Annotated in this window: 54 protein-coding genes (1 of these 54 running past the window's edge); 12 read left to right on the top strand and 42 right to left on the bottom strand. The window is 61.8% G+C overall.

Translation table 11 applies throughout. The annotated features are described in order from the left end of the window. Positions 1-13: the 3' portion of a dihydroxyacetone kinase subunit DhaK gene (locus NKH57_RS21690; protein ID WP_352947113.1), read on the top strand. 995 nt of this gene lie to the left of the window's left edge; 13 of the gene's 1,008 nt are visible here — the last part of the coding sequence; the start codon falls outside the window, past its left edge; its stop codon occupies positions 11-13. 25 nt (positions 14-38) lie between these two features. Continuing rightward, a complete protein-coding gene (gene dhaL, locus NKH57_RS21685; RefSeq protein ID WP_352947110.1) occupies positions 39-677 on the top strand; it encodes a dihydroxyacetone kinase subunit DhaL in 639 nt (212 codons plus the stop codon). Positions 678-695: 18 nt separating this feature from the next. Here dhaL and derI read toward each other — a convergent pair whose 3' ends face one another. The 24 genes from derI to NKH57_RS21565 form a co-directional block, all read right to left on the bottom strand. Continuing rightward, a complete protein-coding gene (derI, locus tag NKH57_RS21680; protein ID WP_352947107.1) occupies positions 696-1,133 on the bottom strand; it encodes a D-erythrulose-4-phosphate isomerase in 438 nt (145 codons plus the stop codon). 25 nt (positions 1,134-1,158) lie between these two features. After that, positions 1,159-1,926: a triose-phosphate isomerase gene (locus NKH57_RS21675; RefSeq protein WP_352947104.1), complete on the bottom strand. Its 768-nt coding sequence runs from the start codon at positions 1,924-1,926 to the stop codon at positions 1,159-1,161. Between the two features lie 62 nt (positions 1,927-1,988). Then, positions 1,989-2,927, bottom strand: coding sequence for a sugar phosphate isomerase/epimerase family protein (locus tag NKH57_RS21670; RefSeq protein ID WP_352947101.1), 939 nt, complete (start codon positions 2,925-2,927; stop codon positions 1,989-1,991). Then, entirely contained in the window at positions 2,927-4,444 is a 1,518-nt protein-coding gene (locus tag NKH57_RS21665; RefSeq protein ID WP_352947098.1) for a glycerol-3-phosphate dehydrogenase, read from the bottom strand. Before NKH57_RS21665 ends, NKH57_RS21670 begins: the two co-directional genes overlap by 1 nt. Continuing rightward, on the bottom strand, positions 4,441-6,000 hold the full coding sequence (locus tag NKH57_RS21660) for an FGGY-family carbohydrate kinase (RefSeq protein ID WP_352947095.1): 1,560 nt from the start codon (positions 5,998-6,000) through the stop codon (positions 4,441-4,443). The genes NKH57_RS21665 and NKH57_RS21660 overlap by 4 nt, the downstream gene beginning before the upstream one ends. 93 nt (positions 6,001-6,093) lie before the next feature. Then, on the bottom strand, positions 6,094-7,035 hold the full coding sequence (locus NKH57_RS21655) for a D-ribose ABC transporter substrate-binding protein (protein ID WP_352947092.1): 942 nt from the start codon (positions 7,033-7,035) through the stop codon (positions 6,094-6,096). A 38-nt stretch (positions 7,036-7,073) separates the two neighbouring features. Further along, positions 7,074-8,207 carry an ABC transporter permease gene (locus NKH57_RS21650; protein WP_352600685.1) on the bottom strand — a complete coding sequence of 378 codons (1,134 nt, stop codon included), beginning with the start codon at positions 8,205-8,207 and terminating at the stop codon, positions 7,074-7,076. Positions 8,208-8,233: 26 nt separating this feature from the next. Next, positions 8,234-9,760, bottom strand: coding sequence for a sugar ABC transporter ATP-binding protein (locus NKH57_RS21645; RefSeq protein ID WP_352600687.1), 1,527 nt, complete (start codon positions 9,758-9,760; stop codon positions 8,234-8,236). Continuing rightward, positions 9,757-10,317 carry a DUF2291 family protein gene (locus NKH57_RS21640; protein ID WP_502904089.1) on the bottom strand — a complete coding sequence of 187 codons (561 nt, stop codon included), beginning with the start codon at positions 10,315-10,317 and terminating at the stop codon, positions 9,757-9,759. The genes NKH57_RS21645 and NKH57_RS21640 overlap by 4 nt, the downstream gene beginning before the upstream one ends. Positions 10,318-10,446: 129 nt before the next feature. Further along, positions 10,447-11,457, bottom strand: coding sequence for a sugar-binding transcriptional regulator (locus NKH57_RS21635; protein ID WP_352600691.1), 1,011 nt, complete (start codon positions 11,455-11,457; stop codon positions 10,447-10,449). Positions 11,458-11,831: 374 nt separating this feature from the next. Further along, positions 11,832-13,544, bottom strand: coding sequence for a glycerol-3-phosphate dehydrogenase/oxidase (locus NKH57_RS21630; RefSeq protein WP_502907324.1), 1,713 nt, complete (start codon positions 13,542-13,544; stop codon positions 11,832-11,834). After that, entirely contained in the window at positions 13,541-14,317 is a 777-nt protein-coding gene (locus NKH57_RS21625) for a DeoR/GlpR family DNA-binding transcription regulator (RefSeq protein ID WP_352947087.1), read from the bottom strand. The genes NKH57_RS21630 and NKH57_RS21625 overlap by 4 nt, the downstream gene beginning before the upstream one ends. Further along, on the bottom strand, positions 14,314-15,849 hold the full coding sequence (locus NKH57_RS21620) for an FGGY-family carbohydrate kinase (RefSeq protein WP_352947084.1): 1,536 nt from the start codon (positions 15,847-15,849) through the stop codon (positions 14,314-14,316). Before NKH57_RS21620 ends, NKH57_RS21625 begins: the two co-directional genes overlap by 4 nt. A gap of 540 nt (positions 15,850-16,389) precedes the next feature. After that, positions 16,390-17,703 (bottom strand): ABC transporter substrate-binding protein, encoded by a 1,314-nt coding sequence (locus NKH57_RS21615; protein WP_352947122.1) that lies wholly within the window; start codon positions 17,701-17,703, stop codon positions 16,390-16,392. Between the two features lie 91 nt (positions 17,704-17,794). Further along, positions 17,795-18,643, bottom strand: coding sequence for a carbohydrate ABC transporter permease (locus NKH57_RS21610; RefSeq protein WP_352947081.1), 849 nt, complete (start codon positions 18,641-18,643; stop codon positions 17,795-17,797). Beyond that, positions 18,640-19,575, bottom strand: a complete 936-nt coding sequence (locus NKH57_RS21605) for a carbohydrate ABC transporter permease (RefSeq protein ID WP_352947078.1) — start codon at positions 19,573-19,575, stop codon at positions 18,640-18,642. Before NKH57_RS21605 ends, NKH57_RS21610 begins: the two co-directional genes overlap by 4 nt. A gap of 1 nt (position 19,576) precedes the next feature. Further along, entirely contained in the window at positions 19,577-20,668 is a 1,092-nt protein-coding gene (locus NKH57_RS21600) for an ABC transporter ATP-binding protein (protein ID WP_023756749.1), read from the bottom strand. Positions 20,669-20,716: 48 nt separating this feature from the next. After that, positions 20,717-22,228 carry an arabinosylfuranosidase ArfA gene (gene arfA, locus NKH57_RS21595; RefSeq protein WP_352947075.1) on the bottom strand — a complete coding sequence of 504 codons (1,512 nt, stop codon included), beginning with the start codon at positions 22,226-22,228 and terminating at the stop codon, positions 20,717-20,719. Between the two features lie 182 nt (positions 22,229-22,410). After that, entirely contained in the window at positions 22,411-23,337 is a 927-nt protein-coding gene (locus tag NKH57_RS21590; protein WP_352947072.1) for an ArsR/SmtB family transcription factor, read from the bottom strand. Positions 23,338-23,610: 273 nt separating this feature from the next. Then, positions 23,611-24,690, bottom strand: a complete 1,080-nt coding sequence (locus tag NKH57_RS21585) for an ABC transporter ATP-binding protein (RefSeq protein WP_352947069.1) — start codon at positions 24,688-24,690, stop codon at positions 23,611-23,613. A gap of 10 nt (positions 24,691-24,700) precedes the next feature. Beyond that, positions 24,701-25,546: a carbohydrate ABC transporter permease gene (locus tag NKH57_RS21580; protein WP_023756753.1), complete on the bottom strand. Its 846-nt coding sequence runs from the start codon at positions 25,544-25,546 to the stop codon at positions 24,701-24,703. After that, positions 25,539-26,402 carry a carbohydrate ABC transporter permease gene (locus tag NKH57_RS21575; protein ID WP_352947066.1) on the bottom strand — a complete coding sequence of 288 codons (864 nt, stop codon included), beginning with the start codon at positions 26,400-26,402 and terminating at the stop codon, positions 25,539-25,541. The genes NKH57_RS21580 and NKH57_RS21575 overlap by 8 nt, the downstream gene beginning before the upstream one ends. Before the next feature lie 143 nt (positions 26,403-26,545). Further along, a complete protein-coding gene (locus tag NKH57_RS21570; protein ID WP_352947063.1) occupies positions 26,546-27,784 on the bottom strand; it encodes an ABC transporter substrate-binding protein in 1,239 nt (412 codons plus the stop codon). A 129-nt stretch (positions 27,785-27,913) separates the two neighbouring features. After that, positions 27,914-28,600 carry a GntR family transcriptional regulator gene (locus NKH57_RS21565; RefSeq protein WP_352947060.1) on the bottom strand — a complete coding sequence of 229 codons (687 nt, stop codon included), beginning with the start codon at positions 28,598-28,600 and terminating at the stop codon, positions 27,914-27,916. 82 nt (positions 28,601-28,682) lie between these two features. Here NKH57_RS21565 and NKH57_RS21560 point away from each other — a divergent pair, with 82 nt between their 5' ends. Next, positions 28,683-29,819 (top strand): mandelate racemase/muconate lactonizing enzyme family protein, encoded by a 1,137-nt coding sequence (locus NKH57_RS21560; protein WP_352947119.1) that lies wholly within the window; start codon positions 28,683-28,685, stop codon positions 29,817-29,819. A 164-nt stretch (positions 29,820-29,983) separates the two neighbouring features. Here NKH57_RS21560 and NKH57_RS21555 read toward each other — a convergent pair whose 3' ends face one another. The 13 genes from NKH57_RS21555 to uxuA all read right to left on the bottom strand — a co-directional run bounded on the left by NKH57_RS21555 (position 29,984) and on the right by uxuA (position 43,533). Further along, positions 29,984-30,820: an SMP-30/gluconolactonase/LRE family protein gene (locus NKH57_RS21555; RefSeq protein WP_352947057.1), complete on the bottom strand. Its 837-nt coding sequence runs from the start codon at positions 30,818-30,820 to the stop codon at positions 29,984-29,986. Between the two features lie 10 nt (positions 30,821-30,830). After that, entirely contained in the window at positions 30,831-32,600 is a 1,770-nt protein-coding gene (locus NKH57_RS21550) for a CoA-transferase (protein ID WP_352947054.1), read from the bottom strand. A 14-nt stretch (positions 32,601-32,614) separates the two neighbouring features. Continuing rightward, positions 32,615-32,767 carry a hypothetical protein gene (locus tag NKH57_RS21545; protein ID WP_352830874.1) on the bottom strand — a complete coding sequence of 51 codons (153 nt, stop codon included), beginning with the start codon at positions 32,765-32,767 and terminating at the stop codon, positions 32,615-32,617. Then, the gene (locus tag NKH57_RS21540; protein WP_352830875.1) at positions 32,764-33,546 is read right to left on the bottom strand and encodes an enoyl-CoA hydratase/isomerase family protein; all 783 of its coding nucleotides are present in this window, start codon (positions 33,544-33,546) and stop codon (positions 32,764-32,766) included. The genes NKH57_RS21545 and NKH57_RS21540 overlap by 4 nt, the downstream gene beginning before the upstream one ends. Positions 33,547-33,548: 2 nt before the next feature. Next, positions 33,549-34,754 carry a CaiB/BaiF CoA transferase family protein gene (locus NKH57_RS21535; protein WP_352830877.1) on the bottom strand — a complete coding sequence of 402 codons (1,206 nt, stop codon included), beginning with the start codon at positions 34,752-34,754 and terminating at the stop codon, positions 33,549-33,551. A 21-nt stretch (positions 34,755-34,775) separates the two neighbouring features. Next, positions 34,776-35,561: an SDR family NAD(P)-dependent oxidoreductase gene (locus tag NKH57_RS21530; RefSeq protein WP_352947050.1), complete on the bottom strand. Its 786-nt coding sequence runs from the start codon at positions 35,559-35,561 to the stop codon at positions 34,776-34,778. Between the two features lies 1 nt (position 35,562). Continuing rightward, positions 35,563-36,558 carry an ABC transporter permease gene (locus tag NKH57_RS21525; RefSeq protein ID WP_352947047.1) on the bottom strand — a complete coding sequence of 332 codons (996 nt, stop codon included), beginning with the start codon at positions 36,556-36,558 and terminating at the stop codon, positions 35,563-35,565. 44 nt (positions 36,559-36,602) lie between these two features. Beyond that, complete coding sequence (locus NKH57_RS21520; RefSeq protein WP_352947044.1) at positions 36,603-38,135, bottom strand: sugar ABC transporter ATP-binding protein; 1,533 nt, start codon at positions 38,133-38,135, stop codon at positions 36,603-36,605. Beyond that, entirely contained in the window at positions 38,125-39,108 is a 984-nt protein-coding gene (locus NKH57_RS21515) for an ABC transporter permease (protein WP_352947041.1), read from the bottom strand. Before NKH57_RS21515 ends, NKH57_RS21520 begins: the two co-directional genes overlap by 11 nt. A 69-nt stretch (positions 39,109-39,177) precedes the next feature. Further along, entirely contained in the window at positions 39,178-40,209 is a 1,032-nt protein-coding gene (locus NKH57_RS21510) for a sugar ABC transporter substrate-binding protein (RefSeq protein WP_352600729.1), read from the bottom strand. A gap of 27 nt (positions 40,210-40,236) precedes the next feature. Continuing rightward, positions 40,237-41,088, bottom strand: coding sequence for an IclR family transcriptional regulator (locus NKH57_RS21505; protein ID WP_352830887.1), 852 nt, complete (start codon positions 41,086-41,088; stop codon positions 40,237-40,239). Then, a complete protein-coding gene (locus tag NKH57_RS21500) occupies positions 41,088-42,230 on the bottom strand; it encodes an ABC transporter substrate-binding protein (RefSeq protein WP_352947037.1) in 1,143 nt (380 codons plus the stop codon). The genes NKH57_RS21505 and NKH57_RS21500 overlap by 1 nt, the downstream gene beginning before the upstream one ends. Before the next feature lie 118 nt (positions 42,231-42,348). Beyond that, positions 42,349-43,533 (bottom strand): mannonate dehydratase, encoded by a 1,185-nt coding sequence (uxuA, locus tag NKH57_RS21495; protein ID WP_352947034.1) that lies wholly within the window; start codon positions 43,531-43,533, stop codon positions 42,349-42,351. A 178-nt stretch (positions 43,534-43,711) separates the two neighbouring features. Here uxuA and NKH57_RS21490 point away from each other — a divergent pair, with 178 nt between their 5' ends. The 5 genes from NKH57_RS21490 to NKH57_RS21470 all read left to right on the top strand — a co-directional run bounded on the left by NKH57_RS21490 (position 43,712) and on the right by NKH57_RS21470 (position 49,137). Next, positions 43,712-44,470, top strand: coding sequence for a FadR/GntR family transcriptional regulator (locus NKH57_RS21490; RefSeq protein ID WP_352726272.1), 759 nt, complete (start codon positions 43,712-43,714; stop codon positions 44,468-44,470). Then, positions 44,463-45,248, top strand: a complete 786-nt coding sequence (locus NKH57_RS21485) for an SDR family NAD(P)-dependent oxidoreductase (RefSeq protein WP_352947031.1) — start codon at positions 44,463-44,465, stop codon at positions 45,246-45,248. Before NKH57_RS21490 ends, NKH57_RS21485 begins: the two co-directional genes overlap by 8 nt. A gap of 4 nt (positions 45,249-45,252) precedes the next feature. After that, a complete protein-coding gene (locus tag NKH57_RS21480; RefSeq protein WP_352947028.1) occupies positions 45,253-46,371 on the top strand; it encodes a mannonate dehydratase in 1,119 nt (372 codons plus the stop codon). 690 nt (positions 46,372-47,061) lie between these two features. Next, a complete protein-coding gene (locus NKH57_RS21475) occupies positions 47,062-48,042 on the top strand; it encodes an NADP-dependent oxidoreductase (protein WP_352947025.1) in 981 nt (326 codons plus the stop codon). A 33-nt stretch (positions 48,043-48,075) separates the two neighbouring features. After that, a complete protein-coding gene (locus NKH57_RS21470; RefSeq protein WP_352947022.1) occupies positions 48,076-49,137 on the top strand; it encodes an alkene reductase in 1,062 nt (353 codons plus the stop codon). Between the two features lie 129 nt (positions 49,138-49,266). On the opposite strand, the gene NKH57_RS21465 is transcribed toward NKH57_RS21470, so the two are convergent. Further along, a complete protein-coding gene (locus tag NKH57_RS21465; protein WP_352947019.1) occupies positions 49,267-50,160 on the bottom strand; it encodes a LysR family transcriptional regulator in 894 nt (297 codons plus the stop codon). A 102-nt stretch (positions 50,161-50,262) separates the two neighbouring features. On the opposite strand from NKH57_RS21465, the gene NKH57_RS21460 reads away from it, so the two are divergent. Continuing rightward, on the top strand, positions 50,263-51,132 hold the full coding sequence (locus NKH57_RS21460) for an NmrA/HSCARG family protein (RefSeq protein WP_352600749.1): 870 nt from the start codon (positions 50,263-50,265) through the stop codon (positions 51,130-51,132). A 179-nt stretch (positions 51,133-51,311) separates the two neighbouring features. On the opposite strand, the gene NKH57_RS21455 is transcribed toward NKH57_RS21460, so the two are convergent. Then, positions 51,312-52,208 carry a LysR family transcriptional regulator gene (locus NKH57_RS21455; RefSeq protein ID WP_352947016.1) on the bottom strand — a complete coding sequence of 299 codons (897 nt, stop codon included), beginning with the start codon at positions 52,206-52,208 and terminating at the stop codon, positions 51,312-51,314. Between the two features lie 268 nt (positions 52,209-52,476). Between NKH57_RS21455 and NKH57_RS21450 the strand changes: the two genes are divergently transcribed. Together NKH57_RS21450 and NKH57_RS21445 are read left to right on the top strand one after the other, a co-directional pair. Continuing rightward, on the top strand, positions 52,477-53,211 hold the full coding sequence (locus NKH57_RS21450; protein WP_352947013.1) for an SDR family NAD(P)-dependent oxidoreductase: 735 nt from the start codon (positions 52,477-52,479) through the stop codon (positions 53,209-53,211). 76 nt (positions 53,212-53,287) lie between these two features. Next, positions 53,288-53,887 (top strand): NADPH-dependent F420 reductase, encoded by a 600-nt coding sequence (locus NKH57_RS21445; protein WP_352947010.1) that lies wholly within the window; start codon positions 53,288-53,290, stop codon positions 53,885-53,887. Positions 53,888-54,023: 136 nt separating this feature from the next. On the opposite strand, the gene NKH57_RS21440 is transcribed toward NKH57_RS21445, so the two are convergent. Continuing rightward, positions 54,024-54,488, bottom strand: a complete 465-nt coding sequence (locus tag NKH57_RS21440) for a GFA family protein (protein WP_352726290.1) — start codon at positions 54,486-54,488, stop codon at positions 54,024-54,026. Between the two features lie 105 nt (positions 54,489-54,593). Then, positions 54,594-55,484 carry a LysR family transcriptional regulator gene (locus NKH57_RS21435; protein ID WP_352726292.1) on the bottom strand — a complete coding sequence of 297 codons (891 nt, stop codon included), beginning with the start codon at positions 55,482-55,484 and terminating at the stop codon, positions 54,594-54,596. A gap of 100 nt (positions 55,485-55,584) precedes the next feature. Between NKH57_RS21435 and NKH57_RS21430 the strand changes: the two genes are divergently transcribed. Further along, positions 55,585-56,379, top strand: a complete 795-nt coding sequence (locus tag NKH57_RS21430) for an SDR family NAD(P)-dependent oxidoreductase (RefSeq protein ID WP_352726294.1) — start codon at positions 55,585-55,587, stop codon at positions 56,377-56,379. 183 nt (positions 56,380-56,562) lie between these two features. Here the strand turns inward: NKH57_RS21430 and NKH57_RS21425 are convergent. Further along, on the bottom strand, positions 56,563-57,311 hold a 749-nt coding region (locus NKH57_RS21425), incomplete at its 5' end, for a type II toxin-antitoxin system HipA family toxin (protein WP_352947006.1).

Raw genomic sequence — 57,311 nt, 5'->3', positions numbered from 1 at the left:
TCGCGCCGGCTAACCTTCTCTGCGGCAAGGACAAAGACATGACAATCGACACTGCCCGCCTTGTTGCGATGTTCGCGGCGATCGCAAACGCCATGTCAGCCGACAGGGACAGGCTGTGCGCGCTTGACGGGGTTATCGGCGACGCGGACCACGGTATCGCGATGGAGCTTGGATTTTCCGCGGCACGCGATGCGGTGGCCGCGCTCGACACCGGGGCGACCGATCCGACGACTTTGCTGAACTCGGCAGCAAAGTCGTTCCTGAACGCGGTCGGCGCCTCCTCGGGCCCGCTCTATGCCACCGCGTTCATGCGCGGCGCGGCAGCCGTCAAGGGCAAGACGACGCTTGACGACGCGGAGGTGGTCGCGCTGTTCCAGGCCATGGCCAAGGGCATTCAGGATCGCGGCAAAGCTGAACCTGGCGAAAAGACGATGATCGATGCATGGGCGCCTGCAGCGCAAGCGGCGGGCGAAGCGCTGGCTTCCGGCAAGGATCTGGCGGCCAGTCTCGAGGCTGCCGCGCAGGCGGCAAAGGCAGGCGCAGAAGCGACCAAGGCGATGATCGCCACCAAGGGCCGGGCCTCCCGCCTCGGCGAGCGCTCGCTTGGGCATATGGACCCAGGCGCCGCGTCCGCCGTGACCGTGATCGAGGCGATGCGGGTCGCCTTGACCAGTTAACTCAGCAGGTCCCTCGCGTCAGCGCTTGGCGTCGAGCTTGTCGACGGCCTGCACGTTTGCGGCGGAGGGGCCGTTCGGATCGAATTCCGAGGCCAGCCATGCGTCGGCGATCGATTTCGCCAGTTCCGGACCGATGACGCGGGCGCCCATGGTGATGATCTGGGCGTTGTTGGACTTGGCGGCGCGCTCGGCGGAATAGGTGTCGTGGGTCAATGCGGCACGAATGCCCGGTACCTTGTTGGCGGATATGCTAACGCCGATGCCTGTGCCGCAAAACAGGATGGCCCGGTCGTAGTTGCCGTCGAGAACTTCGTGGCCGACCGCGGCGGCGATATCGGCGTAGAACCCAGCCTGGCTGAGATCGACGACCTGCAGTTCCGGCTTGCCGGCGAGGTGCTTGGCGATGACATCGAGCAGCGGCTTGCCGGCGCTATCGGCTCCGAGTGCGATCTTCATGGTGATGAACTCCTTTGCTTCGTGGTCAGCGCGCTATGGCGGCCGACGCCTTTTCCAGAATGTCGATATAGCCTACCGCTTGCCACGCGGAGCGGCCGATGAACAGGCCGTCGATATGGGGCTGGCCGATCAGTTCGGCTGCGTTGCCGGGATTGACGCTGCCGCCGTAAAGCACGGGCGGGGCAGCTTGCAGCCGGTCGGCGGCCACCTTCTTGATCAGCGCCTGCTGCCTGTCGGCATAATCGGCGCTTGCGGGAATGCCCTTCTCGCCGATCGCCCAGACGGGCTCGTAGGCAAAGAGGATTTCTGCTGACAGTGCATTGCCCTCAAGGCCTCGCAGCGCACCAAGAACCTGGGCGGTCAAAATCTCATCGGCGCGGCCGGATTCTCGCTCGGCCAGCGTCTCGCCGACGCAGATCAGCGGAACGAAACCGTGCCGGACCGCAGCCGCCGTCTTCAGTCCCACTGTCGCATCCGTTTCACCGAAATGCTCGCGGCGCTCGCTGTGGCCCAGCTCGATCAGGTCGAGCCCACAATCCTTCAACATCACCGGCGAAACCTCTCCAGTCCAGGCGCCGGCGTCGGCCCAATGCATGTTCTGGGCACCGACCTTCACGCGGGTCTTGGCGAGCGCCGCCTTGACCTGGCGCGCGGCGGTAAACGGCGGGATGACGAAGGGCTGTATCGCCTGATCAGAACCCGGCACGAAGGTCGCCAGCGCATCGGCGAACTGCAACGCCTCCGACAGCGTCTTGTTCATCTTCCAACTCGTGCCGACCCAATATGGGGTCATTCTTTTCTCCTTCAACGCGTGTTTTCCTGGCCACCAGTACCGGCGTCGAGCCGGCATTTCACTCAAGCTTGAGGCTTGAGACTGTCGCGGCCACTGTCGATATGAGGCGCCCAGAAATCCACCGACTCGCGGATCATCTCGATAACCTGATGATCGACTGGTTCTCTCTCCCTGAAGGAAAGTTCAAGGCAAATTTCGTTGTCGGTTCCGCCGCCCTGCCGAACCGCATCCAGCAGCTTTTGCGGAACAATGCGGCCGTCCTTGTTGTAGGCGGCCGTGAACGGCCAGTGGCCGCCCTTGTTCATGGAAGACTGCTTGATATGGATGATCGGCGATTGCAATGGAAACGCCTTCGCCCAGGCATAGGGATCGGTATCGGCCGGATCGGGCGAGGTCACGTCGCCATGATCGATATCGACCATCATCTGCATCGGAATGGGCAGGTTCGCCGCATTGATGGCGCCTTGCAGTGTGACGCAGCTTTCGATCGTGTGGCCGAACTCGCGGCCGACCGACATCGGCTCCCAGAACAGGTAGGTCAGGCCCGTCGCCTTGGCATGTTCGGCCACCTCGCGCCAGCATTCGAGCGCGATGTCGAGAAGTGCTGCCCGCCGTTGCGGATCGTCAAAATCCTTGTAGGTGAAGATGGCGAACTGCGTGCCCATGCCTGACGCGCCGAGTTCGGCGGAAATGTCGGCGAATGTCTTGAACCAATCGACATAGTAGCGCCGGACATCCGCGTCCGGATGGCCGAAATGGTTGAGCCTGCCATAGGGTCCGGTCATGCCGGAGGTGATCCTGACGCCGGTCCTCGCCAGGGCGCTGTTGAACAGGCGCAGGAATTTGGCAATCGTTGCCGCCGGCCAGCCCGGATTGACGAATTCATGCGTCAGCTGCACGTCCCGGATGCCGATGCCATAGGCGATCGTGTCGATCAAATCGTCTGGATCGGCGAAGCGGTTGACCAGGGGATTGGTGTTGAGAGAAAGCGTGAAAGCCATCAGTCTGCAGTTGCCATGATGTTGCTGAACCAGTCTTCGAATGCGTTCCGCTCGGCTGCATTGATATGCAAGCCGTGTTTGGTGCGGCGCTCCAGGATATCGGCTGATGTGCCGGCCCATTCGGTCTCGACCAGGAACTTTGCCTCCCGTTCATAAAAATCGGGGCCGAAGCGGCGGCCGAGATCCGCCGCGCTTTGTGCACCGGCGAGCAATTGCCTGGCACGGGTTCCATAGCTTCGAGCGTAGTGCTTCACCAGCGACGGGCCGAGCCATGAAAACTCGGAATGCAAGTCGCTTAGGAACTGTTCGAAGTCTGCGTTCGGCAGGTCGCCGCCCGGCAAGGGAATTTTGGCCGTCCAGGCTTTCGTCATCGTCGGAAAGAACGGCCGGATCTTTTCCAGCGCATGTTCGGAGAGCTTGCGGAAGGTGGTGATCTTGCCGCCGAACACCGAAAGCAGTGGCGCGTTGCCATTGGAGGCGTCGAGTTCGAAAATATAGTCGCGCGTCACCGCGCTTGGATTATCGGCATTGTCGTCATAGAGCGGACGCACGCCGGAGAAGCTGTAGACCACGTCCTGAGGCGTCAGCTGCCGCTTGAAATAGCGATTGACCACCTTGATCAGGTAATCGACTTCGCTTGCCTCGGCGGCCACTTCCTCGGGCCTGCCTTCGTAGGGAATGTCGGTGGTGCCGATCAGCGCCAGATCGTTCTCGTAAGGGTTGACGAAGATCACCCGCTTGTCGTTATTCTGGATGAGATAGGCCTGCCGCCCCTCCCAGAATTTGGGCACGACGATATGGCTGCCCTTCACAAGGCGAACATTGCGGGTGGAATTCTGCCCAGCGACGCGGCTGACAATGTCGTTGACCCATGGCCCTGCCGCATTGATCAGTGCGCGCGCCCCGACTTTCGTGATCGCACCCGTGCGGCCATCCTGCATATCGATCGACCACAGTCCGTCTTCACGGCGCGCCGCGACACAGGCTGTGCGCGTGAGCACCTTTGCACCGCGCTGCTTGGCGTCCAGTGCGTTGAGCAGCACCAGCCGCGCATCATCGACCCAGCAGTCGGAATATTCGAAGCCGCGCTTGAATTCGTCCTTGATCGGCGCGCCTTCCGGTGACGTTCTCAGATCAAGTGTCCTTGTTCCCGGCAGCCGCTTGCGGCCGCCAAGGTGGTCGTAGAGAAACAGTCCGAGCCGGACCAGCCAGGCTGGTCTGTCTTGCGGGCTGTGCGGAAGAACGAAGCGCATCGGCCAGATGATGTGCGGCGCCGCCTCGAGTAGAACCTCACGTTCGATCAGTGCCTCGCGAACCAGCCGGAATTCATAATATTCCAGATAGCGCAGACCGCCATGCACCAGCTTGCCGGAGCGCGAGCTGGTGCCTTGAGCGAGATCGTCTTTTTCGCACAGGATAACAGACAGCCCGCGCCCTGCCGCGTCACGCGCTATGCCGGCCCCATTGACGCCGCCGCCGATCACGAAGAGATCGACGACATCTGTTGGATTGCTCAAGATCTTGCTCCTGTGCGGTGCGCCATGCCCTTCCACACCGGCCGAAGCGCCCGGTGCGCCGCAACGAAGGAAGGGAAGAGCGCATCGTAGGTTTGCGAAAGCGCCTCGTCATAGGCATCGCAGTCGCCGAGAAGCGGCGTCACCCACTCGGCGGCGCAGTCTTCCATCGAGTCATAGACGCCCAGCCCGACCGCGGCCATCATCGCGGCACCTGCAGCGCCGGCTTCCTGGCGGCTGCTCGTTCGGACTTGCGCCCGTGTCGTCGCCGCGATGATGCGACGTAGGGACGGGCTGCGCGCCGCGCCGCCCGACAGGCGAATCTCGCCCGGCACGGGTCCCATCGCCTGGTAGCAATCGCGCGCCGCGAAGGCCAATCCCTCGAGGACGGCGCGCGCCAGATCGCCAAAGCCGTGCTTGACCGAAAGGCCGATGAATCCCGCGCGCGCGTCGGGGTCGACGAATGGCCCTCTTTCGCCGGCCAACGATACGTAAGGCTGGTAAATCAGCGATCCCGGCTCGGATGCTTCCACCCAGACATCGAGTGCCTTCAGCAACTCGTCATGAGAAGGTTTGCCACCAGCCGTGGCGAGCACGTCGCGCGCCAGGCCAAGCAGCCAGTCGATGTTGAGCGTCGCCGCCATGTTGGACTGCAATTGTGCGAAGCCGCCTGGAATAGGCATGGCGATGGTGTAGCCGGAGCCATCATCGTTCAGCACGACATCGCCGGGAGCGGCTGCGAAGCGCGTGTGGATGCCGGTCGAGCCAATCACCGTGCAGCCGACATTGCCTGAGGGATCATAGAGGCCGGCTCCGAGAGCCGTCATGACCATATCCACGTAACCCAGCACCACCGGCGTGCCTGCGAGCAGGCCGGTCTCTGCTGCCGCCGATCGCGACAGCGCATGATGGTCGGTGGTGCCTTCCAGCATGGGAGGCAGAAGGCGGCGATGCGTCGTCAGATCCAGGATGTCGAGGACCTCGTCGGAATAGGTGCGCGACCGAAAATCGCCGAAAGTGAATGTTCCTTCGGAGGGGTCGGTGGCGCGTTCGCCCGTCAACTTGAAATAGAGCCAATCCTTGCAATGCAATGCGGTGGCAGCCCGCTCCAGCATGGCCGGACTGTTCTTTTTCATGAAGGCAAGCTGGGCACCCTGCTGGCAGGAATTAAGTCCCGTGCCGGTCAACTCGAATCGCCTGCGATCCCTGGGATCGGCACGCATCTCGTCCACCAGATGTCCGGCGCGGGCGTCGAGCCACAGCCATGCGCGCGAGACCGGCAGGCCGTCGCCATCGATCAGCCAGGTTCCGTCGCCCTGCCCGGTGATGGCAACCGCCGCGGTTCGTTGCGCGAGGTCGGGGATTTTGGTCGCCAGATCGCGCACGGTCCGCGCCATGTCGCGCCACGTCTGGTCGAGGTCCTGCTCGGCGCCGCCGCCTTCCAGCGTGACGAAGCTGTTGGCCACCGACGTCATGGCGAGCTGCCGCCCGGACAGATCGAAAGCGACGGATTTGATCACCGACGTTCCCGCGTCGATGCCGATCAGCAGGTCTTTCATGCCGCAAATTCCGGTTGGTTAAGAAGGCAGTTCACGAGGGCGATTTCGCAGAAGAGGCAGGGAGTGTCCGCAAGGACACCCCCTGTTCAGGTTTCACTCCGACAGCACGAAGGGTGCGGTGTACTTGTCGACATTGTCCTTGGTGATGAGAAGGCAATCGAACAGCTGCTTCTCGGTCGCCGCGCCTGTGGCGCCGGTCTTGATGAACGAGTCCGCCTGCTGCACGGCCTTGGCCGAGAAGATGGCAACCGGCTGCAGCACAGTGTACTGCAGTTCGCCGGACTTGATCGCCGCAACCGCATCCGGGGAGCCGTCGAAGCCGCCGACCTTGGTCCCAGCCAGCTTGCCGGCTTCCTTCAGCGCCGCAACCGCGCCAAGAGCCATTTCGTCATTGCCGCTGATCACGGCAATGATGTCGGGATTGGCCTGCAGCATGCTCTGCATCTTGTCGTGGCCCTGGGTACGATCCCAGTTGGCGACCTGTGAAGCAGCCTTTTCGAGGTCCGGATACTGGCTCAGCACAGTCGCGTAGCCGTTCGAGCGCGTCGCGGCGTTGTTGTCCGACGGGGCGCCGAGCAGTTCGACATATTTGCCCTTTTCACCGACCGCCTGCACCCACTGCTGGGCACCGAGAGCAGCACCCTGCGCGTTGTTGGAGACGAGCTGCCCCTTGGCGAGGCCCTCCTGGTTGATCTCGGCATTGACGAGGAAAACCGGGATGTTGGCGGCAATCGCCTTCTTCACCGCACCGACGGAGCCGTCAGCGTTGGCCGGATCGAGAATGATGGCCACCGACTTGTTGGTGATGGCGGTGTCGATCAGGTTGCTTTCCGTGTTGGTGTCGCCCTTGTGGGCGCCGACATTGGCCGTATAGCCGAGCTTCTCGGCCTCTGCCTTGGCGACGTTGCCCTCGGTGAGCCAGTAGGGATTGGCCGGATCGTTGACGATGATCGAGATCAGACCCGCGGCAGAAGCGGCGGCCGTGAACCCGACGACCATCGCGGCCGCAAGCAGACTTTTCAGTATGGTTTTCATGTATATTCCTCCAATGATTACGCGGTGTTGCTGCCAGTTCACCTGGCAGTCTTCCCTTGGGCAGGATTGGCCGCTTCGGCCTTCCCCCGTTTCTGAGAAGTCGGTTGGCCACCTGTCGCGCTTAGGAGCTTGCTGCGGCGGCGATACTGAACGGCATTGAGCAGCACGGCGAGCACGATGACCGCGCCCGTGAACACTGTCTGCCAGTAGGATGAGATGCCGATGATCACGAGACCGTCGGACAGGAAGCCGATGACGAAGGCCCCGAGCAGGGTTCCGCGGATGTTGCCGCGCCCGCCGGTCAGTGCCGCGCCGCCGATGACGACGGCCGCGATGGCCGTCAGTTCGTAGGTGGTGCCCGCGGTCGGTCCTGCCGATGTCAGCTGCGAGGACAGGATCAGGCCGGCAATGGCGGCGCAGATGCCTGACAGCACATAGACGGAAATCTGCACCGTCTTGACCGGAACGCCGGACAGTTCGGCCGCGCGTTCATTGCCGCCCGAGGCATAGAGCCAGCGCCCGAAGGCGGTGCGGTTCAAGACGATGCTGCCGATGAGCGCGATGACCACGAGAACCACGACGCCGGTCGGCACGCCGAACAGGCGGTTGAAGCCAAGCGCATCGAAGCCGGTGTTTCCCAGCTCCGGTTTACCACCGAGATTGTTGTAGGTCAGGCCACTGGTCATCAGCAGCGCCAGGCCGCGCGCCATGTACATGACGCCCAGTGTCGCGACGAAGGCCGGAACCTTGAAGCGCGCGATGAGCACGCCGTTGATCAGCCCGACGACGGCGCCCAGCATGCAGGCAAGCACGGCGACCACCCAGACCGGCGGATAGAGAACGACGCCCAGCCAGGTCAGCGTCACGCCCTGCATCAGGAAACCGGCAACCACACCGGCAAGCCCGAGCGTCGATCCCACCGACAGGTCGATGCCGCCATTGAGGATGACGAGCAGCATGCCGACAGCGAGAATTCCGAAGATGGCGACATGCGAGGCCATGGTGAGGAAATTCGCCACCGAGAGGTAGTAGGGGGACAGGAACGAGAAGACGACGATGATCACGATCAGGGCAAAGAAAGCGCGGCCCTCGAGCAGCAGCTTGGCGAGATCGAAGCCTTCGCCGCCCGCGCTTGGACTGGATTGTTTTCTGGCCTGGCTGACATCGGTCATGGTCTGGGCTCCGAAATTCCTGGTGATCAGGCGACCACGGCTTCGCCGGAGGCGGCCATGATCTGCTCTTTGGTGGAGTTGGCGCCGAACTGGGCTGAAATCCTGCCCCGGCGCATGACGACGACGCGGTGCGCGATGCTGAGGCACTCGTTGACCTCAGAGGTCGAGAAGACGACCGCAAGGCCCTGCGCGGCGCGTTCGCTGAGCAAGCGGAAAACCTCGGCCTTGGCGCCGACATCGATGCCGCGGCTTGGCTCGTCGAGAAGGATGACCTTGGGGTTGGTCGTCAGCATCTTGCCGATAACGACCTTCTGCTGATTGCCGCCCGAAAGCGATCCGATCATGGCGTTGCCACCGGCGGTCTTGATGGTCACCTTGCGGATCGAATCCTCGACCAGCCCACGCTCCCTGGTGCGGGACAGAAATAGCCCCTTTGCGAACGCTTCGATGCTGGCAAGCGAGAGATTGCGGCCGACGGTCATGGTCTGCACCAGCCCGTCGCGCTGACGGTCCTCGGGGACCAACACCAGACCCTTGGCGATGCGCTGGGCAATACTCAGTCCCGAGACGTCCTCGCCTTCCAGAAGCGCGCGGCCGCCCGCCATCGGTACCCGTCCGGCGACGGCTTCCAGCAATTCCGTGCGCCCGGCGCCCATCAGCCCATAGATGCAGACGATCTCGCCCGCTCTCACGTCCAGCGACAGATGATCAACGACGGAATAACCGGAGCCCGAAGTGTCGACGACGCTGACATCCTCGATCGACAGGGCGACCTCGCCGAACGCATGACCGGTCGGCGGCGAGCCGAGATCGAAGTTCTCGCCGACCATGTTTCGCACGATCCATTCGAGGTCGATATCCTTGGCTTCGGCCGTCGCCGTTATTGCCCCGTCGCGCAGGACGACGGCGTAATCGGTGATCTGCAGGGCTTCTTCGAGGTGATGCGATATGTAGACGATGGAAACGCCACGGCTGGTCAAATCGCGGATCACCTTGAACAGCACCTCCACCTCGGTCGCGCTGAGCGCCGAGGTCGGTTCGTCCATGATCAGGATGCGCGAATCGACCGACAGCGCCCGCGCGATCTCGACGATCTGCTGTTGGCCCAGCCGCAGATCCTCGACCAGGGTCATCGGATCGATGTCCTCTTCGAGATCGGCCATCAGTGCGCGCGCCTGGCGCGATTCCTCGGCGAAATCGAGGCCGGTTCTGGTGCGCAGTTCGCGGCCCATGAAGATGTTGTCGCGTACGCTCAGGTTCGGCGCCAGGCTGAGTTCCTGGTGGATGATCGAGATGCCGCGATCGCGCGCGTCCGAGGACGACGAAAAACTGACGAGATTGCCGTCGAGCACGATGTCGCCGGATGTCGGCGTGATCACGCCGGACAGGATCTTCATCAGCGTCGACTTGCCGGCGCCATTTTCTCCGAACAGCGTCGTGACCTTGCCGCGATGGATGTCGAAATTGACGCCCCTGAGGGCATGGACGCCGCCATACGACATGACGATGTTGCGCGCCGAAAGCACGGCGTCGCCATTCGCAGCCAGTTTCATTTGACGTCCAGCCTCACGGGAGTGACCAGCCAGCTCTTCGGATTGACCAGCTTGAACGCGCCGACAACCGAAATGGTCTTGCCGGCCAAGGTGCTCGTGTCGACCTTTGCCAGGACTTCCTTCTTCATCTCGTTGTTCAGCGCCGAGCCGGCGTCCTGGTATTCGATCTGGTTGGTGAATTGGCCGAATGTGATCTTGCCGGTGGCGTCGCGCAGTTCGGTGCCGTTGATCGCCGGTCCCGTCTGCACGCGGATCATCAACGTGTCGGGCAAACCGTCGACTGCGACCTTGTAGATGCCCGATTTTCCTTCGCCGACAACGCCGGTGAACTTGACCGAAATGACTGGCCCGACACCTGCGGGCACGCCGTATTCCTTCTCGGCCGTCGCCCTGTCCTTGGCGATCGCCGTCGCCACTGTCACGGCGTCGGCGGCACGGGTCTCGACATCGGCCTGCACCTTGGGAAATTCCGACTTGCCGTAATCCGCGGCGGAGAAGACGGCGCTGCGGACGTCACCGGCGGAGCCGATCCTGACCACCTTGGTGTCGAGCGCCATGGCGCCAAGCAGGACAACGACCGCGACGCCAGCCAGTATCCGACGCAAGCCGGGCGAGGCCTGCCGGGTCGATGCGGTGGCAGCCTTCGCACTCATGACGCAACCACCTGCAAGGCAGATCTGCCGTTGTCACGCATTTGACGATCCTCCGTTCACATGGGGCTTTGCACCATTGGACTGGTTCTTTTCGACAAGAGCGCGTGCAGTGCTTTCATCGGTGATCAGGCCGCTCAGATAGCGGCTTTCGAGCACCGCTTTGATCGCGCGCACTTTCACCTTGCCGCCGGCGACGGCGACAATCCTACGGCCTTTCAACTGATCCCGCGGAAGCGCCAGAATTCTCTCCGACAGCGCCGTTTCCACCGGGCGTCCCTTGTCATCGAAGAAGTGAGCGAGCAGCTCGCCAACGCCACCGTCACGTTTGACCTCATCGATTTCGGAATGTTCGATCATGCCGGTAGCGACCAGCGAGGCTTCCCGCATGGCGGTTCCTATGCCGACGAACATCAGGTCGGATCGGCTTGCGAGAGCGAAGACATCGCTGATGCCGCGCTGGCCAAGCAGCACCTCACGGTCCTCGGCGGTGTTGGCAACGAAAGGCACCGGCATCACATAGGCCTGCGCGCCTGTCCGCTCGGCCAGGCGATGCATGACATCGTGCGGGTTGGCCGCGAATTTGCGCGTCACGCCGCCAAGCAGCGAGACGAAACGGATATGGGCGGCGGCGGTGCGCGTCAGATACTCGACGCTTGCCGCGAGGGTACGACCATGGCCGACGCCGATCAGCATGTCCTCGCCGCGATCGATCTCGCGCTTCAGAAACTGCGCGCCGGCGATGCCAAGCGCCTTAAGAGGCAGATCGTCCTGATCGAGATCAGGAACGACCTCGCAGTAATCGAGCCCGTAAGCATCGATCAGCTGCTGCTCGAGGTCGATGCATTCGCCGACGTCGCCGTCGATGATCACTCTGACCAGGCCATCCTGAGTGGCCCGGGTGATGAGCCGATGCGCCTTGAGGCTGGTCAAGCCGAGCCGTTTGGCCACCTGGGCCTGTGTGAGACCGCCGGCATAGTGAAGCCAGGCCGCGCGGGTGGCGAGGCTGGATTCATGGTCGCGGTTAGCGGTTCCGCCGGATTTCAAGCCATCTCCTCCCCAGGATGATATTATTATCTTTGTGTGCAAAAATTTTCACATCCCTGCATCGCTGTCAATCCCTCGCCGGATTTGGCCTACGGGGAATTCTGTGTGGCCCTATTAGGAGGTCTGCATATTGGGTGATCATAATGATGTGTTATTTTAACGTCAATCGATGTTATCTCGCTTCAATACCATCGAGACAGCAACCGGTATTTGCTGCCGATCTTCAAACTAAATGTCTGTTTTCAATCATTTATGCCCGGCGGCACATAAATCCCAATCAGGCTGTGTTGCGGTGTGTTGCACATGCGACGGAGCCATGGGCAAACCGATAGGATTGCCTCGAGAAAAGCCATCGGCATTGCCCGATGACGCGATCAGACCAGCCGCATCAGGTTGCGGCCCTTGAGCTCCACAACGGCGGCTTCGACTTCCCGCGCAATGCGCCCAGCACTCCAGCCTAGCGCCCGTCCGGCGATCGACGCGATCTCCTGCAGGTCCCGGCCTGTCAGGGAACCTGATATCGCCAGGGTGCTGCGACGCATGACGATATCAGTCAGATGTTCCACGAACTCGCTGCGGACGATGTAGTCGATTTCCGATTTTCTGTAGCCTTCGGAATCCGGCAGATCGCCCTTATCGTCCAGTTCGTGCCCGGCAATCTCCAGGGCTCTGGTTCCGTAGCGCGACAGCAATTCATCGAGACGCCGTTCTGCGATGCCCGTTTCCGACCGTGCCCGGGCCAGCCAGTCTGCGCGTGCCGCCGCATCGGCTGGAAAATCCCTGCCGCCGCCAATTGGCATGGCTTGCGTTGAGACCTCGCGCTTGCGCTGCAGGCGACCGAGCACGGTGCCGGCGACTTCCTCTGCAAAGCCACGGAACGTTGTCCATTTGCCGCCGACCAGCGAGATAACCGCGAAAGGTCTGTTCTGGTCCGGCTCGGCGATCGGTGACGAGTGATCGCGGCTGATCAGCCCGGGCACCGATGCATCCGAGGAAGGCAGCGGCCTGATGCCGCTATAGGCGTAGACGATCTGCTCGCGCTCGAATGCCATGCCCGGCAGCAGCGTCCGTACGCTGTCGAGCAGATACTCGACTTCGTCAGGCTCGCAGCGCACCTCGTCGGGATTGTCGGCCTTGATGTCGGTTGAGCCGACCAGCGCCAAGCCGAGATAGTCGTAGACGAGGCAGATACGGCCGTCGTCGGCCTCGAAATAAAGCATGCGCCCGGCAAGGCTTTTGACCAGTTCGTCGTGCCTCAGCAGGATGTGAGAGCCCTTGGTGCCGCCGATCATCTTCGAGGGCGCGCCAAGCAGATCGTTGACACGGTCGATCCATGGACCGGCGGCATTGACCACCAGCTTCGGCCGCACCGAAAAGGCGGCGCCGTTTTCCGGCTGGAATGTCAGTACGCCATTGGACGAGGCCACCAGCGCCGTGTAATTCGCGCCGGCCGAGGCCGCGTTCGCCTGCAGCCCATCGAGGATCAGCTCGAGCACCAGCCTTTCGGGGTGGCTTATCTTGGCGTCGTAGTAGGTGCCAGTGGCGACGATCGAAGGATTGAGCGCCGGCATCGCGCTGAGCGCCTGGCGCCGCCCGACCATGCGGTGGCGCGGCATGACCTGGTTTCGCGAGCCATAGAAATCATAGATCATCAGGCCGATCTTGATCAGGATGGCGCCGCGGCTGCGCGGTGCGCTGGTCGAGCCGAACAGCGTCCGCAGCGCCGCCAGCATACCCTTGCTCCAGGAAAAGATCGGGATGACAGTCGGCAGTGGACTGACATAATGCGGCGCGTTCTTCAAAAGCAGATTGCGTTCGAGCGTCGACTGCGCCACCAGACCGAACTCGCCTGTTTCGAGATATTTCAGGCCACCATGAATGAGCCGCGATGGCGCGGCACTGGTGCCCGAACCGAAGTCCGCCTTGTCGACGATCAGGCAGCTGACGCCCTGCGTGCACAGGTCGCGAAACAGGCCCGCTCCGTTGATGCCGGCGCCGATAATGACGACGTCGACCTCGCCTGTCCCGGCCATGGCAGCCAAACGCCCTGCGGGGTTTTCCGTACGTGCTGCTTCCGTTGGGTTCATGGCGCTTTCGTCTTGACGATGCGCAGCTTGACGCCGGCCCGTTCGAGGGCTTGCGCCCGCGCATCGCCCAAGCCTTCGGTCGCCAGCACGACGTCGAAGCTGGTCAGGTCGTCGAAGACGTGCAGCGCGATCCTGTCGAACTTTGCGTGATCGACCAGAAGGATGCGCTTGACCGATGCCGCCATCATCGCCTGCTTTACCCGCACGACATTGGGATCCTGGATGAAGGCGGTCGTTCCGGTGATGGCCGAAGCCGAACAGATCAGCACATTGGCGCGCAATTGCGCCACGGCGTTTTCGCAGACGATGCCGATATAGGCATTGTAGGTGACGTGGTACTGGCCGCCGAGACAGATGAAGTCGATGTCGTCGACATTGGTCAGCAGCGACGCCGTCGCCACCGAGTTGGTGATGACGGTCAGCGGCCTGACGTCGAGCAGCAGCGTGGCGACGGCGTTTGCCGTGGAGGAATCGTCCAGCATCACCACCTGGCCGGCTTCCACATAATCCAGCGCCGCCCGCGCCAGCGCATCTTTTTCAGCCCGATTGACCGTCACCCGATAGCGGAAGGCGCTCTCGTAGAGGCCGGACGGCTGAACCGTCACCGCGCCGTGCAGCTTGCGCAGCACGCCCTGCTGCGCCAGCCGGTCGATGTGCCGGTGGATGGTCATGCGCGATACGCCGAAATGGTCGACGAGATCGTCGATGCGCACCTGGCCGAGCTTGATCACATAGTCGGCGATCTCTTCGCGTCGTTCGTCGGCCTTGATCATGCGGTTCCCCCAGTGTCTGGCCGCGCCAGCTTCTCGATCTCCGGCCAGTGCGGTTCGAGCGCACCGGCTATGCGGCCATAGAGGGAAAAGCGCTCGTTGAACACAGCACTGGAGGCGGGCACCGGCTGGTATTGGCGCGCCGTCATGCCGACCTGCCTGGCACCTTGTTGCGGCGTCGCGAAGATGCCGACCGCGGCACCCGCGCAAAGGGCAGCGCCAAACGCCGCGGCCTCATCGGTCGAGGTGACGGTGACCGGGGCATTCAGCACATCGGCAAACATCTGGACGAAGGCCGGATTGCGTGAACCGCCGCCGGTCAGGCGGATCTCGCTGATAGCAAAACCCTCGCGCAAGGCTTCGACATGGGTGCGATGATTGAAAGCAATTCCCTCCAGAACCGCCTTGAGCATATCGCCGCGGGTATGCCAGCCGTGCAGTCCGACAAAGCTGCCGCTGGCGACATCGCCAAACGGGGAGCCGAACAGATAGGGATGAAACAGGATGGTCGACCGCTTTTTCAGCGCCACGTCGATCTCTGCTGCCAGAAACTCGTGGATCGAGCCGCCATCCAGCGATGCCTTTTCCTGCTCCGTGCGGCAGAATGTGTCGAGAAACCAGTCGTAGTTTGCGGTCGAGGCCGGCGAGATCGCCATGTTGTTCCAGCGGCCCGCGTCGATGGCGTTGCGACAGAACCAACGCGGGTCGACGCGCGGTTCCGAAGAGACGACTTCGTTGATGGAATAGGTCCCGGCGACGATGGCGAGCACGCCCTCCTCATGGCCGCCCATGCCAAGGGCGGAGGCGGTCACGTCATGCAGTCCGCATGCGACAGGAGTTCCCTTGGACAAGCCAGTCATCTCGGCGGCTTCGGCAGTGACATGGCCGACGATCTCGGCAGAGTGCGCCATCGGTGGCAGCGCATCGAAAAGATCGTCCAGTCCGAAGATGCGCATCGCTTCCGGCGCGAAGGCCTGCGTGCGGAAATCCGTGAATGAGGTGCTGGCCTCCGTGCGGTCGGTGCCGATCGTGCCCGACAGACAAAAGCGCAGCCAGTCCTTGCAGGCTAGTATATGCCCGATGCACCCATAGCGATCGGGTTCGTTCTTCCTGATCCAGGCCAGCAGCGCCGACGGCGCCGAGACGTGCGGCGCCTGGCCGGTGCGCGCCAGCGCCTCTTCGAAGACCCGATCCGCCGACCATCGTTCGACAATCTCGCCGGCGCGGCTGTCCAGCGACAGGATTCCGGGCCCCAGCGGCCGACGATCCTTATCTAGCAGATAGAGACCATCGCCATGCGCGGTCGCCGCCACCGCCCTGATATCGTCTGCCGGGCGGCCACAGAGGGCGATCGCCTCCTTGATTGCGTCGGCGGTGGCCTGCCAGAGGCCAGCCATGTCGCGCTCCACCCAGCGCGCTTGGGGCATCGATTGCGGCACCCGCCGACGCGCCACGGACAACTGAGTGCCATCGGTATCGAAGATCACCGCCTTGGTAACCGTGAGACCGTTATCGATTCCGAGCAAACTGGGCACGGTCACCGCCTCTTTCAGCGACTGGCAATGCGCACTGCAAGCTTATCCTGCAGCTGGGGTAAGGGTGGCAGACATAGCGGCGATCGACGAGCAACGGTGATACAAAAGCGATGGCATCCAACGGATTAATCGAACCATATATCGATGTTAATTTAACGTCAATCTATGAGACAACACTTTTGACGCGCGCGTCAAAATGGACATCAATGCTTATAGAATTCTGATTTAATTCGATTTTTTGTCGATAAAAATATCCCACCAGGATCGTTCAATCGGCCGCCGATCGCCATCGATTAATCCGCAAAGCCGGAGCATAGCAACTGCCTCAGAGCGAAAAACGTCACGACAGCAGGCACCTTCCCCATCCGAGAAGGGTCCAAATTACGTCAGGTGGACCGTCCGCAATGAGTGTCAAACCGCATCGGCCTGGCTATCCGAATCCGACGCACCTACCAAGCTTTGCTGCTTCCATTTGGCAAAGAACCCCGCGACTGTTTCCAGTCGCGGGGCGTTGGGAGCGTTCTCGGAAAAAGCTGGTAGTCAGATGTTGGCGAGCAACTCGTTGACGCGGCTTTCCATGTCGGCAAGGGCGGCATCGACGTCTTTCTGGCCAGTGATTGCGGCGCTCATCTCTTCGCCGACAATGTCCTGGATCGCAAACTGACGCTGCACGGCTGACGGTAGCGGCCTGCCGAGATCGGCGACAGCGGCGATCGTGTTGCGATGTGGCAGCGCCTTGAAGGCGTCCGAGGTGATGATGGCCTTGTATGCCGGCAGGTGGCCGGTGCGCGACCATTCGAAGTCGTTGTCGGCGAAGAACTTCAGGAACTTGCCGATGGCCGCTGTCTGTTCAGGCGTGCGGTCCTTCTGCGAGACCGCCCAGGTGTGGCCATCGGCATATTGCGCATGGGCGCCGCCAAAAAGCTGCGGATAGGGGTAGACAGCGTAGCCGCCCTTGTTGAGCGCCGTGCCTTTGGTTTGGGACTGGGCATTGTTGTCGCCGACGACCCATGTGCCGTTGAGCTGAACGCCACCGTCACCGGCAAGAAACGCGTTGATCGCGCCGCCGTAATCGAGATCCTTGGTGGTGTAGCCCTTGTCGAAGATCGCCTTGTACATCTCGACGACCTTCTTGGCCTCCGGTGTGTTCAGCTTCACATGCTTCGGATCGGCAAAGAAGTCGGAATCCTGTTGAAAGAGATAGGTGTAGAGATTGCGCGTGTAGAGTGCCGTCTCATTGGCCAGGTTCTGAACGAAGTAGGGCTTGCCGGTCTTCTGCTTGAATTGTTCGGCCTGGGCGAGCAATTCCTCGGGCGACTTCGGAAGCATCGGCGTGCCGTCGGCATTGACGAGCCCGGCCTGTTTGAAGAGATCCATGTTGATGTGATAGAGCATCGTCCAGCTGTCGATCGGCAGGCCGTAGATCTTGCCGTCTTTGGTGGCGCCGTTGCGCGCTGCATCCGTGAAGGCTTCAGGTGTGACGCCGACGGACTTCAAGAGATCGTCGAGCGGCATCAACAGCCCCTTCGACTGGTAGTCCGACAGCGCGGATTCATGGATAGTGACGATGTCCGGAGCATCGCCCGAAGCGAATTGCGCGGTCAACTGGTCATAGCCCGGCCATTCCACGGTGCTGACGCTGACATGCACGTCGGGGTTGTCGGCGTTGAACTTGTTGATCAGCGAGGTGATGATGCCGCATTCACCAACTGCCTTGGTGACATCGGTGTTGGTGCCGAAATCGGCATCGCAGGCACCGAAAAAGCGCTGTACCGTCAGCTCCGTTGCTGCAAAGCCTGGGCTTGCGAGCATCATTGCCCCCGCGGAGACCGCGGCAAACAGTATTTTCTTCATTCTCATGTCAGTTCCTCCTACTGAGTTTCCGCCACTCCACACCGGATTGGCGTCATGCTTTCCATCGCTGCGGCGCACCCTGCAATTTTCGTTATCGGACCGCGGCGCCTGAGACGGCGGTGACGATGTATTTCTGGAAAAAGAGGTAGACGATCAGGATCGGCGCGCCGGCGAACACCGCCTGCGCCATCAGGAAGCCGATGCCTTCGGACTGGGCGAAATTCGTCTGTGTCGAAGCCATGCCGACGGTTAGCGTGTACATGTCCTTCCTGGTTGCCGAGATCAGCGGCCACAAATAGTCGTTCCAGGCACCGAGGAAGGTGAAGATGCCGAGCGTTGCCTGCGCGGGCACGGTGAGCGGCAGCAGCACCTTCCAGAAGGTCCGGAACCGGCTGGCATTGTCCAGCATGGCGGCTTCGTCCAGCTCCTTCGGGATGGCCTTGAAATATTGGGTCATCAGGAAGACGCCGAACGAAGCCGACAGGCCGGGGAGAATGAGCCCGTGATAGGTGTTGTGGAACTTCAGTATGCTGAAGATCTGGTGGCGGGCGACGAGCACGGCCTGTTCCGGCACCGCCAGACCGAAGAGCACGATCACGAACAGGATGTTTTTGCCGGGGAAGTTCAGACGTGCAAACCCATAGCCGGCGAGCGACGACAGGACCAGGGTACCGAGTGTCAGCCCGCCCGAGACGATGATGCTGTTGAGCACCCAGAGAAATACCGATGAGGTGCCGATGGTGTTGATGTAGTTCCTGAGCGTGTAGGGTACGAGAAAAACCGAATTCGGATCGGCCATCAACTCGGCATTATCCTTGAGCGACAGGCCGATGACCCACAGAACCGGCGCGATCATGGCGATCGAAAGCAGGATGACGAGGGCCAGCAACACGCGGTCGCCAAACGCACGTCCCTTGATGGAAATGGCTGGCGCGCTCATGCCTGATCCGCCTTGTTGCGTGTTACGAGGTACTGCGCCATGGCCGCGATCAGGATCAGAATGAACAGGATTTCCGAAGCCGCGGCACCCATGCCCAGATCCCAACGACGGAATGCGGTATCGTAGATGTACAGCACAATCGGCTTGGTGAGGTTGTTCGGGCCGCCGCGCGTCATCAGCCAAGCCTGGCCGAACAGCTGAAATTGCAGCACGATCTGGATAATGATTACCAGGATGAAAGTGCGTTTGATCGACGGCAGCGTGATCGAGCGCAGCGTCTGCCAGCGATTGGCATTGTCCAGGGCTGCCGCCTCGTAAACATCCTGCGGGATCTGCTGCAGGGCCGAGAGAAACAGCATCATCGGCAAGCCGATGCACCACCAGACGGTGGCAATGGCGATACCGATCATCGCGAGGCTGGGGTCGGAAATGAAAGCCGGGGCGGTTGCGCCGAACCATCCGTAGATCGTCGACAGAAGGCCGACATTCGGAATGAACACGATGCGCCAGATCAGCGTGACGATTGTGACCGACAGCACCGAGGAAGAGAAGAACAAGGTCCGCAGCACTGCGGCAGTGCGCGTGCGGCGGTTGAGGCAAAGCGCGAGGAAAAGGCCGATCAGCGCCAGCGTCGGCACTGTCAGAAGGACGAAGTAGAAGGTGTTCCAGACCGATTGCAGGAAGACCTTGTCGTGAAACAGCCTGACATAATTGCCGAGACCGACAAAATCTCCGGACGAGAACGTGTCGGCCTTGTGGAAGCTCAGCCACATCCCCCAGAGGAGCGGAAAGATGAGCAGCGTCGTGAAGAAGAACAGGAACGGCGCGACGAAAACGAAGTTTCGCCATTGCGGCGCATAGATATCGACGCTCGGAGCCCTGACGCTCACGGTCGGCGTCGCGGTCCGCGGCATCGTCAGCCGGTCGGCCATATCAAGCCTCCCTCGCGTGCCAGGCGCGGCCGGCCGCGCTGAACAGATGCGACTTCTGGCCGTCGAAGGCGAGCCCTACCTTGTGGCCGACCGCGACCCGGCTGTTGCCGACATCCGAGCCGACGATCTGCTGGCCATCGCCGAGACGAATGTAGATCAAGGTGCGCTCGCCAAGCCGCTCGAGCACATCGACCACGCCATCGGCATTGCCCTGCCCGGGAGGAACGATGCGGACATCTTCCGAACGGATGCCGAAGCTGTACTTGTCATCGGCCAACAGGTCGGAAGAAATCGCGGTCCGAACCGATATACCGTCCGAAAACCTGGCCGTGGCGTTGCCACTCGATCTGTCGAGTGTCGCATCGATAAAGTTCATCGCCGGGGCACCGACGAAGCCGGCGACGAATTTGGTCGCGGGGCGCTCGTAGATTTCCATGGGAGAGCCGATCTGCTCGATCCTGCGGTTGTTCATGACGACGATGCGGTCGGCGAGCGTCATGGCTTCGACCTGATCATGGGTGACGAAGATCATCGTCGATTGCAGGCGCTGGTGAAGCTGGGCAAGTTCGAGGCGGGTGCGGGTTCGCAGCGCCGCATCCAGATTTGAGAGCGGCTCGTCGAACAGGAAGGCCTTCGGCTCTTTCACGATCGCACGGCCGATGGCAACGCGCTGGCGCTGGCCGCCCGAGAGCTGGCCCGGTTTGCGCTCGAGCAAATGCGGCATTTCGAGGATGCGGGCGGCTTCGTTGATCCGCGCGTCAATGACCTCGCGCGACATGCCGATATTCTCAAGCCCGAAGGCCATGTTGTCGCGTACCGTCATATGCGGATAGAGCGCATAGGACTGGAACACCATGGCAATGCCGCGCTTGCCCGGCGGCAGATGATCGATACGTTCCCTGTTGATGGCGATCTCGCCGCTATCAACAGTTTCGAGGCCTGCGATCATGCGCAAAAGCGTCGATTTCCCGCATCCGGATGGACCGAGAAACACGATGAATTCGCGTGCCTTGATGGAGAGCGACAGATCCTCCAGCACCGACATGGCACCGAAGTGCTTGTTCACATTCCTGATTTCGATATCGGCCGTCACGTCGACGCTCCTCCTCAGCGCATGCACTTTCCGACAACAGACCCGAGGTCAGAGCTTCAGGCGTATCATCTGGTAGGAATAGGCCGGCAGCGACAGGCTCAATCTGCCGTCAGTCATCGAGGCGCCCACTCCCTTCCTAGGGCCGACATTGCCGGGATTCTCGGCTGAATTGACGGCTTTGAGATCGGCGTGCGTCATCATTTGGTGATCAACGATATCAGCCGCGCCGAAACCAGTGATGTCGATCACGGTTTCGATCGCCTCGCTCGAATGGCGGTTGACGGCGAAGAAGGTGACATGGCCGGTTTTGGTGTCGTGCACGCCGGCCACATCGACATAGGAGACGTCGCCCGCGACGGCGGATTTGTAGGTCGGGCTGTCCACCTTCAGATCCAGCGCATTGCCGCGGCCGTAGATCGAGGCATAGAGATAGGGATAGAATATCGTCTGGCGCCATGCCGGGCCGTTGGGAACGGTCATGATCGGTGCGATGACGTTCACCAGTTGCGCCAGGCAGGCGATCTTGACCACATCGGAACGACGGATGAAGGTGTTGAGGATCAAGCCGACCTGCAGCACGTCCTCGAAATTGTAGATGTCCTCGAGCAGCGGCGGCGCAAAGGGCCAGCCGTCATTGCCGTCAAGGATCTTCTTGTCCTGCTCCTTGGAATGGTACCAGACGTTCCATTCGTCGAACGAGATGTAGACCTGCTTGCTTGAGCGCTTCTTGGCCTTGATGTAGTCGATGACGCCGGCGACCGAGACGATGTAGTCGTCGAGCTTCTCGCTCATTGCGAGATAGTTCGGCGCGTCATTGGCTTGGTTGTCGAAATACATATGCAGCGAGATGTAGTCGACCTCGTTGTAGGTGTGGTCGAGTACGGTCGCTTCCCATTCGGGATAGGTCGGCATCTTGGCATTAGAAGAGCCGCAGACCACCAGTTCGAGCGACTTGGAGAAGGCGCGCATTGCCTTGGCGGTCTCATGGGCCAAGCGGCCATATTCATCGGCGGTCTTGTGGCCGATCTGCCAGGGGCCATCCATTTCGTTGCCGAGACACCACAGCTTGACGTCGAAGGGCTCCTTGCGGCCGTTGGCGATACGCTTGTCGCTCCACTCACTTCCGCCTGGATGATTGGTGTATTCGAGAAAGTTGCGGGCTTCGTCGAGGCCACGCGAACCGAGATTGACGGCAAGCATCATCTCGGTGTTGGCGGATGCGCACCAGTCGGCAAATTCATGCAGGCCGACTTCGTTGCTTTCCGACGTGTGCCAGGCGAGGTCAAGGCGCACCGGGCGCTCTTCCTTGGGGCCGACGCCGTCTTCCCAATTGTAGGCTGAAACGAAATTGCCGCCGGGATAGCGGACGATCGGAACGTTGAGTTCCCTGACCAGATCGATAACGTCTTGACGCATGCCGTTGGCATCCGCCGTCGGGTGGCCCGGCTCATAGATGCCGGTGTAAACTGCCCGCCCCAGATGCTCGATAAAGGATCCATACAGCCTCGGATCGATTTCCGAGACAACATAGCGCGGATGCGCCGTTACGGCTGCCTTCATGCATTCCTCCCACGATATCACAAATGATGATTTAAATCACCTTATTCGATATCAAAGGGAAGCGACGCTCGTTCGTCAAGTCAAAACATCCAAATGTCTGACAAAAGAACGGCGGCTTCGGTCGTGAATTGAGGCAAGAGGCTGAAATTGCTGCACTATATTTAAAACCCGATTTGATGATATCAACTGGTTTTGATCCTGAGCAGGATGTCCTGATCGTAATTTCCAAATCCCTTGCCGAAAATATTGATCCCGCCGGGACGCTCGGCGTCGTCCTTGACGCCGATACGGATGCGGATTGAATGATGGCTCTTGAGGTCGAGGATAGCGAGGCTGGTTTCGGAAATCCTGACACCGTCGACATAGGTGCCGTCAGCGGAAATTCGCCAGTTCTTCAGCTTGCCATATTGTGAGCCCTTGAGCTTCCACCAGGAGGGCGTGAAGACGCCGCGCTTGTCGCCGAAATCGCCAGGTGAGGTCCACGTTCCGACATCGATGCCATTGATCGTCAGCGTGATGTCCGAGGGCCAATCGGCGCTGGTGCCAGGCACTTCCGAGGACAGTTCCACCACCACTTCCAACTCCGTAATCTCGGCATTGGCGAGCTTGGCATTGTTGGGGAACTGGTATTCTACAAAGCCGCGCGTGAACCACAGCAACCCGGCTTTCATGCGGTCCGGATCGAGAAAAGTGTTGGGCACGTCGAGCAGACCGATGATCCCATCCGGCGAACAGAGGCCGCAGGGCGCCGTGACCTCGAAACCGGTGTAAAGCCCAATCGGCATCGACACTTCGATCGCATCGTTCTTGACCGAACGATACTCGCTCTTGAAGACCACGAGCACTTCCTCGGCGGTCGGATAGCAGATTTTCTGGCTGCCCTTCTTCGCCTTCTGGTTCTCCGTGCGGATCAGGCCAGCATCCTCGAGCACCTGGATATTGGTCGAGACCGTCGATTGCGGCAGCGACAGCACGGCGGCGATGTCATTGACATTCATCGGCCCCTTCTCATGCAGCAATTTCAGCATGGAGATGCGTGCCAAAGAGGCCAGCCCCCTGAGGACGGCAATGCCCTCCTCAGGTTCGATCACAAGAAAATTGCGACTCATGGATGTGCCAGCCCTGTGCGAAATCTATATCCGAAATCACCTTGTATATCGGGATAATTGATTTAATCAATGCGTTGCCGGCTCCATGTCATTTCGGGCCGTAGACCCGCGGGGCGGAGCGATAGCCGTGTCGAGGCGAGCAAGACCGATGTGTCACAGCGAGGCGCGACGCGGCGGACGTGCTTGAGCTTGGAGAAGAAGCGCTGGAGGCGTTTGCGTTCGTGGCAGTCCACTTCGGGGGGATTTGAGCGGAATGTTCGGAGTGTCCACGCCCTAAATATCGATGCGCTGCTCACTGCCGGGGTCGAACAGGTTGACGCTCGCCGGATCGACGGCAAGGAATATTGGCTCTTTTCGCCGGCCTGCAAACCTCGGTGGCAAGCGTGCGATGATCGACTGCTCGCCAACCTGCACCGTCACCATGGTTTCAGGCCCGGTAGGTTCCACCACATCGATGACCCCTGTGACCGAAGCTTCATCGCGCGCAACCGCCTTTAGTTCTTCAGGCCTTACGCCCAGGATCACCGGGCGGTCGAAATCGACCTGTCGCTTGCCGGCCGGCATTGCGACCGACACGCCGTTCGCTGCGAAACGTACGCCGCTCGGGCTCGAGGCCAGTCGTCCAGGAAGGAAATTCATTGCCGGCGATCCGATGAACCTTGCGACGAAGATGTTGGCGGGCCGTTCATAGATGGTGCGAGGATCGGCCAGTTGCTGGATGTGGCCTCCCTTCATCACCGCCACCTTGGTGCCCAACGTCATTGCCTCGATCTGATCGTGCGTCACATAGACGATGCTCGTGCCGAGACGCTCGTGCAGGCGCTTGATCTCTGTGCGCATTTCCACACGAAGCTTGGCGTCGAGATTGGACAGCGGCTCGTCGAACAGGAACAGCTCGGGGTCGCGCACGATCGCCCGCCCCATTGCAACGCGCTGCCGCTGTCCTCCCGAAAGGTTGGCGGGGCGCCGGTCGAGCAGGTGCGAAATCTGCAGCAGTCGTGCCGCGTCGTCGACTGCACGTTTACGCTGGTCTGCGTCCACGCCCCGCATTTCCAGTCCGAAGCCGATATTTCTCGCTACCGACATTGTCGGGTAGAGCGCATAGGACTGGAACACCATCGCGATATTGCGGTCCTTGGGAGCAAGGTCGACGACGGAGCGGCCGCCGATCAGGATGTCGCCGCCGGAGGTGTCGTCGAGGCCGGCAATCATGTTGAGCAAAGTCGACTTGCCACATCCGGACGGCCCGAGCAGAACCAGAAAGCCTCCGTCCTCAAGCTCGATGTCGACCCCGTGAAGGACCTGCACGGAGCCATAAGACTTGCGCACGTCCCTGATGGAAAGCGTCGCCATGCGAATACTCCTAACCCTTGATGGCGCCCGCAGTGAGCCCCTGAACCATGGTTCGCTGGACAATGGCGAAGAGAACGACGACAGGCAGGATGCTGAGAATGCCGCCCGCCGCCAGGACGCCCCATGGAAGCTGGAACTCGCCGACCATCAGCTGCAGGCCCACGGGCCAGGTACGGGATCCCTGCCCCGTCGTCAGCATCAGGGCGAACAGGAACTCGTTCCACGCGGCGATGGCAATGAACACCGAACTTGCGACCAGGCCGTTGCGCGCGAGCGGCATGACGATGCGGACCATGGCACCAAGCCTGGTCGAACCATCGATGCGTGCCGCGCTCTCGAGTTCCCTGGGCGCGGAATCGAAGAAACCTTTGAGCATCCACACGAACAGCGGCAGCAGGAAACTCGTATAGGCAAGCGCAAGGCCGAAACGGCTGTCCACGAGACCAACGCCGCGCATGACGACATAGAGGGGAATGATCATCATGACTGCAGGAAACATGCGAACGACAAGATAGCCGAGCATGAGCTGAGTTCGGCCCCGAAACGCGAAGCGGGAAAATGCATAGGCCGCAAGCGTACCCGTGGCGACGCAGATCGTCACCGTGAGGAAAGTGACGGTGATGCTATTGCCTATCAGGCGCGGGAAACCGGACTGCGTCCAGATGGCCACATAATTGTCGAAGGTAACGCGCCTCGGTATGTACTGCATCGTCTGGGTGACAATGTCGGCCTCATATTTGAGCGATGTCAGCAACATCCAGATCATCGGACCGATGCAGAACATCGACAGGCCCGCGAGGACGAAGTAGGTAGCGATGTTCGCAACTGTGCGCCGGCGGCGCTTGCTTTCAATCATCGCCCTCTCCCTTGGTAATCCTGGACAGGCGGATGTATGCCGCCGCGAAGATCATCAGGATCACAAACATCACCACCGACAGCGCCGACGCGTAGCCGAAATTGAATTCCTTGTAGGCGGTCTGGAAGGCATATAGCGACAGGACCTGCGTGGCATCTCCCGGTCCGCCACCGGTGAGAATGAGGAGCAGATCGGGCGAATTGACCAGACCAATGACGCGCAGGATGACTGCGGCCGCGATGACGGTCTTCAGCATGGGCAAGGTGATCAGCCTGAGCTGCGCCGGGACGCCGGCGCCGTCCACTGCCGCTGCCCTATAGAGATCTTCGGGAATACTCTTCAGGCCCGCTAGCAGCAGCAAGGCGAAGAATGGAAAACCATGCCAGGCCTCGACGAGGACGGTCGCCGCCAGGGCGGTATTGGGATCCGCGAACCAGGCCTTGTAGGTCTCCAGCACGCCCACGCGGACAAGAAGGTCGTTGATGACGCCAAGCCGCGGATCGAGCAGCAAGGCCCACATATGGCCCGCAACGACGTTGGGGAGGAAATAGGGAAGCAGGATAAGCACGGCGAAGATCTTCGTGCCCGGCAAATCCCTGTTGAGGGCTGTCGCGGCGAGAAGGCCAAGCGCCAGTTCCAGCACGATGGCGGCAGTGACCCACACAACTGTATTCTTCAGTGCGATCCAGAAGACCGGGTCGGACCACATTCCCGCATAGTGTTTGAAGCCGACCCAGCCATCCAGCCCGGGACGCGTCAGACGCATGTCGCGAAAACTGATGGCCATGCCGTAAAGCGTCGGATAGGCGATCACCAGAAGGATCATGACGAGGCTGGGGAGGAGCAGTAAGTACATCCAATATCGGGTCTCGGACAGTTCGCCGAGGGCCCGCAAAGGCAGATATCTGCTTGAGCTTGACGTCATGTATCTCCGGAGCGAAAGCACCGTCCCGTTGCGTTCAAAGCACGGCTACACGTCGGAGCAGCCGTGCCGGGATATCAGCGAAGGGCCGCTTCGAGGCCTTGGATCATCCGGTCCACAGCCTGTTCCGGCGTCGATTGACCCGTGAGCACCGATTGGAAAGCGGGATTGACGACATTCTCGGACCAACCCGCCGCGCCAACGAAATTGTTCGGCAGGCGTCCAAACTTCAGCGTCTCGACAGCCGCGTTATAGATTGGATTACCGGTGATCCGCTGATCCTGCAGGGCAGCGGCGGAGGCCGGGAAATAGCCCGTGCCCTCGAGCAAGGTCAGCGCAGCATCGGTCTGGCCCCAGAAACTCACCCACTGCCAGGCGGCCTCGATATTGTCTTCCTTCATGATACCGTTGCCGGCGTAGGCGACGCGGGCGACATGCGCCTTAGGACCGGCCGGCATCGGTGCGGTCGAGAACTGCTTGCCCTGCTTCATCGCAGCCGAGATTTCGTTCAGCGAACCGGTATGGTGCCATACCATCGCGGTCTGCCCGGTGCGGAAGCCCTCCATGATCTGGCGGTAGCTGTCGTTGGGCGCGCTCGGCGGCACAACCTTTTCCTTCAGGAAGAGATCGGAATAAAACGTTATCGCCTCGACCGCCGCCGCCCTGTCGATGGCTGGCTGTCCATCCTTGACGATCGGCGAGCCAAACGCCTCCATGACATCGATGACGTATTTGAAACCGCCGGCGCCGGCGCGCATCCCGAATGCATACCTGCCCTTCGATGGATCGGTGAGCTTGCGGCAGGCACCCAGGAATTCGTCGAAATTCGTGGGTGGCCCGGCCAATCCGGCTTCCTCGAAATAGTCGGCGCGGTAGTACATCCAATCGACGAAGGCAAAGGCGGGAACCGCGTAGATGGCGCCGTTGCTGGAAAGCCCGGTCCAGCGATTGTCGGGAAAATTGGCCTTGCCCTGCCACCCGTTCACCCGCTCGGTAAGGTCAATCAACCCCTCCATCGCGGTAAGATCGGCGAAGCGCTCGGCGATCACCATGGCGGTATCCGGACGCCCGCCGGTCAGCACGGCCGAAGAGACCTTCGCCATGTATTCGGAGTTCGGGATGTTCTCCTGGGTCACCGCCACATCCGCATTCGCCGCCTGGAACGATCCGATGATCTTCATCAGGCTGGTCATTTCCGACTGACTGGTGAAATGGTGCCAGTAACTGATGGCATTCGCGGCACGGGCACCGCCGACGCGCCCTGCCATCGCAAGAGCCGCCGAACCCATAAGAAACTGCCTCTTGTTCAACTGCATGCGACCTCCTCCCAGATATCAGATCAGCAATCTGATCGATCAGTTGCAGTTTTTGGGTAGCATCCTTTCCCACGCCGTGCAACCGCGCCGGCGCGCAAACTGGGAAAACGACTGATCGCTACCGGGCTGTCAGACGAGACCCAGGTTCCGTTGCATCGCAGCCTGGAAATGTGACTGCAGCTTTGCTTCGGCAGCGTCCGCATTCCTGGTGCTGCAAGCCTCGAGGATGTCGAGGTGCTCCTTGATCGTCCGGACAATGATAGGCGCGGTGATCTTCCGGTCGAGCCGCAGCAGGCGCAGATAATTGTGCATGCGCCGGTAGGTGCTGTCGATCAGAGGATTGTGCAATGACGCAATGATTGCGCCGTGAAACTCTCCCTCCAGCGCGTCCATCGCCTCCAGTTGTTCCTTTCCGAGGCCATCCCGCTCCACGCTTCTAAGCAGACGGGAATGCCGGATTTCCAAGGCATTCATGACGGTTTCGTCGCCTTGTTCGGCAAAGACGCGGATCGCCGAGCGCTCAATGATGGCGCGAAATTGGTAGGTCGCACGCGTAAGCTCCATGCCGGGCCTGATGAACTGGATGCCGGAGCGCGGGTGGATGATCAGAATCCCTTCCGCCTCCAGAACGCGCAGAGCGTCCCGAAGCGGGGCAACAGGCACGTCGACGATCGCGGACAACTCGTTTTGCGAGACGAAGGCCCCGGCAGGAACGCGCCTGTCGAACAGGCCCTCCAGAACACGCTGATAGGCAATATCGCTCATACGGACGGCTGCCCCCAGGGCGGTAGAGACGGTTTTTGCTTTGCCCACCACTTGCGGCACCCCCATTGGTCCGATACTAAGATGCAATCTGATAGATCAGTTTATCATTGTAAACGATCAGAAAGCCCTTGTGATGAGCCTTTCGCATTTTCGTATAACCCGATTTCAGTTCGCCCGCGACCGTGTAATCGGAGACAGTCAAGTTCGGGTGGACGATGTCAACGTCGCCACGTTGGAACTCGTCTCGGAAAGCGGTGAGGTGGGGCTGGGGTTCATCCAGGCGCTCTTCAATCCTCTGCCCGATCAGACGGAGATCGAGACTGTTTTCGAACACGAGGTTTGGCCGACACTCAAGGGGCACAAGGCGATCGCGCTGGTTCACCGTGTGAACCGCCCGCGCGGCGGCAACCAGCGGACCTATTCGCTGCCCTTTCACGAGGCGGTTCAGGTGGCGCTTTGGGATCTTGCGGCGAAAGAAGCCGGCCTGCCTCTTCATGTCTTGCTTGGCAGTCGCCGCAACCGCGTGAAAGCCTACGCCAGCGGCCTTGATTTTCACCTCGACGATGAGGCCTTCGTCTCACTGTTCTCTCACGCGGCATCGCTTGGCTACTCCGCTTTCAAGATCAAAGTCGGCCACCCGGATTTCGACCGCGATCTGCGGCGCCTGGAGCTGTTGAAGACCTGCGTTCCGGCAGGCTCAAAAGTCATGATCGATCCGAACGAGGCGTGGACATCGAAGGAAGCGCTCGTGAAATTGGTCGCGATCCGCGATGCCGGTCACGATCTTCTCTGGGTCGAGGATCCAATCCTGCGTCACGACCACGAAGGATTGAGAACGCTCAGGCATGCCGTGACATGGACCCAGGTCAACAGCGGCGAATATCTGGATCTTCAAGGCAAGCGGCTTCTTCTGGAAGCCCACGCAGCCGACATGCTGAATGTCCACGGCCAGGTGACTGACGTCATGCGCATCGGGTGGCTAGCCGCGGAACTTGGAATCCCGGTCAGCATCGGCAACACCTTCCTGGAGGTTGGCGTGCATATGGCGGTCGCGCTTCCCGAGGTCGAATGGCTGGAATATTCGTTCCAGAATTTCGATCATCTGGTGGAACAGCCCATCGAAATCCGAGACGGCTACGTCTATGCGCCCGATCGACCCGGCCATGGACTGGTGCTTTCCGAAAAAGCACGCGGCGAATGGAGGAGACCGAGGCGCCTGGCTCGGTCGGAACTGGGCACAGCGCCCGAAAATCCACGCCTTGTCCCGTGAAGCAGAAGAGGAGCTGAAGCCGAGACCAGGGCGCGGTCAGAAAATCAGAAATCCTGCTGTCGTTCCGTGCAGCCCTCGGAGACTGCGCGGTAGTGGCGACAACCCACCCAAAGTCCGATCGAATTTGCACCAGTTATCATGAGTATTTGATGCCGCGCGTCGGCTTATCGACCGCCCAAGGTCAAATCGATCTCGGTAATGTGCCAGCGGCCGAGATTGGAGGTGTAGAGTTTGTTACCCTTGAAGGCGATATTGGTGGGATGCGCCAGCGTGGTTGCCGCAGGATCCTCGATCAGCACTTCGAGCCCCCGATCGTTGCACCAGCAATAGATCCGGCTGGGCTCGTAACACGAGATGAACAGCGATCCGTCCGGAGCGAAGGCTAGGCCATCCGGGACGTTATGCACGCCCTCGATGACGACCTGTTTCGGCCCAGCCGCACCGTCGGCAAGGATCGGCACATGGCTGACACACGAGGCATTGCTTTCCACCACATAAATCCCGCTCCGCTCCGGCGCCATGGCCATGCCATTGGCGAAGGAGATCGCCTCCTGGCACCACAGACGGCCTTCGCCCGTTTCGAGATCGTAGCGGAAGATGCCGGAACGATTGTCCTCGCCGACGCTGTCCGACACGTAGAGCCAGCCCCTCGCCTCGTCGACGATGGGATAATTCGGCACGCGGATGCCGGACGACGCGAAGCGCTCCATGCGCGCTGTCGCGGCATCCCAACGAAAGATTGCCGCGTGCTTCAGGTCACAGGCGAAGCAGTTCCCCATGCTGTCGAAGGCTATGCCGAGCAGAAAACCGTCCGTGCCGCCCATGCGCTCAACCGAGCCGCCATCGGCGGCCAGCCGCAGGAGGTCGCCGGTTTCGGTGCCGCACCAGATCGACCCGTCACGGTGGACTGCCACGCCCTCCGGGTGCGCGACGCGCGGGCTGGTGAAGATGCCGTCGAAGAAAACGCGCGCGGCGGACATGTCGAGCAATGGTTTTGCCATGGAGCGCTCCTCAGATTGCGACGTGCGATCTCTGTGCGGCGATGCAGAGCTCGACCATTGCGCGGTCGGCGGCGAGTATCTCGGCGATCAGCGCACCGCGCTCCTTGGCGCTGACAAATTCAAGGCGGCGCAAGCCGAGCGGGTCGATGCGATTGCGCAGAACAGCGAGCGCATCGCTGGAAGGAAGCGGGACCTCCCGGCAATCGGCGTCGAAGGTCACCGCAAACCCGGTGGCGTCACGGACCTGCTGGCGCGTGACACCTGGCATGGTCTCAAAGACGATCAATTCGCGGGATATCTGATCGAGCCGGAAGACGCAGAGATCGGTGAACACCAGCGCCTGGCCGGTGCGATAGCCCATCGACTTTCGCTCCGCCGGTGTCAGCAGCCCGCGGGCGGAACTGACGATCTCCACCTCATCCACCAGCGACTGCACCGAATGCCGGGGGATGTAGAGCAAATAGTCGCGGTGCATGTTGGCGACATCGGCCATGCCGCCTTGCCCTGGCAACCGTATCAGGCCGCCGCTCGGTTTGCGCAGCGCGATCGTGTTGACGCGGCCGCGTCGGTCGACTTGCGCCGCGCCAACGATCTCATGCGTCACGGCACCCGCCTGATAGTAAGTCGAGTAAGTGTCGTCGCCGCCGGCATGCGTCACCGCCGTCTCGCAATCAAGGCTTTCGATCAGCGACAGGATCATCGGGCTCGGCGCTATGTCGAGATGGCCGCAGCTCATCGTCGCGATGATCATGTCGGGCGCATGCGTCGCCTTGGCCAACCGGTAGGCGACGTTGGCCAGCGGCGAGACAGCGCCGGCGCTGGCAAAACTCTCATTGTCGAGTTCGGCGGCGATGCGGGCGGCAATGATCTCGTCGATGGATGCTTTCTCCTCACCATATGCGAGCGCCGGCATTGCGAGAGCCGTTTTGGCGCGAACCTTCGTAGCCTTTTGCAGCGGCTTCGGCACGCCATCGGAGGGCAGCCGCAGACTGTCCGCCAAGGGCGTTTCCCTGGCCGCCAATGCTTGCGACAGCGCCTGATAATCGGTGACATAGAATGGCAGGCACGAGGCCGGGTAGGCACCGCCCGGCATAAGCGCTATGGCCGAAACCTGGTTGCGGGTCAGCACGCTCTGGCGTCCGCCCTGCCGCAGCGCCCCAACCGGGACGATCTCCTCGACAGTGACCAGCACCTTGCGCGCCGCGCCCGCCATTGCGAAGTCCAGTGCGCGCGGGCCGATGACCTGAACATTGCCATTTTCATCCGCCCGCTGTGCGTGGACGACGAACGTATCGAGCCTCAGCGGCGGGATGAATCCCATGTCCGTTCCGGCGATCGGATCGGGCACGGCTCTCGCGCCCGGCAAACGCGACAGCATGTCCGATCCCTCCGGAAGCTGGAACGGCATGGACGGCAGATTCTGCTGCGCAGCCCGCAGCGCCTGGATCATGGCCAGTGCCGTCCAATCGCGAACCGGTATCGCTCCGCTTTCGGCGGCGGCACGGAACCTCGGCGGCAGGCCGAAAATATCGAGACTGGAGAAGCAAAGGTCGATTTCCGCCACCGCATCCGCTTCGAGCAGCAGCTCGAGCGGCAACCCGCCCGCCCAGCAAACGTAGTGCAAATCCTTGACGCCCAGCTGGGCAATCGCGTGCAGCAATGCGATCGGCAGCCGAGCGAAATGGTGACCGCCGACGCCAAGCGAGTCGCCTTGGCCGACCATCGCGGCCAGCCCTTCGACATCAGTGAAGCGCGGCCGGTTCGACTTGACCAGGGACATTGCGGCACGATCATTCACAGCGCGGACGCCTCGATGCGGTAGCGGGTCACGAACGGCTTTTCGGTTGAGAATTCCAGCGCCGTCGCAACGCCGGATTGGGCGATGGGGTTGTCAGCCAGCGCAAGCATCGCGCCAAGCCGCTGGACGGTCAGCGCGCCGGTCTTCACGGCCCAGCCTTCTTTGTCGTGCTCCTGTCGGCGAATTCTTTGACCCGCTGCTGGCCGATCTCGCTGCGATAGAGGTCGCCCAATATGTCGCGTTCCATGGCGAGGCCATCGGCCAGGTCGCCCGAAACGGCATGCAACGTCAGTGCCTTCAACCCTTCGATCGCGGCGGCTGGCTCGGCGGCAATTATCTCAGCCAATTCCAGCGCGCGCGCCATCAGCCTGTCGGCGTCGACGATCTCGTTGACAAGGCCGGAACTGGCGAATTCAGAGGCCGGTAAGATGGCGCCGGTCATCAGCAGCAAATTGGCACGGTTGCGGCCGAGCTTGGCGACGCTGCGTTGCGTACCGCCACCGCCGGGGACCAGCCCGAGCTTGATCTCCGGCAGGCCGAGTTTCGCGAACTGGTTGGCGATCACGATATCGCAGCACAGCACCAACTCCATGCCGCCGCCCAGGGCAAAGCCGTTGACCGCCGCGATCACCGGTTTGCGGTTGTTCTCGATCGCCGCGTACATGCGCATGCCGGCAGTCTGGAACGTGTCGAACTCGGCGGCGGTCTGCGCGGCGTATTCCTTGATGTCGGCGCCGGCCATGAAGCCGCGACCTTCGCCGGTCACCACGATCGCTCCCACGCCCGCATCGTTGGACAGCGCCTCGAAGGCGTCGGTGATCTCACCTTGCATCATCCGGTTCATGGCGTTGAGCTGGTCGGCGCGGCGGAAGGTGACGACCGCGACGCGGCCAGAGATTTCGACCGTGAGTGTCCGATAGAAGCGCATTGTCAGGCCGCGTCCACAGTCATGTCGCCTGACGCCTCCAGTGCTGCGATTTCCTCCTTGGAGAGGCCGAACTCGGCCAGGATCTCGCGGCCATGCTGGCCGACCAGCGGCGCCGGCCGCTCGATGGTCGCGGGCGTCTCGCTCATCTTGACCGCGGGCGCCACCACCCGCACCTTGCCGCCGCGCGGATGATCATAGCTGGTGATCATGCCCATATGCTTGACCTGCGGGTCTTCGGCCGCGCGGCGGATGTCCTTCACCTCGGCGCACCAGATGTCGGCTGCCAGCAGCCGTGCCAGCAGATCCTGCGTGGCGAATTTCTTCGTCTCCGCATTGACATTCTCGAACACCTCGTCGCGCTTGTCGAACAAGGTTTTCAGATCGTCGTAGACGGCAAGCTGCGGCGCCTCCAGCACCTCGTAAAGCGTCTTGAACGGGCTCATGGCGATCGAAATGTAGCCGCCGTCCTTCGCCTCGTAGATGCCGAACGGCGCCTGCATGCCGGGATGGCCGATGCCGGAATTGGGCCGCACGAAATCCTCGCCGAGGTTGAGCACGGCTACATATTCCTGATTGAGATGCGCCAGCAGACCGGCCAGCAGATTGACCTCGATCTTCTGGCCCTTGCCGGTCTTCTCGCGATAGTAAAGCGCCGACAGGATGCCGTAGACCATGTTCATGGCGCCGATCTGGTCGGCGAGCCCGGCGCCGGCCGGGACCGGCGCCTGGTCGCCGCGGCCGGTGTTGGCAATCAACCCGGCTAGCCCCTGGATCAGCATGTCCTGGCCGGGGCGCTCGACATAGGGGCCTTCCTCGCCATAGCCGGAACCCGAACAATAGATGATGCGCGGATTGACGGCCTTGAAGTCCTCGTAACCATAGCCGAGTTTGGCCAGCACGCCGGGGCGGAAATTCTGCACCACTACGTCGGCGCTCTCGGCCATCTCCATGATGATCGTGTGCACCTTGCGGCTCTTCAGGTTGAGGGCAATCGAGCGCTTGTTGCGGTTCCAGGCGAGGAAATTCGGGCTCTCGGAGCCGCCCACCCATTTGGCGAAGAAGGTCATGCCACGGAACATGTCGCCAGCGCCGGCACGCTCGATCTTGATGACATCGGCGCCCATGTCGCCGAGCAGCTGTGTGGCGAACGGGCCCTGCAGCAAATGGCTGAAATCGAGGATGCGGACGCCTTCGAGGGCCTTGTTCATTTCAAATCTCGTTTCGTGTTTTCAAAGCAGTTCGGGAACATAGCGCGGTGCGGCGGTCAGCCCGCCGTCCACACGCAAATCGGTGCCGGTGGTGAAGCCAGCGGCATCGGAGGCGAGATAGACGGCGGCCTCGGCCACTTCGGAGGGTTCGCCTATGCGGCCGAGCGGATGCATCTTGACCCAGGCCTTGGCCAAGTTGCCGCCGATCTCCTTGATCAGCCTGTCGTTCATCGGCGTGTTGATGGTGCCAGGCGAGATCGAATTGACGCGGATGTTCACCGGGCCGAACTCGACCGCCATCTGGCGCGTCATCGCCATCACCGCGCCCTTGGCGCCGGCATAGGCGGTCCAACCGTCCAGCCCGATATGACCTTGCGCCGAGGCCATGTTGATGATCGAGCCGGACTTCTGCGCGATCATGTGCGGCAATGCGTATTTGCAGCCGCGAAACACGCTGGTCAGGTTGACCGCGATCAGCCGGTGCCATTGCTCGTCGGTCATCTCGTGCACCGGCATGCCGCCAATGGCGATGGCGGCATTGTTGACCAGGATGTCGAGGTGCCCGGTCTTCTTGACGGCGCTGTCGATGAGGCCGGCGATGTCGGCCTCTTGAGAGACGTCGCAATGCACGTAATCGGCGTGACGGCCGGCGGCGCGAAGTGCGGCCGCGAATTCCTCGCCGGCGCCGTCGGCTATGTCGCCGAGGAAAACATGCGCGCCTTCGCGCGCCATCGCTTCAGCGATCGCGTGGCCGATGCCGTCGGCAGCACCGGTTATGATAGCGGTTTTCCCTTCCAGACGAGCCATGTCAGCCTCCATTCGCGCGCCGGCGTTTCGCTTCGTCGAAGGCGACCGCGGCGATGATGATCATGCCGGTGATGACCAGTTGCCATTCGGTCGGCAGGCCGAGGCCGCGCAGGCCGTTGGACAGGAACTGCAGGATCAGCACGCCCAGCGCCATGCCTGTCAGGCTGCCAATGCCGCCGGCAAGGCTGACCCCACCGAGCACCGTCGCGGCAACGACCTGGAATTCGAAATTGAGCCCCGCCGTATGCTGCGCCGAGCCGACGCGCGCGGCGAGAATAATGCCCGCAATTGTCGCCAGCAGTGAGCTGATGATGAAGCAGATGAACTTGACGCGCCGCACATCATAGCCAGCCAGCCGCGCCACTTCCTGATTCCCACCGACGGCATAGATCTGCCGCCCGAACGGCCGATGCTGCATCATGTAGGCGAAGGCCGCGAGCAGGACGATCGCGATGACAGCCGAATAGGGGATGGTGTTGAACAGGCGGCCATCCGACAGAGCGATGAAGCTGTCGAGGCTGGCATCGTCCGGGATGGCGCGCTGGCCGGTATAGAGATAAACGCCGCCACGCATGATGAACATCGTGCCCAGCGTCACGATCAGCGAGTTGATGCCGGCATAGGCGGTGAGATAGCCGTTCACCACGCCGATGATCAGCCCGAACAGCAGCGCGCCACTGATGCCGAGCCACAGCGAATTGGTGTCGTTCATGATGATGATCAGCGGCAACGCAATGGTCGCGAGCAGAGAGCCGATCGAGATGTCGACCTCGCCGGAAATGAACACGATGGCGCAGCCAATCCCGGCGATCAGCGGCAGCGACGCCTGGCCAAGCACGTTGGTCAAATTGCGCACGGAGAAGAAATTCTCGACCGTGACGGAAAAGAACGCCAACACCAGGACAAGGCAGGCGAGCAGCGCCAGTTCCTGCCGGGCGACGAGCCGCACTAACATGGATGGTTGGGCCTTTGCGGAGGCCGTGGCTGCAAAGCTCATCGAGTGCTCCCTTCGAGGCGGGGCTGATCGCTGGATGTCATCATCTACCCGATCGCCGCATTGAGGATCTTCTCCTGCGTGGCTTCCTCGCGCGACATGACCACGGTCAGGCGGCCTTCGCACATCACCGCGATCCGATCCGCAAGTCCGAGCAGCTCCGGCATCTCGGACGTCATCATGACCACCGCCAGGCCCTCGCCGGCGAGCCGGTCGATCAGCGCGAAGATTTCCGACTTGGCACCGACATCGATGCCGCGCGTCGGCTCGTCGACGACGATCACTTTCAGGCCCCGCATGAGCCAACGCGCGATCAGCACTTTCTGCTGATTGCCGCCCGACAGGTTCTTCACCTGCTGGAACAGGCTGGGCGTCTTGATGCGGAAACGGTCGACATAGTCCTGCACCGCCTTGTGTTCCTTCGCCTTGTCGACGAACCCCAGGCGGGCGAAAGCACCGAGCGAAGCCAGGCTGGCATTCTGGTAGACAGGCAGTTCGCCCATCAGCCCTTCGCTCTTGCGGTCTTCGGTGAGCAGACCAATGCCGAGCTTGACGCCGGTGCGCGTGTCATGCGGCACGAGCCGGCTGCCGTCGACGGTGACCGTGCCCGCAGTGATCGGGTCATAGCCTACGATCGCCTTGGCGAGTTCGGTGCGGCCCGCGCCCATCAACCCGAAGAAGCCGAGCACCTCGCCGGCTCGTGCCTCGAAGGAGACGTCGGTCAGCTTCTTCGCCGTGCTGAGGTTCTCCACCGACAGCGCGACCTTGCTGCCCGCCGCGCCACGCTGGCGGGGAAACAGATTGTCGATGCGCCGGCCGATCATGTCCTGGATCAGCGTGTCGTTGGTGTGCTCGCCGATCGGCCTGGTCGAGATGTGGCGCCCATCACGCAGCACGGTCACCGTGTCGGCGATCTCGAACACCTCGTCGAGCTTGTGGCTGACATAGACCACCGCGATGCCAAGGCTGGCCAGCCGGCGGATGACTGTGAACAGTAGCGAAACCTCGTTGGGCGTCAGCGACGATGTCGGTTCGTCCATCACCACGACGCGGGCTTCATGGGCGAGCGCGCGCGCGATCTCGACCATCTGCTGCTGGCTGACCGGCAGCGATCCCGTGCGCGCCGCCGGATCGACGTTGAAGCCGATGCGGTGGAATAGCGCAGCTGAATCGGCACGAATCTTCTTCCAGTCGATCGAGCCGGCTCTGCCGGTCGGATAGCCTTCCAGGAAGATGTTCTCGGCAACGGTGAATTCGGAGATCAGCGCGATCTCCTGAAACACGACCTTGATGCCTTCCTTCAAGCTGTCGCGCGGCGACTTGATGTCGACCTCGCGCCCGCGCATGCGGATGGTGCCGGCATCCTTGCCGTAGACACCAGCCATGATCTTGATCAGCGTCGACTTGCCGGCGCCGTTCTCGCCCATCAAGGCATGGATCTTGCCGGGCTCCAGGCTGAAGTCGACATTGTCGAGCGCCACGACGCCGGGGAAGCGCTTGTCGATGCCGCGCAGTTCGAGCGCCGGCACGCTGGTGTCGATGGCCGCGCCTTCGCCAGGGTGAAGGAAATCAACGGACATTGGCTTTGTTCCGGATGATGTCGAGATAAGTTGCAAGGATGATGACGACGCCCGGCACCACCATCTGCAGGTCCTGGTTCCAACCGAGAATGATGATGCCGTTGTCGATCACCTTCAGCACCAGCACGCCGAGCAAGGTACCGAACAGCGATCCACGGCCGCCGAGCAGGCTGGTGCCGCCGAGGATAACGGCAGCAATGACGGTCAGTTCGAAGCCTCGGCCGGCGGTCGGCTGGCCGGCATTCATCAGCGACGATAGGATCAAGCCGGCAACGCCGACGCAGAGTCCGGTGAGGACGAAGGCAAACAGCTTGAGGCGCTCGGACCGAAGGCCGGACAGGCGCACCGCCCTTTCATTGGCGCCAACCGCATAGAGGTAGCGGCCGAGCGTGGTGAAGCGCAGCGTCACATAGGCAACCACGAAGATCAGCGCCGCCAGGATGACGGGGACCGGCACCGCGCCGACGTAGCCGGCGCCGAGATCGGTGAAGCTCGCGAGCTGATTGTGGTTCTGCACCGCCTCGCGCGTGAACAGATAGACGCCGCCTTGCAGCATCATCATCGTGCCGATGGTGGCGATCAGCGAGTTGACGCGCAGCCTGGTGACGACCAGCCCATTGAACAGGCCGACCCCGCCGGCAAAGGCAAGCGCCGCCAGCAAGCCAAGCGTGAGGCTGTGTGTAGAATTGAGCACCGCCATGCCGATGCAGCCGACGAAGGCGAGTGAAGCGCCGACCGACAGATCGACCTCGGCGGTGATGATGAGCATGGTCATGCCCGAGGCTACGATCAGCACCAGCGCGCATTGGCGCAGAATGGCGATGATGTTGGCCTCCGAATAGAATTGCGGCGCCGCAATCGAGATGGCGATGCAGAGCACCGCCAGGATGACACCCAGCACAAGCTGGCTGCTGCCCAGCAGCTGGCCACCGACAAAGCGCTTCGGCGCGGAGGCGTGTGTAAGCTCGCTCATCTCGATCCATTCGGCCGCTATGGTTCAGGCGCCCTTCCCGCAATGCGGGAAGGGCAATGTCAGCCGGCTTTATTTCTTCAGGTCGGCGGAGGTCTTCATGCACTTTGCCGGCGGCTGCAGTGCGTTGACGGCATCCCATTTGATGGTGCGGGTGGTGCCGTCATAATCGTAGAACTTCTTCCAGTCCTCGCCGTTCATCGGCGCGGTCGGGCTGACGATGTGCTCCGGCACTTCCTCGTTGTTGAACAGTTTCACCGCTGCATCGATGGCGGTAAAGCCTTCTTTTTCCGGGAACATCGCGGCCTCGATGCGATACGACGGCTCGTTCTGCATCGCGTTGATGAAGGCAAGCCCCTCGCCGCCGGTGCCGACGGTCAACAGGCCATCCTGCGGCTTGCCAGCCGCCTTCCAGGCCTGCAGCCCGCCCAGCGACGACGAGTCGTTGATGCCGTAGATGATGTTGATGTCGGCGTTCTTGGCGAGTGCCGCCGAAGACACTTCGAGAGCGCGGTCGGGATTGCCGCCGCCGTCAAGGTCGTGGACCATGACCGCGTCAGGAATGACGGTCTTCAGCCCGTCCATGAAGCCGTGCGAGCGCAGCACCGTGGCGGAGAGCAGCGGCAGGCCGACATTCATCACCTTGGCAACGCCGCCGAGCTTTTCCTTGGCATATTTGCCGGCTTCGACGCCGGAAAAATAGCCGGTGTCATAGTCGCAGATGGCGACCATCGTGGTCATGCCCTTGACCGGATTGCCCTCGAGCACCACCGGAATGTTGGCGGCTTTGGCCTGGCGCAGCAGCGGTACCACACCTTCTTCATTCACCGGCGTGATGATCAGCACATCGACGCCCTTGGCTATGAAGTCTTCGGCTGCAGCGACCTGCTTGGATATGTCGAGATTGGCGTCCTGCACCTCGACCTCGATGCCGAGTTCCTTCCCGTGAGCCTTCATGCCTTTGATGACGTTTTGGTACCATTCATGGGTGGCGTAATTGGTGACGTACCCGATGCGCTTGGGCATGTTCTCGGCATGTGCAGCCGCCGCGCTCATGGCCAGCGCGGCCGCGGATGCAAACAGGATTGACTTGGACCAGTGCATTTTCTTCTCCCAGGTTTATCGCTTTTGTTAATCGCTGAACGGATAGTCCCGCCGTTCCGGGTCGGCACGTAACGAAGAATTGGATTCCCCCCAGCCGAGCTCCGCCGATATCTTCTCGGCGGCTGCCCGGGTGCGTTCGAAGACGGTTTGCCGGTCGAACCGTGCGGCCTTCTGCGGCAGCAGCGGGACCGTGAGTGCGGCGATGACGGCGCCGGTGTGATCGCGCACCGGCATGGAGATGTTGGTGCAGGCTTCGACTGCCAACGAGGCACGCATCTCGTAGCCGAGCCTGGCCACCTCGTTCAGCCGTGCCTCGATTTCGGCCCGCGTGCCCTGTCCTTCGCCGGCGGTAACGATGCGATCGACAATGCGGTCGCGCTCGGCCCGGTTCGAATGGGCGAGCAAGACCGCGCCTGAACTGGTTTCAAGGATCGGGAAATGCGACCCCAAGGCAACCGAGTAGCGCATCGGCAGCGGTGAATCGATCTGCAGCACCACCAGCGCGTTCTGGCCTTCGCGCACCACGAGGTGGCAACTCTGATCGGCATTGGCGGTCAGCTCGCGCATCACCGGCAGCGCGCATTCGACCAGCCGGTTTACCGGCGGGTGCATATGCGCCAGTTCGAATAGCTTCAGCGACAGGCGGAAGCGGTCCGACTGCGTGCGAAAGATATAGCCGCGCTTTTCCAGCAGGAGCAGGATGCGGTAGATTTCGTGAATGGAGCGTCCGAGGCCGGCGGCGATCTCGGTCTGGGTCAGCGTTTCGGCGCTGGCCGCCATGAACTCAAGGACGTCGAGCGCCTTGTCTACCGCGGGCACACGATAGCCGTTGCGGCCGCTTTCGCTGTCGTCGAGCGTCTCGGTAACGCTGGCGGCCATCACGCAATGCTCCGTTCCGGTTGCCTGGTTTTGCGGTAAAGGCGATTCACATGGTCGGCCAGTTCGGCCGCCGAAATGTCGCCGGCGATGGCGGCGGCCGCATGCGGTGCGGATTCGCGGAAGAAGCCTATGAAGCCAGGATGCGTCGGACGCAGATAGGACGAGCTGATCGTCGCAAGCGTCGAGCTGAAGAAATTGCCGCAGAGTTGGTTGACCTCGACATCCTTCCAGGCTGCCAGCGATCCCGGCTGTCCGCCCGACTTCACATAGTTGCCGCGCTGGTACTCGGGCGAGCACAGGAACACCGCGTAGTCGATCGCGGCCTGCTTGTGTTTCGACCGGGCACTGACGCCGATACCGGCACCGCCGAGCAAGGCTCCGGCGGAGTGCGGCGTCGACACGTCGGCAAAGCGCAGACACGGCCCGTCGGTCCTGGAGGCATAGTTCACATAGCCGAACGCGAAAGGCACATAGACCACGTCGTCATGCGCGATCATGTGGTCATAGCAGCGGATCGGGTTCCATTTTGATGAGTTCGGATGCGACAGCGCCGCGAGCTCTCGCAATTGAGTGACGGCCTGATCGACCATCTCCCTGGCAATGAATTGCTCACCGTTCTCCTGTGGGCTGACAAGCGTCAGAAGCATGCACATGGCATCCGTCGGGACCGACGGCAGGCCGAGCCACTTGCCGTTCTTGCGGGCGCGCCGACCAAGCTCGACCACCTCGTCATGTGTGCGCGGCACCAGCCCGTAACGCTCCAGGAGATCCGGGCGATAGGACGCGACCTGACAAGCGGCATCGATGGGCAACGCCCATTGGCGTCCGTTCCCTGCGTAGGAGCGCCAGGACGCACCGACCGAATCGTGTTCGAAGAAACGAATTTGTTCGGCCGACAGATAGGCGTCGAACGGCACCATCAGCTCATCCTTCGCGATGTCGCCGATGAAGGGATGGTCGAACACGACCAGATCGTAAGTGCCGAGCACCGGACCGAGAGTACCCTCGCCGAATTCATAGAGGCTGCGGCGGTCCCATTCGATTTCGAGGCCCGGATTGCCTGCGCAATACGGCGCCACGCTGGCGTCGAGCGGACCCCAGCAACGTCGATGATCCCACGCAAGACCGCGCAGTCTTGTCATTTCAGGCAATTCCTCCCTGGAACCGAGCATGTCCGCCCGGCCCGCATTCGTAGCAGCTATTTTCACATAGACAAGTAACTTTTACATATGCAAACTGCGGGTTGTTTCCTGACGGGCTTCAAGCCAGACCGAAGCGCTCCACGGCGCGCATGATGCCACGCAACTCGGCAAGGCCCTTCAGCCGACCGATCAGCGAATAGCCGGGATTGATCCTGGTCTTGCCGATATCGTCGGCGAGCAGATGGCCATGGTCCGGCCGCATCGGAATGCGCCAGTCGGCGCGGCCCTCGTTGCGGCGCCGGGTCTCCTCCTGCATCAGAGCGAGGATGACATGCGCCATGTCGGTGCCGCCCTCGAGATGCTCGGCTTCATAGAACGAGCCGTCATCCTCGATGGTGATGTTGCGCAGATGGACGAAATGGATGCGATCGGCGAATTCCTTGACCATGGCGACGATGTCGTTGTCGGCGCGCGTGCCGTAGGAGCCGGTGCAGAACGTCAGGCCGTTGGCCGGGCTGTCGACGGCGTTGAGGATGAAACGCGCATCCTCGGCGGTCGAAACGATGCGCGGCAGGCCATAGAGCGAGAAGGGCGGGTCGTCGGGATGGATGCACATGCGCACCCCCTCCTCTTCGGCCACCGGAATGATCTCGCGCAGGAACCACGCAAGATTGTCGCGCAGCTCCTTCGGTCCGATCGCGTCGTATTCCGCCAGGGCCTCGCGAAAACTGTCCCTGTCGTAGCTGCGCTCCGTCGCCGGCAGGCCAGCGATCAGGTTGCGCTCGATCTGGTCGATCTTCTCCGCGCCCAATTCCTTCAGCCGCGCTTCCGCCTCGGCGATACGGGCCGGCGTATAGCTTGCCGCGCCGTTCCTGCGCTTCAGCACGAACAAATCGTAGGCCGCGAAATCGACCGCGTCGAAACGCAACGCATAACCCGTCGTCGGAAGCCGATAGGCCAGATCCGTGCGGGTCCAGTCGACCACAGGCATGAAATTGTAGCAGACCGTTGCAATGCCGGCCTTGGCAAGTGCGCGGATGCTGTCGCGATAGAAGCCAGCGTAGCGCTCGCGTTCCGGTGCGCCGATCTTGAAGGAATTGTGGACTGGGATGCTCTCGACAACCGACCAGGTCAGCCCTGCCGCCTCGATGATGCGCTTGCGCTCCAGAATGCGATCGAGCGGCCATGCGCGCCCGTCGTAGATATCATGCAGGGCTGTCACCACGCCCGTCGCACCCGCCTGCTTGACATGATCGAGTGTTACCGGGTCGTTCGGTCCATACCAACGCCAGCACTGTTCCATGAAGCCTCCTCAATGTCAGGTGGGCGACATTATTGTTGGACCACAGACCTGTCAACACGCCGAATTCTTCTCGAATTAACCGATGGCGGGATCCTTTTTCGACCTTTCGCCGGGTGCCGATTGATTTCCTATCCGTTTCAGCCTAGCCTTGGTCCAACAAATAAGAAGGAACAATGCCTTGGATCAAGAAGCGGCGGACGATGCCGGGGTCAGCAGTTCGGCCGTCGACCAGACGGTGCGGCAGATCCTCGACCTCATTCGAAACCGCGCCATGTCCGTGGGCGACGTCCTGCCCACGGAGCGGGAACTTGGCGAGCTGTTCGGCGCCAGCCGCAACACGATACGCGAGGCACTGCGCACCATCCGCACGTACGGACTGATCGATCCCAAGCCGCGTGTCGGCGCAGTGCTGGCCGACCGCCAGAATGTCGCTATCCAGAACTTCTTCGCCGCTCAGATGGATATTTCAAGGACCTCTTTTCACGACATACAGGGGTTTCGCCGCATCATCGAATTGGGCATCGGCGACCACATCGTCCTTAATGCGAGCACCGCCGAACTCGACGCCCTGGACGAAGTCAACGGCCTGATCGAAGCCAGCAAGGATGTCCAGGAAGCCGCGCAGCGCGATTTCGATTTCCACCTGGCTCTGATGAAGCTCGCCGGCAACCGCATGCTGGTGCAGACCTATCAGTTCCTGTCGCCGGTCATCCTGCACATCATGACCGTCGGCAAATCGATCCGGCCGGTGCTGAGCGAAACACGCCAAGCCCATGGCGAGATCATTGCGGCTTTGCGGGCGCGCGACCGCATCGCCTACAGCTACCTGATGAGCCGGCATCTCGATTCCGGCCTGCGCTTCGTCCCCGACGACCTCGAAAATGCCCGCACATCGCCGGCGCTACCGGACCCTTCCAAGGATTTGCATCATGTCTGACTTTGAGAACAAGGTCGCGCTGATCACCGGCACGACCGGCATCGCGCTCGCCACCGCGAAGCGTCTGGCGCAGGGAGGTGCTGCGATCGTCGCCTGCGGCATCGATGCGGCAGCCAATGCCGCCATGCAGGAAAGCCTCGCCAGTACCGGAGCGAAAGCGCTGGTGCAGACGGTGGACGTTTCCGTTTCCGACCAGGTTCGCGACGCGGTCGCGGCGGGCGTCAAGCGGTTTGGCGGCATCGATGTCATCGTCAATTCCGCGGCGGTTCATCCCTATGGGACGGCGACGACGACCGACTGGGAAACCTGGAACCGGGCGATGGCGGTCAATGTCGGTTCAATCTATCTGACCGCCCATTTCGGCATCCCGGAAATGATCAAGCGTGGCGGCGGCGCCATCGTCAACGTCGCTTCGGTGCAGGGCTTTGCCTGCCAGCAAAACGTCGCCGCCTATGCCACGACCAAGGGCGCCATCCACACGCTGACACGATCGCTGGCGCTCGATTATGCGGCGGCGGGCATCCGGGTCAATTCGGTCAGCCCAGGCTCGATCCGTACGCCGATACTCGAGAAGGCCGCACGCGGCGACAATGGCAGTGATGCCGATGTCGAAGAGGCCTACCGGCGCTTCGGCGCGGCCCATCCGCTTGGCCGCATCGGGGAACCGGAGGAGGTGGCGGAGTTGATCGCCTTCCTGTGCTCGTCGAAGGCCGGCTTCTGCACCGGCGCGGACTACAGAATAGATGGCGGCCTGACCGCTGGCATCGGCGTGAAGTAAAACCATGAAGATCGGCCTTGGCCTTTACCGGGAGTCGCTGACCCCTGATAATTTCCGCTTTGCCCGCCAGGCAGGCGCCACCCACATCGTTGCCCACCTCACCAACTATTTTCGCGGCCGCGATCCTTCGCTGTCCGCCGGCAGCGAAGCCGAGGGTTGGGGCGATTGCTCCAGCGATGAGCTTTGGGATTATGAGGATTTCGTCGGTCTGGTGAAGACCGTGCGCGACAACGGTCTGGAAATCGCCGCGATCGAGAATTTCTCGCCACGTTTCTGGTCGGACGTGCTGCTCGGCGGTCCTGACAGGGCAAAACAGATCGAAGGCTTGAAGCGCCTTGTTCGCGATGCCGGACGTGCCGGTATTCCCTGTATCGGCTACAACTTCTCGATCGCCGGGGTCTGGGGCTGGTCGCGCGGCCCATTCGCTCGGGGCGAGGCGATGTCGGTGGGGCTCGATCTCGCTGCCATCGATCCCAATATGCCCCTCCCCGACGGCGTGGTCTGGAACATGCGCTACCGTGCCGGCCGGCCGAATGCCGAGCCGGTGAAGGTCATCAGCGACGAGCTTTGGCAGCGGCTCGACGTCTTCCTTCGCGAGATCATACCGGTGGCCGAAGAAGCTGGCATTGTGATGGCGGCGCACCCCGACGATCCCCCGGCCGAAGCGCTGCGTGGTACCGCGCGGCTCGTCAACCGGCCGCAGAAATACGACCGGCTGATGGACATGCTCGATTCGCCGTCCAATGGACTTGAGCTCTGCCTCGGCTCGCTGCAGGAGATGCCTGGCAACGACGATATCTACGGACACGTCAGGCGCTTCGCACGACGCAAACGCATCGGCTACATCCACTTCCGCAATGTGCGTGGCAAGGTTCCGAACTATCACGAAACCTTCGTCGACGACGGCGATATCGATATGGCCGAGATCGTCCGCATCCTGCGCGATGAAAATTATGACGGCGTGATGATTCCCGACCACACGCCGGAGATGTCCTGCGACGCGCCCTGGCACGCCGGAAAGGCCTTTGCCTTGGGCTATATGCGTGCGCTGGTTCAGAACGCTGCGGCGCTGGGGCCTTCTCGGACCGCCCAAGCCAGCAGGATCCGGACGAAAGCCTCATGATAAAATCGACGCGCCTCTATGATCCCAACCTGGTGAGATCTACGGCGCGTCCCCACCTACGTGTTGAGGGCGAACTGATGGCGACCTGAGTGCCCATGGCGCGCTGGTCAACGGCTTCGCTCGCGACCCCGGACGGTGTCCGCCGCTCCGAACCGGAAACGCCGCCAAAAATACCGTCAGCACCCATCCTCAGAATCTCGACACCTATGCGAACGGGCAAGATCAAGCGGCATGAACGCCCTTTGATCGTCCCGCTCGCCGACAGCACGATCTATGAGAAGGAGACCTCCCATAGCCGAGTGAGAGATGAGCACCGGTGCACTGATCTACGGTCCCCGTGCAACTCACCTTGGCCGCTGCGGAATTACACTTGGATCTCACGCAGTTCGCCGAGCCAGCCTTCTGTTCGGCAAAGAGCGCTGGCCGCCATCCGTGAGCTCAAGCGTGCGGTCACGTCGTTCGAATAGCCCCAGGCTTTCCTCAAGCCCGATCACACGCCGCTACAAGGTCGCCGTCGGTCGACCGCTTTTCCGCTTGGCCGAAAAGCACCGACGGATAAGGCGACAATTACGAAATTGGCGACGCTGGAAGGGCCATCCGGGTGTCTCTCCAGCGAGACAGACCGTCTTATTTCGATGACTTATGGCTCGGATTTCGAACGCATACCTTCTGCCAAGAAGGAGAACCTACATGATCCAATCCGCTGATCTCAAGCGCGGGGCTTCCACATCCGAGCCGCTTGCCCCCGGCCGCGCCTTACGTCTTCAAACATATGGCGGCCCCGAATCCCTGACAGTCGATAGCGCATCCGCGCCCGAGCCGGGTCCGGGCGAGGTCTTGGTGTCGGTCAAGGCCGCCGCGGTAAACGGCATCGACTGGAAAATCCGTGAAGGCTACCTCCGCGAGCGCTTCAAGCTGACCCTGCCCGCGACACTTGGCATCGAAATGGCCGGCGTCGTGCTTCGGACCGGCCCCGGCGTCACGGGCGTGAAGCCCGGGGATCGGATTATGGCCGCCCTCGGTGGCGTCGGAGCCTACGCCGACCATCTGGTCATCAACGCCGAGAAGCTCGTCCTGACGCCGGCATCACTGTCCGACGTGGAGGCGGCGGCCATTCCGGTCGCGGCGATGACAGCCTGGCATGTCATTCAGGCCGCGGATTTCGACCTCTCCGGACGGCGGGTGCTGATCCATGGCGCGGCCGGCGGCGTGGGCGGCTTTGCCGTCCAGTTCGCCAAGGCGGCCGGAGCGACCGTCTACGCCACGGCCTCGACCAATAGCCTGCCGCATGTCCGGGCCCTCGGCGCGGATGAGGTGATCGACTACCGGCAGCAGAACTTCGAGCTGCTTGCGCGCGACATCGATTTCGTCGTCGACCTCGTCGGCGGTGAGGTCGTGGACCGCTCCTGGGCACTCCTGTCACCCGACGGCCTTCTCGTAAGCATCGCCGCTACGGACCTCGCATCGCGTACGCCGCCAGACCGCCGCGGCGTCTTCTTATCGAACAAGCCCGACACCGCGCGCCTGACCGCGATCGCCCAGCAGGTCGCCGTCGGGGCCCTGCGATCGACGATCGCCGACGTGGTGGGCTTCGATGATCTGGCCTCCGCAATCGAGCGCAATCGAACCGGCCACGCACCCGGCAAGATCGTCGCTGACTTCACCCGCTGATCACCAAGTTTTCAAACCTTCAAGGAGTTTATCATGACGACGATCTGGAATCCGGTCCGCGTGGGCCAAATGGACCTGCCCCACCGCCTGGCCTTGGCGCCGATGACCCGCAGCCGTGCCGAGTTCAACGGCGTACCGGGCGAGCACGCCGCTGAATACTACGCCCAGCGTGCCTCGCTGGGTCTGCTGATAACCGAAGGTGTGCAACCGTCGGCCGATGGCCAGGGCTATTTCGCGACGCCGGGGATCCATGCGCCCGAACATGTCGCCGGCTGGCGCAAGGTCACCGATGCGGTTCACGCAAAAGGCGCGAAGATCTTCCTGCAGCTCATGCATGTCGGCCGCATGTCGCACCCGGACAACACGCCGCATCACCGTCAGCCCGTCGCCCCATCGGCGGTCGCGCCCGGTGAGCAGATGTTCACCGCGAGCGGCATGCAGCCCATCCCCGAGCCGCGCGCGCTGACGACTGAGGAAGTCGCCGCTACGGTGCAGGACTTCCGGCGGGCCGCGCGACTGGCTATCGATGCCGGCGCCGACGGCGTCGAGATACACGGCGCCAATGGCTATATCGTCCATCAGTTCTTTGCGCCGAACGCCAATCACCGGACCGACGCCTATGGCGGGCCGATCGCTAACCGCATTCGGTTCGCCGTCGAAGTGGCGCAGGCTGTCGCCAATGAGATCGGCGCCGATCGCACCGCTGTCCGCCTTTCGCCAGGCCTGCCATTGGGCGGGCTTGATGAAGGTCCGGAGAGTCATTCGCTCTATCGCGAACTGGTCGCCGCGCTGGCACCGCTGAAGCTGGCTTATCTCCACCTGATGTATGGCGGGGGCGACGAGCTCCTCGCCGACATCCGCCGTGCCTGGCCCACGATCCTGATGGTGCTGCGGCTTGGGCGCACGCGCGAAGCCCTGGACCGGGACATCGTCTCGGGCCAGGCGGACATGACCTCGATCGGCCGTTGGGCTTTGGCCAATCCCGACTTCGTCGAGCGCCTGCGGTTGGGCGCGCCCGTCAACGAGCCCGATCCATCCACCTTCTATGGCGGTGGCGCGGCTGGCTACACGGACTATCCGCGGCTGGCGGGCTGACACGTCGGCTGCTGTGGTTCATCGGACTGCAGCAGCCACCTACTGGCGGTCGTCGCTTGCATTATCGGATCACTCTGACCATGCGACATGGGTGATGGCGTTGGCCGACAGTAAGGTAATGTGGCGGCTTCAGATCCGAATGAACGCTGCCAATTCGTCGGGAGTGCCTTTGGGAAACGCTTCCCTCAGATGGTCGAGGAAGGCGGAAACGCGGGCATTCAACAGGCGCCGCGACGGGTAGAGTGTCCACAGGGCCGCATCCGGACCATCTACGTCCCCCCAATGCACCAGCGTGCCGGCGGCCAGATCATGACTCACGAGCGATATCGGCAACCGTGCCGCACCCGCGCCCATGACGACCGCATCGCGAACCATGATGAGCGACGACAGGCTGAGCGCCGGGGTGAACGCGATCGTCGTCGGCCCCGTGTCCGGTTTGATATTCCACAACGACAGTCCTTGGTCCGAGCTCCGCACGACAGCCGGAACGGCGTCTCCGTCCGGCGGTCTTGCCACTTGCGGGCTGGCCACGATCACAAGCCGATCACGCATGAAGACCCGTCCCACCAGGCTTTCATCGGAACGTGGATTGACGCGAATGGCCAGGTCGTACCCTTCTTCGACCATGTCGACGGCGCGGTCCTCGGTCGTGACTTCAAGGTTAACGTCGGGATATTTGAGCGAGAAGCCTGCCGCCAGCTTACCCATCGCAAGTTGAGAGAAGAGCAATGGTGCACTGATCCGCAAATTTCCACGCGGTTCCCGGTCTCCCGACGCAATCGCTGCGGCAGTCTCTTCCACTTCCGTCAGCAAGCGGCTGGTTCGCTCATGCAGGTCCTTTCCCTCCTGCGTGAGCTTCAGGGCACGCACTCCGCGCTCGAACAAGCGTAGGCCCAGGCTATTCTCCAGTTCTGCGGCGCGCCGCGAGAGCGTCGCCTTGGGGCGCCCTGTGGCGCGCGCGGCTCGCCCGAATCCACCATGACGTGCAACCAGATTGAAGTCGGCTAGGGCGAGCAGGTCCATGTGTTCCACCAGTGAGACGGGGTGTCTACAAATGGCAGCTTCCGGTGCGTTTGTGGACTCCTAAATAAGCGCTAGCGATTTGATAAAAGCAGGAGTGACCACATGACTATCCTCGTTACCGGTGCGACCGGAACCGTCGGCCGCAATGTCGTCGATCAGCTCATCAGGCGCGGCGCCAATGTGCGCGCGCTCGTCCGCGATCCCTCGAAGGCCAATTTGCCAGCCGCCGTTGCCCTCGCCGAAGGTGACCTGCTTGACGTCGATGCGCTGCGCACGGCCTTCTCGGGCGTGTCCACCCTGTTCTTGCTCAACGCCGTGGTGCCCGACGAGTTTACCCAGGCGCTGATCGCCCTCAATCTGGCCCGTGAGGCCGGGATCGAGCGGATCGTCTATCTGTCCGTGCTTCACAGCGACATCTACGTGAACGTGCCGCATTTCGCCGGTAAATTCAGTGTCGAACGCATGCTGGAGCAGTTGGGCTTCAACGCCACCATCCTGCGGCCCGCATACTTCATCAACAACGATTATTCGGTGAAGGACGTGGTGCTCGGTCACGGTGTCTATCCAATGCCGATCGGTGACAAAGGCATCGCGATGGTCGACGCGCGCGATCTCGGCGAGATCGCAGCCATCGAGCTCGTTCGCCGTGCGCAGGCAAGTGAGCCGCTTCCCCTTGAGCGGATCAATGTCGTTGGTCCCGACACGCTGACCGGCACCGATGTCGCCGCCATCTGGTCGGAAGCTCTCGGGCGGACGATCCACTACGGCGGCAAAGACACCGCTGCGTTCGAGCAAAACCTCCGAAATTACGCACCGAGCTGGATGGCGCTCGACATGCGTCTCATGGCCGAGCGCTTCCTTGTGGTTGGTATGGTTCCTGAGGCAGGGGATGTTGATCGCCTGACCGGCATGCTGGGTCGCCCGCTGCGCTCCTATCGCGACTTCGCAGCCGAGATCGCTGCGTCGGCCTGATGAGTGTGCGCCGCGGCGGGCGGCGAGCCGTCCCGCCCCATCGCTCTGCCGCCAGCATGCCGCCCTCGCGCCGGTCACGATACGGCCCGCCATTCGCGGATTGAACGACACCGCATAAAGCGATCGCAGCTCGGCTTCCGACCGGATTACGGCAAGCGTCGCAGGCGACCTGCCTGGCGTCAGTCACGCGATACGGACAGCCCCGAGAGAAGCGGAGCGTGGGCGGCGAGCCTGCGGGATACGAACTCGGTGAAGAGCCGCACACGCTTCGTCTTGCGTGTCTCCCCCTGCGTGAGAAGCCAGAGCGTCCCATGCATGGGCAGGTCGGTGCCCGGCACCCTCACCAGCAGGGGGTCGGCATCTCCGACGAAGCACGGCAGTTTCGTCATCCCGATCCCTTGCCTTACAGCAACGATCTGCGTCTCGGCGTCCGGGCTCCTGAACGGAACTTCCGTGGTGTGAACTTCTCCCGCGCGCGCCCAGTCCGGAATTCCATGATTGTCTATGACGATCCACCGGATGGGATCAGGCGCACCAGCACGCCACGCGGCCAGTCGATCGCGGGACATGTAGACGCCGCTGAACAGCTCCGGTCCCTTCAGGCCGTGGAGATTGAGCGGCAAGGTCTTGCGGTTGGCGACAATGCGGATCGCGACGTCGGCGTCTCGGTTGGTCAGATTTGCCACCTCGCCGGTCGACGAGATTTCCATCTCGATGTCCGGGTGCAGACGCGCGAAGTCGGCGAGATCCGGCATGAGCAGGTGTGTGGCGAGGAAAGGTGGAAGCGTCACCCGCAAAAGCCCGCGCGCGCTCTGGTCGCGACCGAAGACGCGCGTCTCCAGCAAATGCGACGACGCCTCCATCTGGTGCGCGAGATCGAGGACCTCCTCGCCCGCAGCCGTCAGGCGGTAGCCCGAAGGCAGCTTCTCGAACATCTGCGCGCCCAGCCGCTCCTCCAGTTGGGCAATGCGCCGCAGCACGGTCGAGTGATTGACCCCGAGGCGCTCGCCGGCAGCCCGCACCGAGCCTGCGCGCGCGATGGCTAGAAAGTAGCGAACGTCATCCCAGTCGATCATGGTGTAATTCCGCACCGTGCGGTGCGCCTTCCAAAGCCCGTGTCTAACAGATCGAACAGCAGTTCGGGCGGTCATCATAGCCTGTGTCGACGAGTGCGCCCCGATTCCGAACGGCGGACACCGATCGTCGCGGCTGGCGTCAGTCGTCCAGCCGGATCGTTTTCGCACCACCGATGTGCGCGCTTCCGCACTCAACAACTGACGCCGGCGGACCCATTTCGAGGTCCTCGGGGGCGGATGCTCTCCCGACACCACGAAAGGAGAAGTCATGGGAAAGCTTGAGGGTAAGGTTGCAGTCATCACGGGCGGCGCTACCGGTATCGGACTCGCCGCAGCGAAGCGCTTCATCGAAGAGGGTGCCTTCGTCTTCATCTTCGGTCGCCGGCAGGAAGCGCTCGACGCCGCTGTGGCGGACCTTGGGCCCAATGCCCGGGCGGTGAAGGGCTCGGTCTCCGATGAGGCCGACCTGGACCGGCTCTACGCGGCGGTCAAGGCCGAGCGCGGATCGCTCGACATCGTCTTCGCCAATGCCGGGGTGGGAAGCCAGCTTGCGCTCGGCAAGATCACCGCCGAGCACATTGACGAAGCCTTCGACATCAATGTGAAGGGTACGATCTTCACGGTCCAGAAGGCGCTGCCGCTGATGGGCCCGGGCGGTTCGATCATCGTGACCGGATCGAGCGCCGGCACCACGGGCGCCCCGGCATTCAGCGCCTACAGCGCGAGCAAGGCGGCAGTGCGCAACCTCGCGCGGACCTGGGCGGAAGACCTGAAGGGCACTGGCATCCGGGTAAACGTGCTGTCGCCCGGGGTGACGGCAACCGAACTCGCTAAGGAAGCGCTAGGCGAGGAGGGCCAGAAGGTCTTCGCCTCGATGACTCCTCTACAGCGCATGGCCGATCCGGCGGAGATCGGAGCGGTGGCCGCCTTTCTCGCGTCATCGGACAGCAGCTTCATGACCGCCAGCGAAGTCGCCGTCGACGGCGGCCTGGCGCAACTCTGACGCACTGCGCCCGTCCAGGCGCTCCATTCGACCGTTCGGAGCGCCGTACGGCGTGATAAACCCAAGGAGAATAAACATGAGCTACGCAATTATCGGCTTCGGCAATATCGGTCAGGCTCTGGCCAAGGCGTTTGCCCGTAAAAACATAGACGTGACCGTCGCGAGCCGCCGGCCGCCAGAGGCGTTGGTGCCGCAGGTTCGGGCGATTGGACCCACGGTCGTCGCCAAGTCGCTGCAGGAAGCACTCGAGGCCGACACAATCATCTTGGCGGTCCCGTTCGGGGAGCATCGCGAGGTTGCGAAAGCCCTGCCGAACTGGAAAGGCAAGACGGTCATCGACGCAATGAACGCGTTTCCTGTCCCTGAAGAGCTGGACGGCCTCCCGTCCTCCGCATTCGTCGCGAAGGGGTTCACCGGCGCCAAACTCGTGAAAGGTTTCAATCACCTCGTTGCGGCCACCCTGGCTGCCGATCCGATCGTCGAGGGCGGGCACCGGGTCGTCTTTCTGTCGAGCGACGACGAGGACGCGATCGCTCCCGTAGCGGCCCTGGCCAAACAACTCGGGTTCGCACCCGTCAAGCTGGGAAAGCTCAACGAGGGTGGCGCGCTGGTACACGCACGCGGCCGCACTTGGGGCCAGCTCATCTTCCAGGATTTGTTCAAGAGGGAGCAGTAGTCGATGCACGATCATGTGACTTGGCCCGAGAATTGGTCGCGCGCGAACTTCTTCGAGCAGCGCGCGATCCAGCTTTACCGGATCCGAGCACACGGAATAAGGACGAAGAGACACGCGATCTATGGGCACGTTGCAGTCAGCCCGGTCGGGTGCCCTCCCTGGCGAACGCCTCGATTAGCGGCGCATACCCGTCGAGATCCGGCTGGCTTTCAAAGCTGTGAACCGCGTTCGTCACTGCCCAGGGTAGCTTCTCGGCGGTGAAAACCTGGACAAACGGCCGATACCAGCCGTGATCGTCGAGCATCGTCGCACGGACGTTGACGAGCCAATCGAGGCCATGCGGGCGTGTGCACACCCAGTTCTTGCAGTGTGGGCAATAGAGCTGCTGGTGGATGCCGTGAAGACCACCACGCGTGAGTTCGCCTTGCGTGATCGTGAAGCCTTCGCTCGGCATTGCAAAACTCAAAGAGTACGCGCTCGCCGTCAGCCTTTGGCAGCCGGTGCAATGACACGCCATGGTCAACAGAGGCGGCTTGGTTATGCGAAAGCGAATCTGACCGCACATGCATCCACCATCCCAGGGTAGCTTCCAGCCTTTCATCGTTGTTCCTTCCAACTCTTGGTCCAAGGCGGCCCGCCGTTTCCCTGTATTTATACGTCACAGAACGACGACCCCATCGCGGTTGTTACGCCGCCCGGCGCCGACCTAAATACGACCGGGAATCCGTTGCGAGAAAAATTCAGTCACCCAGCGCACGCGTGCCGGAACAAGGCGGCGCTTTGGCCAGACAAGATTTATATCCCTGACATCGACTAGAAATTCTTCGAAAAGCGAAATCACGTCCGGATGCTGCAGGTCATCGGCAAGAGAGACTTTGGCGAACATACCGATTCCCATGCCCGCCAGCACAGCAGACCGGATCGTTTCGACACTATTCGATGAAAGATTCCCACGAACCGGCACGCTGAATTCGCCGTCTGGTCCGCAAAACGGCCAATTGGTGGACTCTATAAGCCCATTATAAAGCAAGCAGTTGTGGTTCACGAGTTCGGCAGGGGTCCCGGGCACCCCTCGTTCCTTGAAGTATCGACGGGATCCAACGCACACCAATGGGGTACGAGCTACGCGCGTGACGACCGCGTCTGGTTCGTCGACTGGCCCCACCCTGATCGCCAGATCAATCCGGTCTTCCACCATGTCTCGCATCGAATCCGACAGGATGAGATCCAGCTGAAGGCCGGGGTTGAGCGAGAGAAGGTCGGGGATAAGGGGCAGGATGTGAAGGCGACCAAAGGTGGCGGAAACGGCGATCCTGATTGGGCCGGAAACGTTGAGCGTGCTGCTTGTCAGTTCGCTGTCGGCGTCATCCAACTCCCCGACAAGGAGCTTGGTCCGGTCATAATAGCGTTGCCCTTGGTCCGTGAGGCTCACATTTCGCGTGCTTCTATTGAACAGCAACACCCCCAGCCGCTTCTCCAGCGCGCCGACGGCCTTGCTGACGGCCGGTTGTGAGTCGCCGGTTCTCCGGGCGGCAGCTGTGAACCCGCCTGCTTCAACGACCGCGATAAACGCACTTAATTCCTGAAAGCGGTCCACGTCATTCCTCAGAAGAATGAATATTATGTATTCTTAGCCAATTATGCGGCATCTGAACATTGTCTATATCTCGCACACCACGAGCTAGAGGTGACAAGTCATGAATATCGACTTCCAAGGTCGCAAGGCCATTGTAACGGGCTCCACGGTGGGCATCGGTCGCGCAATTGCCGAGGGACTGGTGCGCGCGGGCGCTTCGGTTGTGATCAACGGCCGCGGCCAGGAGCGCGTCGCCACGGCGGTCCGTGAGATTCGTGAGCTTTTCCCGGGTTGCGATGTGACGGGCGTTGCCGCTGACCTGGAGACTGCCGAGGGGGCCAACGCCTTGTTCGCGCAGGCGCCGGATGCGGATATCCTGGTCAACAATGTGGGTACAGCGCGTCCGAAGACGTTCTTCGAGCTTGCTGACGACGACTGGCTGAGCCTCTTCCAACTCAACGTCATGAGCGGCGTCCGCTCCGCGCGCCACTATGTGCCGAAGATGATAGCGCGTGGCTGGGGACGCGTCGTGTTCATCAGCAGCGAGTCCGCCCTCAACGTCCCAAAAGAGATGATCGACTACGCCATGACCAAAACGGCGCAACTCGCCATCTCCAGGGGGCTCGCGGAAGCGGTTGCCGGGACGGGCGTGACGGTCAACGCGGTCCTCCCTGGTCCAACGAGGTCCGAAATCCTGTCCAATATGATGAACGAGTTGGCGCAGTCGCAAGGCATCACGCAAGATGAGGCGGAGCAGATGTTCTTGAAGACAATGCGTCCGACGACGCTGATCAATCGCCTTGCGACGACCGAAGAAGTCGCAAACATGGTCGTTTATGTCTGCTCAGAGCAGGCGTCAGCGACCAGTGGCGCCGGGTTGAGGGTCGATGGCGGTGTCGTTCGGTCAATCGTCTGAGGGCGCTGTCGGTTACGCCATGGCCAAGGCTAAGCGTGGATGAGTGTCCTCGGATCTTCGTCTAACCTTATCAGTCACAAGTCGCCCGCCGCACACGTAGGATTGATGCTCTACTCGCGAATCTCTGGCCGTCGAGCCGGGCTGCCGGCGGTCACTCCCTCTTCTCCAAGCCATGGGGTTGGCTCACTTCTCGGCGCAGGTGTTCAGTATCGGCGTCATCACCTTCACATGCTCGTCGATCCGCTCGAGCACCTTTGCCGGGATCACGTCGCGCTCAGGTAGACGCAACCAGTGCTCGTTGACGAGTTCGACGGTCTCGACCACTGCCTTCAGGACTGCCGGCTCCGGAAGCCTTGCACGGTTCGCAAATGCCTTCCATCGCGGTGCTGCTAGCGCCTTGAACGAGCGCTCCCCTCCAAGCGAAAGCGCCATGGCGTCGGCGGGAATATATGGCACGGTGGACAGGACGTCGTAGATTGGTGCAAGCGCCGGCTCGTCACCGTTTCTGAGATAGATCAACGACCAGTTCTTCAGGTGCATGTCGCCATTGCCGGTGATGACGGTCAGTGCCAGGCGGCGGACGAATTCGAGAGCCGCCGTAGGCGAGACGGCCGCGCCAAGGGCCGAGGCTATGTCGTGATAAGCGGCGCCCTCATATTTATGCGAGGGATAGACGCCGAAGACCTGAGCGAAATCCTCGATGTGAATCCTCTCGCCCTCAGCGCCGCGATCGAAGCGTTTGACGAGAAGGACCTTGCCCTCTGACAGTGTGTTGAATTCTTCGGGAATATCCTCGAAATCGGACTTCTCGACAAGTTCGCGTTCAGGCACCTCCATGCCGATCGCGGCGGCCAACGCGAGGTTGGCGAATTCATTTTCGGAAATGCCTGGAAACGCCGTCGAAGGGAACTTGGCGATGTATCGGCCTTGCT

Source organism: Mesorhizobium sp. M1050, assembly GCF_040318715.1.
GTDB lineage: Bacteria > Pseudomonadota > Alphaproteobacteria > Rhizobiales > Rhizobiaceae > Mesorhizobium.
This window is presented reverse-complemented; position numbering and strand designations above follow the sequence as displayed.

What these genes read in the sequence shown, in the direction of transcription:
- NKH57_RS21560 (WP_352947119.1), top strand. Translation starts at nt 28,683, where the DNA reads ATGAGCCTTTCGCATTTTCGTATAACCCGATTTCAGTTCGCCCGCGAC.
- NKH57_RS21445 (WP_352947010.1), top strand. Translation starts at nt 53,288, where the DNA reads ATGAGCTACGCAATTATCGGCTTCGGCAATATCGGTCAGGCTCTGGCC.
- NKH57_RS21535 (WP_352830877.1), bottom strand. Translation starts at nt 34,754, where the DNA reads ATGAACAAGGCCCTCGAAGGCGTCCGCATCCTCGATTTCAGCCATTTG.
- NKH57_RS21475 (WP_352947025.1), top strand. Translation starts at nt 47,062, where the DNA reads ATGATCCAATCCGCTGATCTCAAGCGCGGGGCTTCCACATCCGAGCCG.
- NKH57_RS21650 (WP_352600685.1), bottom strand. Translation starts at nt 8,207, where the DNA reads ATGACCGATGTCAGCCAGGCCAGAAAACAATCCAGTCCAAGCGCGGGC.
- NKH57_RS21640 (WP_502904089.1), bottom strand. Translation starts at nt 10,317, where the DNA reads ATGGCGCTCGACACCAAGGTGGTCAGGATCGGCTCCGCCGGTGACGTC.
- NKH57_RS21460 (WP_352600749.1), top strand. Translation starts at nt 50,263, where the DNA reads ATGACTATCCTCGTTACCGGTGCGACCGGAACCGTCGGCCGCAATGTC.
- NKH57_RS21630 (WP_502907324.1), bottom strand. Translation starts at nt 13,544, where the DNA reads ATGAACCCAACGGAAGCAGCACGTACGGAAAACCCCGCAGGGCGTTTG.
- NKH57_RS21670 (WP_352947101.1), bottom strand. Translation starts at nt 2,927, where the DNA reads ATGGCTTTCACGCTTTCTCTCAACACCAATCCCCTGGTCAACCGCTTC.
- NKH57_RS21450 (WP_352947013.1), top strand. Translation starts at nt 52,477, where the DNA reads ATGGGAAAGCTTGAGGGTAAGGTTGCAGTCATCACGGGCGGCGCTACC.
- arfA (WP_352947075.1), bottom strand. Translation starts at nt 22,228, where the DNA reads ATGAAGGCAGCCGTAACGGCGCATCCGCGCTATGTTGTCTCGGAAATC.
- NKH57_RS21485 (WP_352947031.1), top strand. Translation starts at nt 44,463, where the DNA reads ATGTCTGACTTTGAGAACAAGGTCGCGCTGATCACCGGCACGACCGGC.
- NKH57_RS21440 (WP_352726290.1), bottom strand. Translation starts at nt 54,488, where the DNA reads ATGAAAGGCTGGAAGCTACCCTGGGATGGTGGATGCATGTGCGGTCAG.
- NKH57_RS21660 (WP_352947095.1), bottom strand. Translation starts at nt 6,000, where the DNA reads ATGAAAGACCTGCTGATCGGCATCGACGCGGGAACGTCGGTGATCAAA.
- NKH57_RS21580 (WP_023756753.1), bottom strand. Translation starts at nt 25,546, where the DNA reads ATGATTGAAAGCAAGCGCCGCCGGCGCACAGTTGCGAACATCGCTACC.
- NKH57_RS21555 (WP_352947057.1), bottom strand. Translation starts at nt 30,820, where the DNA reads ATGGCAAAACCATTGCTCGACATGTCCGCCGCGCGCGTTTTCTTCGAC.
- NKH57_RS21530 (WP_352947050.1), bottom strand. Translation starts at nt 35,561, where the DNA reads ATGGCTCGTCTGGAAGGGAAAACCGCTATCATAACCGGTGCTGCCGAC.
- NKH57_RS21505 (WP_352830887.1), bottom strand. Translation starts at nt 41,088, where the DNA reads ATGGCCGCCAGCGTTACCGAGACGCTCGACGACAGCGAAAGCGGCCGC.
- NKH57_RS21515 (WP_352947041.1), bottom strand. Translation starts at nt 39,108, where the DNA reads ATGAGCGAGCTTACACACGCCTCCGCGCCGAAGCGCTTTGTCGGTGGC.
- NKH57_RS21430 (WP_352726294.1), top strand. Translation starts at nt 55,585, where the DNA reads ATGAATATCGACTTCCAAGGTCGCAAGGCCATTGTAACGGGCTCCACG.
- NKH57_RS21570 (WP_352947063.1), bottom strand. Translation starts at nt 27,784, where the DNA reads ATGCAGTTGAACAAGAGGCAGTTTCTTATGGGTTCGGCGGCTCTTGCG.
- dhaL (WP_352947110.1), top strand. Translation starts at nt 39, where the DNA reads ATGACAATCGACACTGCCCGCCTTGTTGCGATGTTCGCGGCGATCGCA.
- NKH57_RS21615 (WP_352947122.1), bottom strand. Translation starts at nt 17,703, where the DNA reads ATGAAGAAAATACTGTTTGCCGCGGTCTCCGCGGGGGCAATGATGCTC.
- NKH57_RS21610 (WP_352947081.1), bottom strand. Translation starts at nt 18,643, where the DNA reads ATGAGCGCGCCAGCCATTTCCATCAAGGGACGTGCGTTTGGCGACCGC.
- NKH57_RS21510 (WP_352600729.1), bottom strand. Translation starts at nt 40,209, where the DNA reads ATGCACTGGTCCAAGTCAATCCTGTTTGCATCCGCGGCCGCGCTGGCC.
- NKH57_RS21625 (WP_352947087.1), bottom strand. Translation starts at nt 14,317, where the DNA reads ATGATCAAGGCCGACGAACGACGCGAAGAGATCGCCGACTATGTGATC.
- NKH57_RS21455 (WP_352947016.1), bottom strand. Translation starts at nt 52,208, where the DNA reads ATGATCGACTGGGATGACGTTCGCTACTTTCTAGCCATCGCGCGCGCA.
- NKH57_RS21585 (WP_352947069.1), bottom strand. Translation starts at nt 24,690, where the DNA reads ATGGCGACGCTTTCCATCAGGGACGTGCGCAAGTCTTATGGCTCCGTG.
- NKH57_RS21675 (WP_352947104.1), bottom strand. Translation starts at nt 1,926, where the DNA reads ATGACCCCATATTGGGTCGGCACGAGTTGGAAGATGAACAAGACGCTG.
- derI (WP_352947107.1), bottom strand. Translation starts at nt 1,133, where the DNA reads ATGAAGATCGCACTCGGAGCCGATAGCGCCGGCAAGCCGCTGCTCGAT.
- NKH57_RS21470 (WP_352947022.1), top strand. Translation starts at nt 48,076, where the DNA reads ATGACGACGATCTGGAATCCGGTCCGCGTGGGCCAAATGGACCTGCCC.
- NKH57_RS21540 (WP_352830875.1), bottom strand. Translation starts at nt 33,546, where the DNA reads ATGCGCTTCTATCGGACACTCACGGTCGAAATCTCTGGCCGCGTCGCG.
- NKH57_RS21590 (WP_352947072.1), bottom strand. Translation starts at nt 23,337, where the DNA reads ATGAGTCGCAATTTTCTTGTGATCGAACCTGAGGAGGGCATTGCCGTC.
- NKH57_RS21550 (WP_352947054.1), bottom strand. Translation starts at nt 32,600, where the DNA reads ATGTCCCTGGTCAAGTCGAACCGGCCGCGCTTCACTGATGTCGAAGGG.
- uxuA (WP_352947034.1), bottom strand. Translation starts at nt 43,533, where the DNA reads ATGGAACAGTGCTGGCGTTGGTATGGACCGAACGACCCGGTAACACTC.
- NKH57_RS21465 (WP_352947019.1), bottom strand. Translation starts at nt 50,160, where the DNA reads ATGGACCTGCTCGCCCTAGCCGACTTCAATCTGGTTGCACGTCATGGT.
- NKH57_RS21520 (WP_352947044.1), bottom strand. Translation starts at nt 38,135, where the DNA reads ATGTCCGTTGATTTCCTTCACCCTGGCGAAGGCGCGGCCATCGACACC.
- NKH57_RS21605 (WP_352947078.1), bottom strand. Translation starts at nt 19,575, where the DNA reads ATGGCCGACCGGCTGACGATGCCGCGGACCGCGACGCCGACCGTGAGC.
- NKH57_RS21655 (WP_352947092.1), bottom strand. Translation starts at nt 7,035, where the DNA reads ATGAAAACCATACTGAAAAGTCTGCTTGCGGCCGCGATGGTCGTCGGG.
- NKH57_RS21645 (WP_352600687.1), bottom strand. Translation starts at nt 9,760, where the DNA reads ATGAAACTGGCTGCGAATGGCGACGCCGTGCTTTCGGCGCGCAACATC.
- NKH57_RS21480 (WP_352947028.1), top strand. Translation starts at nt 45,253, where the DNA reads ATGAAGATCGGCCTTGGCCTTTACCGGGAGTCGCTGACCCCTGATAAT.
- NKH57_RS21500 (WP_352947037.1), bottom strand. Translation starts at nt 42,230, where the DNA reads ATGACAAGACTGCGCGGTCTTGCGTGGGATCATCGACGTTGCTGGGGT.
- NKH57_RS21575 (WP_352947066.1), bottom strand. Translation starts at nt 26,402, where the DNA reads ATGTACTTACTGCTCCTCCCCAGCCTCGTCATGATCCTTCTGGTGATC.
- NKH57_RS21525 (WP_352947047.1), bottom strand. Translation starts at nt 36,558, where the DNA reads ATGAGCTTTGCAGCCACGGCCTCCGCAAAGGCCCAACCATCCATGTTA.